The organism is Nocardioides sp. GY 10127 (genome assembly GCF_004919085.1).
Taxonomy (GTDB): Bacteria; Actinomycetota; Actinomycetes; order Propionibacteriales; family Nocardioidaceae; genus Nocardioides.
On sequence record NZ_STGL01000002.1, the window covers coordinates 1 to 57259 of the forward strand.

Sequence of the window (57259 nt, forward strand, 5' to 3'; positions counted from 1 at the left end):
AGGATCGGGGTGGATGGGGTGCAGCAGGTGCACCGCATCCACCCCGATCATGCCCAGGCGGCGAGCGCACCGCGAGATAGCCGATACCCGGGTGCACCGACACGTCCGCGTCCCTAGGCTGCCGCCATGACGCCACAGTCCAGCCCCGGTGACGGCCGGAGCCCCGTCGTCCAGGCCGTGCACCGCTCCCCGGAGCACGCGTTCAGCAAGGAGCCGGCCGCGGCGGTCACGCTCGTGCCCGGGATCGGGGTCGACGGGGACGCCCACGCGGGGAGCACGGTCCAGCACCGCTCCCGGGTCGCGCAGGACCCGACCCAGCCGAACCTGCGACAGGTGCACCTCATCGCCGGCGAGCTGCTCGACGAGCTCGCCGAGGCCGGCTTCGAGGTCGGCCCCGGCCAGCTGGGCGAGAACCTCACGACCCGTGGGATCGACCTGGTCGACCTGCCCGTCGGCACCGTGCTCGGTCTCGGCGACGGCGCGCTGGTGGCCCTCACCGGCCTGCGCAACCCGTGCGTGCAGATCCAGGAGTTCTCCCCCGGCCTGCTCGGCCACCTGGTCCGACGCGGGGAGGACGGCACCGTCGAGCGCCGCGGCGGGGTGATGGGCGTGGTCCTGGCCGGCGGGGAGGTCCGCCCCGGCGACGACATCCGCGTGGCGCTGCCCCCGGAGCCCCACCGCCCGATGGACAGGGTCTGAGCGCTCAGTCCACCAGCAGCGGGACGAGCATCTCCTCGTCGGTGAGCGAGCCGTGCATCCCGACCAGCTGGGCCTCGTAGGCGCCCTCGACCCCGGCGACCACCGAGGCCCGGCCCCTGCAGGCCACCAGCACGTCCCCGACCCGCGGGGCGACCCCCGGCTCGAGCGGGCCGAACCAGCCGTCCGCCACCGCCTCGTCCCGCGTGAGGACGACGGCGTCGGACCCCATCGCCTCGCGCCAGCCCGCCGCGACGTCGGCCACGGCCCCCGCCCGGCAGTACAGCTGGCGGAAGCGCGCCTCACCGCCGAAGAGCGCCACCCCGTCGCGGAGCTCGGTGCGCACGTCCACGTCCACCTGGCTCGCGGGGTCGGCGTCCACCATCCCGTGGTCGGCCAGGACGACGAGGCGGACGTGCGAGGGCAGCTCCTCGCGCAGCTGCTCGGCCTGCGCGTCGATCATCGCCAGCTGAGCCTGCCAGTGGTGGCTGTCGACACCGTGCTTGTGCCCCGTCCAGTCGAGGTCGCTGTCGTACAGGTACGTCAGCGAGGGGCGTCCCGACGCGGCGGCCACGGCGGCGGCGATGCGCTCGCCGGTCCGGTCCGCACCCACGAAGTCGGCGCCCCGGTGGGCGGCCGTGGTGAGCCCGGAGCCCTCGAACTCGCGCTTGTTCACCACGGTGACGTCGCAACCGGTGGCACGCAGCCGGGCGAACGCCGTCGGGTGCGGCTGCCACTCCCGGGGGTCGACGTCCGCGTCCCAGGTCAGGGCGTTGAGCAGCCGGTTCGTGCCGGGCACGCGGGAGGTGTAGCCGACGACCCCGTGCGCGCCCGGCAGCAGCCCCGTGCCGAGGCTGGTGAGGCTGGTGGCCGTCGTGGTGGGCACGCCGGCGGTGAGCGATCCTCCCTGCCGGGTGAGCGAGGCCAGGTACGGCGCGACGTCCGCGTGCTCCTGGAGCAGCCGCAGGCCCAGGCCGTCGACGAGGAAGACCACGAACGCCGGCGCGGCCTCGAGCTCGAGACCGCCGGCGGCCGGGAACCCGTCCAGGGGGGTCCCGAGCGCGCGCGCGACAGCGGGCACCACGTCCGAGAGCGACCGGCTGCCGTAGGCGGGCAGCCTGAAGCGGGCGTCCGTCATGGGCGGCGTGGGCCGGTCAGGAGCCGTGGGTCAGCGAGGAGAGGCTCTCGGCGAACGCCAGCAGCCCCGAGACGGCGTCGACGCCGTCGGCCGCCGCGGAGACCCGCAGCGAGAAGTCGTCGGAGGCGAGGACGCCGGTGTAGCCGTGGTCGGCCTCGCAGCTCGGGTCGTTGCAGCCCGCGGGCTCGAGGTCGACGCGGCTGACGCCGCCCCAGCCGATCGTCACGTTCGCCTCGGCGGGGGTGCTGGGCCCGGAGGAGGGGTTGGTGACCATCCGGGTCACGACGACCGAGGTCACCGAACCGAGCCGGATCGCCTCCGTGGACGTGGACGTGTACGGCTCGGGGAGCAGGTCGTCACCGGCGTGCTCGTCGGTGTGCGCGAGCACCAGCCGGGTCGGGGTGAGCACCAGGACGGAGAGGTGGCGGCGCACCTCGTCGTGCTCGAACGTCGGCTCGTGGTGGACGAAGAAGGAGACGACCTCCTCGCCCGCGAGGGCCGCGTCGACGCCGGAGGCGACGACCTCGGGGTAGTACCCGGTCCGGTCGATGGCCTGGCGGAGGTCGGTCTGCCGGTCGCGGTCGTCGGTCCGGGTGCTGCGCATGGCGTCAGTCTTGCACGCTCGGGCACGGCCGTCGCAGCCAGCGCACACATCCGGGCACGCCGCCGGCGTCCGTCCTGCCGCCGTCCTCAGAACTCGTAGCCGAAGGTGGCCACGTCGCGGGCGAAGACGGCCTCGACCCGCCGGCGCATCGCCTCGGTGTAGGCCGGGCGGTAGGCCTCCGGGTCCTCGGCAGGACGTTCCGGGAGCGGCGTCCACGGCAGGCCGAGCCGGGCGACGGCCGCGCGCAGGTCCGCCTCGAGCGTCTCCTGCCGGCCGATCAGGTCCGCGCGCCGACCACGCGTGGTGAGGTAGCGCAGCTGCGGGGTCTGGAGCCGCTGGTACTCCCCCAGCCCGCGCATCACGAACGACTCGAAGTCGGGGCAGGTCTCCCCCACCTCCACGAGGAACTGCTGGCGGCGCTCCGTCGCCTCGCCCGGGCTCGCCGAGGCATCGGCCCCCGCGTCCGGCCGAGCGGCGGTGCGGACCCGCTCGACGTGCCGGTACCAGGACCAGGCACGGGCCCACGGGTTCCGCACGAGCCCGAACGTCCAGTAGGACGCCAGCCCCGGCTCGGCGCGCAGCAGCTGGCCGAGCGTGGCGTGCCGGTCGACCCCCGGCAGGCTGCGGGCGTCCGGCAGCAGCTCGCCCAGCCGAGCCGCCACGGCGGCGCCGCCCGTCTGCTGCACGTGGACGAAGAGCAGCCCGGCGTGGTCGGAGATGATCACGCCGCGAGCATAGGACCGCCCGCCGGGCATCCCCTGGCCAGGTGCCCGCCAGGTGCCTGGCTCAGGTCGGCAGCGTGTCCCCGGCCTGCTGGCCGAGGCGCCGCACGAACCAGTCCGAGCGCGCGTCCGGCCCCGGCTCCAGGCGGGCCTCGGCGTTGAGGACGCTGGCACCGTCCGGCCCGGCGAGCACCAGGCCGAGCTCGAGGGAGGAGACCTGCGGCAGGTCGTGCTGGAGCTGCGCGACCCGCTGGATCAGCCGCTCGACCTCGCGGATGTCGACGACGTCGGCCCCGCGGTAACCGAACAGCAGCGGCGCCGAGCGCACCTCCCGGACCATCGCCGAGGCGTCCCGGCCGGTCAGCGGCGGGATCCGGTACGCGCGGTCCTCCAGGAGCTCGGTGAGCGGACCGGAGATCCCGAACGAGACGACGGGCCCGAACAGCGGGTCCTCGAGCGACCGGATGGAGACGGGGACGCCGGGCGCAGCGGTCCGCTGCACGACGAACCCGGCCCGCGCGGGGTCCCCGACCACCGAGGTCAGGTTGGCCCACGCGTCCCGCATCATGTGCGCACCGTCGATGTTGCGCCAGACGTGCGCGAGGTCCGGGCGCTCCCGCAGGTGCTCGGCGGTGGCCTTGAGGACGACGTCCCAGCCCATCCGCACGGCGGCCGCGATCGCCTCCCCGACGCTCGCCACGGGCACGGACGGCACCAGCTCGATGTCGTAGGCCCGCAGCAGCGTGGCCACGTCCTCCTGGGAGAGGTCGACCGCGCCGGAGGCCCGCCGCAGCCGGTCCGCCACCAGGGTCCGGGCGCCGATGACGTCGACGCTCTCGTCCTCGGCCGGGTGGCCCTCGGGGGTCCGCAGCCACACGGAGTACTCCACGACCCGGGCCAGCGCCCGCACGGCCGACTCCACCGCCGGGTACGACGGCACCGAGCCGCGGCCGGCGGTCGAGCCCGCGACGTCCGGGACGCGCAGGAGCTCCGGCACGCCCTCCACCCCGAGGAAGCTGGAGACCAGCGGCTTGTCGGACTGCTCGCCGATCGCGGCGAGCACGTTCGCGACCTCGTCGCCGGTGACGTTGAGCGGCGGGATGTAGACGGCGATGACGGAGTCGACGTCCGGGTCGTCGATGGCGGCGTCCAGGGCGTCCTCGAAGTCGGACGCGTCGGCCTCCGCGCCCAGCGGCACCGACTTGTTCACCACGAGCCCGACCGCGGCGGCCGCGTCGGCGGCCAGCAGGCCCAGCGCGTCGGAGTTGCCGACGATCGCGACCCGGCGCCCCCGCGGCAGCGGCTGGTGGGCGACGAGCTGGGCGACGTCGAACATCTCCTCCAGCGTGTCGACCTGGATGATCCCGGCCTGCCGGAACATCGCGTCCACGGCCGCCGGCGGGGCGGCGATCTTGCGCACCGCGTGGCCCATGGGCACGCCCTGCGTGGTGCGCCCGGACCGCACGGCCACGATCGGCTTGCGCTGGGAGACGCGGCGGGCGATCCGGGAGAACTTGCGCGGGTTGCCGATGGACTCCAGGTACATCATCACGACCTCGGTGGCGTCGTCCTCCTCCCAGTACTGGAGGAGGTCGTTGCCGGAGACGTCGGCGCGGTTGCCCGCGGACACGAACGTGGAGAGGCCGAGGCCGCGGTTCTGGACCTTCTCCAGGATCGCGGAGCCCAGCGCGCCGGACTGGCAGAAGAAGCCGGCGCGACCGCGCGGCGGCATCACCTGCGAGAGCGAGGCGTTGATCGAGACGCTCGGGTCGGTGTTGATGATGCCGAGGCAGTTGGGGCCGATGAGCCGCAGCCCGTAGGAGCGGGACAGGCCGACGAGCCGGCGCTGGCGAGCGCGGCCCTCCTCCCCGGTCTCGGCGAAGCCCGAGGAGATCACGACGAGGCCGTGGACGCCCTTGGCCGCGCAGTCCAGGACGACGTCCTGGACCGCGTCGGCCGGCACCGCGACGACGGCCAGGTCCACGTCGTCCGGGATGTCGACGACGTTGGAGTACGCCGGCAGGCCGGAGACCGCGCTGGCGGTGGGGTTCACGGCGTAGACGCGGCCGGAGTAGTCGCCGGTGACGAGGTTGCGCACCAGCGTCTGGCCGATCGTGTCCTGTCGGCGGGAAGCGCCGATGATCGCCACCGAGCGCGGGTGGAAGAACTGCTGGATCGAGGCGGCCTCGGCACGGTGCTCGCGCGCCTGCATGACCCCGATCGCGGTGTCGGTGGCGTCGATGGGGAACTCGAGCTGGATGACGCCGTCCTCGTACTCGCTGACGACCTTGTAGCCGGCGTCGCGGAACGTCTGGATCATCCGGGTGTTGTCGGGGAGCACCTCCGCGACGAACTTGTCGACGCCGCGCTCGCGCCCCGCCTGGGCCAGGTGCTCGAGCAGCACCTGGGCGATCCCGCGGCCCTGGTGCTGGTCCTCCACCAGGAACGCGACCTCGGCCTCGCCGGGGCGGATGACGTCGTAGCGACCCACGGCGATCATCTGCTGGGACAGCATGAGCACGAAGGCCACCCGGTTGCGGTGGTCGACGTGGGTGAAGCGGAAGACGTCCTTGTCGGACAGGCGCGGCATCGGCGAGAAGAACCGGTAGTACTTCGAGCGGTCCGAGACGCGGCCGTAGAACTCCACGAGGAGCTCGGAGTCCTCGGGCGTGATGGGCCGGATGTGGGCCGTGCGGCCGTCGCGCAGGAGGACGTCGGCCGCCCAGTGTCGCGGCGCGGGCGGGATCTCCTCGGGCACAGCGGCCGGGGAGGCAGCGGACGTGGGGGACGCGCCGTCGTTCACGCCCCGCAATCTACCGCTGTGCGGGCCTCGGCCCGGGCTCCGGGAGCCCCGGGGCGTGCCGGGACGCGCCGGACGGGCCCCCGGGTGCGCCGAGTCGGCCACGGCGCGGCGAGAATGACGCCCATGGCAGCACGCAGCACCACCACCCCGCCGCCCGAGGACGACTTCGAGGAGCACATCCTCGACATCGATGTCGGCGACGAGATGCGCAGCTCGTTCCTGGAGTACGCCTACTCGGTCATCTACTCCCGGGCGCTGCCCGACGCCCGCGACGGCCTCAAGCCCGTCCAGCGCCGCATCCTCTACACGATGCACGACAACCGGCTCCTGCCGGACCGCGGCCACGTGAAGTCCGCCCGCGTCGTCGGGGACGTCATGGGCCGGCTGCACCCGCACGGCGACGGCGCCATCTACGACGCGCTGGTGCGGATGGCCCAGCCGTGGGTGATGCGTCTGCCCTACATCGACGGGCACGGCAACTTCGGCTCGCCGGACGACTCCCCCGCCGCCATGCGGTACACCGAGTGCCGGATGGCCTCGCCCGCCCTGGCGATGACCACCTCGATCGACGAGGACACGGTCGACTTCCGGCCGAACTACGACTCCCGCGAGCTCGAGCCGTCCGTGCTCCCCGCGGCGATCCCGAACCTGCTGGTCAACGGCTCGGCCGGCATCGCGGTCGGCATGGCGACGAACTGCGCGCCGCACAACCTGGTCGAGGTCGTCCAGGCCCTGCGGCACCTCATCGCCCAACCCGACGCCGGGCTGGATGACCTCATGCGCTTCGTCCCGGGCCCGGACCTGCCGACCGGCGGCAAGATCGTCGGCCTCGACGGGATCCGTGACGCCTACGAGACCGGCCGAGGCTCCTTCAAGATGCGCGCGACCACGCGCGTGGAGCAGGTCGGCCGCCGCAAGGCCATCGTCATCACCGAGCTGCCGTACGGCGTGGGCACGGAGAAGCTGTTCGAGCGGATCAAGACGCTCGTGCAGACCAAGAAGCTGCAGGGCATCTCCGACCTCAAGGACCTCACGGACCGCACGAACGGCCTACGGCTGGTCATCGAGGTCAAGAACGGCTTCGTGCCGGAGGCGGTCCTCGAGCAGCTCTACCGCCAGACGCCGCTGGAGGACTCCTTCGGCATCAACGCCGTCGCGCTCGTCGACGGCCAGCCGCGCACGCTGGGCCTCAAGGAGATGCTCGAGGTCTTCCTCGAGCACCGCTACGAGGTCGTCCGGCGCCGCTCCAGCTTCCGCCGGGGCAAGAAGGCCGACCGGCTGCACCTCGTCGAGGGCCTGCTCGTCGCCCTCCTCGACATCGACGAGGTCATCGCGGTCATCCGCTCCAGCGACGACACCGGCGCCGCCCGCCAGCGCCTCATGACGGTCTTCGACCTCAGCCAGATCCAGGCCGAGTACATCCTCGAGATGCAGCTGCGCCGGCTCACCCGCTTCTCCCGCCTGGAGCTGGAGAAGGAGTCCGAGGAGCTGCGCCGGGAGATCGAGGAGCTCGACGCCATCCTCGCCGACGTCGCCCTGCTCCGCGGGGTCGTCTCCGACGAGCTCGCCCAGGTCGCCGCCGAGCACGGGACGCCGCGCCGCACCGTCCTGCTGGAGTCCGCGGGCGCCCCGGCCAAGGCCTCGGCCACCCCGCTGGAGGTCGCCGACGACCCGTGCGTGGCCTACCTGTCCTCCGCGGGCCTCGTCGCGCGCAGCACCGCCGGGGACCTGCCCGGACGCGGCGAGGGCCGGGCCGGGCACGACGTGGTCATCTCGGCCGTGCGGACGACCGCCCGCGCCGACGTCGGCGTCGTCACGGACGCCGGCCGGCTGCTGCGCCTGTCGGTGCTGGACCTGCCGACGCTCCCGCCGTCCGCGAACGACCCGAACCTGCAGGGCGGCATGCCGCTGGAGCAGCTGCTCGTGCTCGACAAGGGCGAGCGGGCCCTCGCGCTGGTCGCGATCACCGAGGACGGCCCGGGCCTGGCGCTCGGCACCCGCGGCGGCGTGGTCAAGCGGGTGAAGCCCGAGGTCCTCAACCGCGACGAGTGGGAGGTCGTCACCCTCGACGGCAAGGACCGCGTCGTCGGCGTCGTCCAGCTGACCACCGGCACCGAGGAGCTCTGCTTCGTCACCTCCGACGCCCAGCTCCTGCACTTCTCCGCCGAGTCGGTGCGGCCGCAGGGTCGGGCCGGCGGCGGCATCGCGGGCGTGAAGCTCGCCGCGAAGCAGGAGGTCGTCTCGTTCGGCGCCTTCGACCCGGACGCCGGGGAGGGCGCCGTCGTGGTGACCATCGCCGGCTCCGGGGAGGCGCTCCCGGGCACCGCTCACGGGACGGTGAAGGTCTCGCCGTTCGCGGAGTACCCCGCCAAGGGCCGGGCCACCGGCGGCGTCCGCTGCCACCGCTTCCTCAAGGGCGAGGACCGGCTCCAGCTCGCCTGGGTCGGCCCCGGGCCGGCGCGCGCCGCCGCGGCCAACGGCTCCCCCGTCGACCTGCCCGAGCCGACCGGTCGCCGCGACGGCTCCGGCACCCCGCTGCCGCAGCCGGTCGTCGCGGTGGGCCCGCGGGTCGCCGACGCGCTCGGGCTGCCGGCCGCGGGTGCGGGCCAGGACGACGCAGGCCAGGACGAGGGCACGGCCGGCGCAGACGAGGACTGAGGCGGCGCCCGGGCGCGCTGGCGTGCCGGGCGCCGGGCTGACGCGTCCGACCCGGCCGGTGTGGTGGGATGAGCCCATGGCCCTCCCGCCCACCGGTCGCCGCGCCGTCACCCCGCTCCTCGCGGTGGCCGCGCTCGCCGCGCTGCCCCTCCTCGGCGCCTGCAGCGACGACGCGGCCCCGGCCGAGAGCCCGCAGGACGCCGTCGAGGCGGCCGCGGCCACCCTGGCCGGCACCACCGGCGTCTACGTCGCCATCAGCACCGACGACCCGCCCAGCGGGATCGCGGCCCTCGTGGCCGCCGACGGCTCGCTCACCGCGGCCCCCGCCTTCGACGGCACGATCACGCTGTCCTACGCGGGCCTGGAGCCCCAGGTCCCAGTGGTCGCCGTCGACGGCGACGTGTGGGCGCAGCTCCCGCTGACCACGGGCTGGACCAGCATCGACCCGGCCGACTACGGCGCGCCCGACCCCACCCTGCTGCTCGACGAGGACACGGGCGTGCCGGCCCTGCTGCGCGCCACCACGGACCTCGCCGCCGGCGACGCCGTGCGTGGCGGCGCCGACAACGCCGAGGTTCTCACGCCCTACACGGGCACCGTCCCGGGTGACCTCGTCGCGGCCGTCGTCGGCGAGGCCGGGGCGCCCGACGGGGACGTCTCGGTCACCTACCTCCTCACCTCCGACGACGAGCTGCGCTCGGCCGAGGTGTCGGGCGGTTTCTACGGGTCCTCGAGCGACACGACGTACACCGTCGACCTCACCGACTACGGGGACGCCCCGGACGTCTCCGCACCCCAGTGATGGACCCAGTGAGCGACCCGGCGAGCGACCCGGTGGGTGAGCCGGTGGGCGAGCCGGAGACCGATGCCCCGACCACTCTCGCGGCGGACGCCGACGCCGCGTCGGCCGCGGCCGATCGGCCGGGGCCCCGTCGACGGCGCCCCGGTCGACCCGGCGCGGCCGGCCGCGCGGTCCACCGACCCGTCTCCCGCACGACCCTGGTCCTCGCCACGCTGGCCGTCGGCTTCGCCGCGGCCGACACCTACGTCGTGGTCCTCGCCCTCGTCGACATGATGCAGGGCGTCGGGCTCAGCCCGGACCAGCTCCAGCGGGCCGCACCGATCGTCTCGGGGTTCCTGCTGGGCTACGTGGCGATCCTCCCGCTCATCGGGCGCCTGGCCGACCTCCGCGGTCGTCTCCCGGTCCTCTCGGCCTGCCTGCTGGGCTTCGCCGCCGGCTCGCTGGTCACCGGCCTCGCGCCCGACATGACGACCCTGGTCGCCGGGCGGTTCCTCCAGGGCGTCGGCGCCGGCGGCCTGGTGCCCGTGACGGTGGCGATGGTCGCCGACACGTTCCCCGCGCACCGGCGCGGAGTCCCGCTCGGGCTGGTCTCCGCCGCGCAGGAGACGGGCGCGCTCCTGGGCCCGCTCCTGGGAGCGGCGGTGCTGGCCGTCACCGAGTGGCGGGTCATCTTCGCGCTCAACCTGCTCGTCGGGCTGGGGCTCGCGGTGGGGGTGCGCTGGTCGGCCGGCCCGGTCCGTGACCGGCAGCGCCCCGACCGCCTCTCCGCCGTCCTGCTCGCGCTGCTCGTGGCCGGGGTGGTCCTCCTCTGGTACCCGCCGGGGGCGCTGTACTCCCGCCTCACGATCGGGCTCGCGTGGGTGCCGCTGGTCAGCGGCGGCGGGGACTGGGTGACCCCGCTCGGACTCCTGGTGCTGGCGCTGGCCGCCGGCCTCGTGGTGCGGCTGCGCACCACGGCGGACCCCCTGCTCGACGTCCGCGGCTGGTCGCGCTCGCTGCGCCAGGCGGACGTCTCGGGCGCGCTGCTCCTGGCCATGGCACTGGGCTGCGTCGTCCTCGCCTTCGCCTCCACCGACCCCCGCGTCGCGCTGCTGGCGCCCCGCGGGTGGTGGTTCCTCGGCATCGGCGCGGCGGCGGTCGTCGGGCTGGTCGTGCACCTGCGCCGGGCCGCCACCCCGCTGGTGCCGCGCGGGACGCTGGCCCGGCGGCCCGCCTGGGGGTCGCTCGTGGTCAGCCTGCTGGTCGGCGGGGCCCTCATCGCCGCGCTCGTGGACGTCCCGATCTTCGCCCGGACGACGATCTACCCCGACTCCCAGCTCGGGGCCGCGCTCGTGCTGGTCCGCTTCCTCGTCGCCGTGCCGGTGGGCGCGGTGGCTGGCGGCTGGCTCGTCCACCGGCTCCCCGCCGGGCCGGTCGCGGCCGGCGGGATGGCCCTGGCCTGCCTCGGGTTCGTCTCCATGGCGCGGTGGGACGCCGCGTCCCTGGACTCCTGGACCTCCACCGCCGCCCTGCTCGTGGCGGGGCTGGGCTTCGGCCTGTCGATCACCCCGGTGACCGCCGCGATCCTGGGCGCCACCGACGACCACGTGCACGCCCTGGCCGCCTCCCTCACGGTCGTGGCCCGGAGCATCGGCATGCTCCTCGGCGCCTCCGGGCTCACCTCGCTCGGGCTGTGGCGGTACTACGCCGTGCAGGCGGACCTGCCCGACCCGGCCACCGTCTGCGCGGACGGCTCGGCACGGTGCTCGGCCTGGACCGGCCTCCTCCGCGAGGCCGCGCTCAGCCAGGAGCGGACCGTCTTCGCCGGGGCCGCCGTCCTCGCGCTCCTCGCGGCCCTCGCGGCCCTCGCCCTGCTGGGCCGCACGCGTGCGCAGGCTCACCCGCGGACCCCTCCCGTCGGGTAGGGGCGGACGCACTACGTTGACCCCGTGAGCACTCCCAGCAGCCCCCAGGGCTTCGAGGACCTCCTCGAGGCCAACCGCACCTACGCCTCCACGTTCACCTCCGGCGGCTTCGACGGCATCGCCAAGGCGGGCGTCGCGCTCGTCACCTGCATGGACAGCCGGATCGAGCCCCTGCGGCTCGTCGGGCTCGAGCTGGGCGACGCCAAGATCTTCCGCAACCCGGGTGCCCGCGTCACCGACGCGGCCCTCGAGGCGATCGTCCTGGGCACCCACCTCCTCAACGTCTCGCGTGTCATGGTCATCCCGCACACCCGGTGCGCCATGGCGAGCAGCTCCGAGGAGGCCATCCGCGAGCGCGTCAGCGAGTCGATCGGGTCCGACGCCACGTGGCACCCGTTCCACGTCGTCACCGACCAGCTCGCCCAGCTGCGCCTCGACGTCCACCGCGTGCGCAGCCACCCGCTCATCCCCGAGAGCGTCGAGGTGGGTGGCTTCATCTACAACGTCGACACGGGCCTGCTCGACCAGAAGTTCTGATCCCCGTCGTCCGGGCCCGGGGTGCCGCTCAGCAGGCGCTGCGCGGCACGCCGGCCACCCGGACCGGCAGCCTGCCGTGGGCTCTCAGGTCCCCGGTGAGGACGTCGACCACGGCCTCCATCGCGGCCGGCGTGTCGCCGTACGCGGCCACCCGCACCCGAGCGTCCGTGGAGCCCAGCGCGTAGGGCACGTCGGTGGTGACGACGACGCCGCGGTCAGGCTGCGGCCCGGGCACCACGCCGTCCACCGCGACCAGGTGCACCGGCGTCCCGTGGACGACGACCCGCGGCGGGGTCGCACGCCACCGGGCGAGGCGTCGGCGGTCGCGCCGGCGGTCCCCCGTCGCGCGCGGGCGCGGGGCCCGCACCTCCTCCACGGTGCCGAGCCGGAGGCCGGCCCTGCGCGCAGCCACCCGGAACCGTGCCACCGCGCCGGCGTCGCCGAACGGCACGACCGCTCCGCTGACCTGGACCCCGCGGCACCGTCCCGCGACCAGCGTCACGGCCGCACGGGTCAGGGACCGGACGGGCGTGCGCGCCGCGTCGGCCCCGTTACCCGCCCCGCTCCCCTGCTCCTGCGCCCGGCCCCACCGCAGGGCGGCGATCATCCGCGCGGCCGCCTGCTCGAGCCGACGCCGCCCCAGGTGACCCTGCCGGACCGCCCGCACGATGGCGTCGTGCGCCACCTCGGCGTCGGGCGGCATGAGAACGACGTCCCCGCCCGCGCGCAGGAACGCCACCGACGGGACGCCACGCACCCCCGCCACCCCCGCCATGTCGAGGGCGTCGGAGACGACGAGCCCGTGGAAGCCCAGGCGTCCGCGCAGCAGGCCGCTGATGACCTTCCGCGAGACCGACGCCGGGGTCCCCGGGTCGACGGCGCGGACGTCGATGTGCCCGACCATGACCGCGGGCAGCCCCGCGGCGATCGCGGAGCGGAACGGCACCAGGTCGGTGCGCAGCAGCGACCGGAGGCCCGCGCGCTGCACGGGCAGGCCGAGGTGGCTGTCGGTCGTGAGGGACCCGTGCCCGGGGAAGTGCTTGACCACCGGCAGGACGCCGGAGGACGCCAGCCCGAGGGCCGCGGCGGTCGACTGGCGCGCGGCCTGGGCGGGGTCGCCCGAGGCCGAGCGGGAGCGGATGACGGCGTCCGACGTCCCGGAGGTGACGTCGGCGTCCGGGGCCAGGTCGACGGTGAAGCCGAGGCGCCCCAGCTCGGAGCCGATGCCCGCCCAGGCCCGTCGGGTGAGCGCCGGGTCGTGGGCGGCCCCCGAGGTCATGAAGGACGGCAGCGGGGTGACGCCGTCGGTGACGCGCGTGACCGTGCCACCCTCTTGGTCGACCCCGAGGAAGAGCGGTCGCCCGTGCCCCGAGCGCCGCTGGAGCCGCGTCAGCGCTGCGCGCAGCCGCGCCGTCGACCGGATGTTGTCGTCGAACGCGACGACACCGCCGAGGTGGAGTCGATCGACGTAGCGCACCGGCGCCTCGGTACCAGCGGGCCAGCGCGCCACGACGACCTGCCCCGCCAGCTCGTCGAGGGACAGGTGCCGGACGTCGCGGGTCGCCCGGTCGAGCTGCGCCCGGCTCGGCCCCCAGCCGGTGCGCAGGCCGAGGCGCTGCGAGGGCGACGGACGGGCCGGGTCGCTGCCGGCCGCCGCGCCCGGTGCCCCTCGGTCGCCGGCGGGAGCCGTGGCGCCACCGTCGCTGTCGGTCGTGCACCCGGCCTGGGTCAGCACGACGCCGACGAGAAGGGCGGTCAGGGCGCGACGCAGCCGACGGGTGGAGGAGGACATGGCCGGGCCATCATGCCCGGCGACGGCCCGTCACCCCAGCCGTCGCCCCGGTCCCTCGGGCCCCTGCCGGCATGCCCGGGGCACCGCCCTCAGGCGTCCAGCGCCTCCACGTCGACGTCGTAGGCGCCCTGGACGATGAACCTCGTGCGTACCAGAGGACATGAGAGAATCGGCGGCATGGTCGAGCAGGTCACAGCCGGAATCTACACGCGGCTGAGCCTCGACAAGACCGGTGACGGGCTGGCGGTCCAACGTCAGGAGAGCGCCTGCCGCGACCTCGCCAAGCGTCACGGCTGGACCGTGGCCGAGGTCTACGAAGACAACGACGTCAGCGCCAGCAGCGGCAAGGAACGGCCCGAGTATCAGCGCATGCTGGCCGACTTGGAGAGCGGCAGCATCAACGCCGTCGTGGTCTACGCATGGGACCGACTGGCGCGCCGGATGACCGACCTCGTCGCCTTCATCGAGTTGCAGCGGAGACTCGACTTCGACGTGGCGCACGTGACCGGCGACGTCGACCTCTCCACGGCATCGGGGCGGCAGACGGCCTACATCCTCGGGTCGGTCGCACAAGGCGAGGCCGAGCGGCTCGGCGAGCGCGTCAGCGCACAGAAGCAGCAGCGCGCCCTGATGGGCATTCCCCACAAGGGACGCCACCGGCTCTACGGGTACGACGAGAACTGGACGCCGGTAGAGCCCGAGGCGGCCATCATCAGGGAGGCGTTCACGCGCAGGGCATCGGGAGAGTCGACCACGGCCATCGCGCGAGACCTCACTGCACGCGGCATCAAGACGGTCAGCGGTCGCGACTGGTCGAGTGGCGTTCTTGGCCAGACCCTCACGAAGCACGTCTATGCAGGGCAGGTGACATTCAAGGGCGAGGTGGTCGCCGACAGCATCCATCCAGCCTTGGTCGACCTCGACACCTTCAACGCGGCCCAAGCGGAGCTGGCCGGGTCCTCGGCAGGCACGAACACGCGCAAGTACCTGCTGAGCGGCATCCTGCGATGCGGCCACTGCACCTTCCCCATGAAGGGCAATCCCTCCAACAAGATGTACCGCTGCTCCACCACGTACGGCGGTTGCGGTCGCCTGTCGGTACGCATCGCGCTGGCGGACCATTGGGTCAAGTGGGCCGCGATGCAGCGCGCCAACATGAAGCCCTCACGGGACCCCGACCCGCGCGACTACGACGCGGAGATGGCAGCGGCCGACGACGAGATTGCCCGCGTGCAGGCCGACTACCGGGAGGGCATCTACACGCTGGCCGAGGCCAAGCCACTCCTAGAAGCCCAACGGCAAGTCAAGCGCGATGCCGCCAAGGCGAAGGCGCGAGCGGTCCCACGGCTCAACCACGCGACACAGAAGTACCTCGACTACGGGCGCATGAACCTGTCGCAGCAACGCGCCTTCATCAACGCGCACATCACCGACGTCATCGTGGGTCCGGCAGTGAGTCGGGGGCATCAACCCTTCAACCCGGCGAGGTTCGAGTGCCACTACCCCGACGGCACCAGCGAGAGGCTCGAGCGACCGGCCGATGACCCGGTTGAGGACGTCTGAGAGGCCACAGGAGACGCTCTGAGCGCCTGCCAGTTTTCCGGTGGACCTATGGGCCACCGCGACGGCTGCGATTTTCAGACGGCAATCTCGCCTCAATCCGCCTCATGAAAGAGGACTGGTATACTTGACATAAGAGTGGCCTCTCTGAGTCACTCAGCGGCCCGACCGAAACGGGAGCAAGACGGCCGCGAGTCTGCATCACGCGCGGGTACTCGGAGCGCCGCCCGCGCAGAGCCTCACGGCCGACCAGTTCGCTGGGTAGGTGCAGGTGCCAGCCCGCGCGTGGTCCGGTGGAGAACACCGGCTCGGCAACTGGCCCCGTGCGATGCGCGATTCTGACAGTGGCCGCCTGCGGCACACGCGATACCTACCGTTGCACGGAGCCAACCGGGTGCGAGACCCGGCCATCGGAGACAACTTCCAGATGGGCAGATATGCCGCTCGACCGACCAGACGACGCCGTCTCAGTAGGTAGGGCGACGTATGCCCATCATCAACAACCACAGAGACCAGTTGAGTTATGGAGCGACAGCGTGACGGTCGACCAGACCGACCTGCCACGTGCGACCATCAGGGTCGAAGAGATAGGCGGGCTCGGAGAGCGCCGCCGCGAGCAAGTTGACGACGTCGGCCACCAGTTCGCCATCCGCCGAGCCGCCGAGCGCGATGCCGCACGCGTGCGCACCCAAGAGCTTTGTCGGCTCGGTCATCCAGTGAAGGCCGGCCGTGTCCCCGTCGTCAGCTGGACCGTGGTCATCAACGTTCAGGGACGCGCCCGAAGTGAAGGACACGCGCCAGTTGCCGCCATCGCCCTGCACCGTCGCATCAGGCAGCGTCCTCAAGCCGTCGACAACTTCGCGGAACAACGTAGAACTGCCAGACACCAGCGTCACGTAGCGCACGACAGCAGTCTGTCAGGCTGCCTCAGCATCGAGGTCCGCCGACACGAGGACCGCCTTCACTGTGGAGGGATACCACCGCGCGCCCCCGCGCGCGGTCGCGACGGAGTCGCGGTTGAGCGAGTCCGCGATAGCGGCGAGCGTCGCTCCCTCGGCGCGAGCCGAGACGATGCGCTGCGTCACGGCGGCCGGTAGCGTGCGAGGCCGACCGAGGCGCTTCCCCTGGCGCTTCAACTGCTGCAAAGCGGCACTGGTCCGAGCACCGATGAGCCGGCGCTCATACTGCGCGAAGCACGCCATCACCGACGCCATCAGTTCGCCAGACGCAGTCGTGGTGTCGAGCGCGAGGTCGAGCACGACCAACTGCCAGCCCTCGACGCGAGCGCGCTCCATCAGCATGGCGAAGTCGAGCAGCGAGCGGCTCAGACGGTCGAGCTTCGAGACCACGAGCACCGAAGCCTCTCCCCTGCCGAGCATGTCCAGCGCCGCCGCGATGCCCGGACGGCTGAGGTTCTTCGCCGAGAAGCCTTCATCCGAGACGTACTCGACGTCAGACCAGCCACGGCGAGCCGCCTCGGCGGTGATGACCTCACGCTGGTCGGCGAGCCCAAGGCCGGACACGCTCTGCTCCTCGGTCGAGACGCGGAGGTAGGCCAGAACAGTGGCGGAGCGCTTCTTCATGACGCCAGATTACACTAAATGGACGTTTACTGTATGCGTTACCGAACAGGGAACGCGCGCAACTCCGTCTCCCACTCGGCCAGCACCTCTGCCAGAGCGGCCACCGGCAGGTCGAGCACCACGAAGTAGTCGAACATCTCGTGCTCATTGCTCGGCGGACCGGACTCCAGCGACAGATGAACGCGGATGGACACAGAGTCGGTGGACCGCGCAGCGAGGCTGAATGCGAGGTTCGGCTCAGTGAACACGAGAAGGCGCTCCTCGTCCGAGTCCCAGACACTCGGCTGCACGTTGCCAGCGACGACCTGGCGCAGCCAGTCGGAGAGTTCGCGCGCTTCCCACGTCGTCAGACATGGGTCCTCGAACGACCAACACTCGCCGCCAACGAGTTCGACCGTGCCCGCAACGACGAGCCAGTTCGCGTCCCAGTCTCGCGGTTCGCTGGACGACCCGAACTGGTAGCCCTTCACCACCAACTCGACAGCCGCGCCGTCGACCGAGGCAAGCTTCATGACGGCATCCTCTCCCAGAGCCCGCCTCACGTGCGCACTATCCAGACGAGGCAGCGCGTCGAGCGCGCCGGTATCAAGAGTCAGGCCCGCGACTTAACATCGCGCTCGGTCGAAAGTCTGATGCGAGTTGGCGATAAGAGTCGCCAAGTAGGACGGTTCTCGACGGACGCGAGACCAACCACCTCACTCGGCGGATGACTCGCGAGGATGCAGCACCGACCAGTCCGCTTCGACCGAGCGGACCTCTTCGAGCGCGTAGGCGATGAGGTCCACGGACTCAGCGCCCTCCGACTGCCAAGAGTCGCTCATTATGACACTGCCGGGAGCGACGGGCGGGCGCTCCTGCAGAGGCTCCACACGAGTCGTGTCGGGCCGCGCGAACAAGAGATTGCCGTCTTGGATGCCGAAGAAGACGACGTCGACGAGCGACGCTTCGGTGTCGTCGAACAGGGTGACGTAGTAGTTCCCGGTGGGCACCTGGCTCGCCATCAGATGTCGAGGTCTTCCTCGCTCATATGTCCCCCGTTCACTACGATGAACTCCTTGCGCGGAGCCACCTCCGAGCCCATCAGCAGCTCGAACACGTTGCCGGCGATCTCGGCGTCGTCGACGGTGATCCGCCGCAGCGTGCGGCGACGCGGGTCCATCGTGGTCTCGGCCAGCTGGTCGGCGTCCATCTCGCCCAGACCCTTGTAGCGCTGCACCGGGTCCTTCCAGGACACGTTCTTCTTGCGCAGCTCGGCCAGCTTCCGCTGGAGCTCGGCGTCGGAGTAGGTGTAGACGTACTTGTCCATGCCCTTGCGCGGGTTCGAGATCTCGATCCGGTGCAGCGGCGGGACGGCCGAGTAGACCCGGCCCTCGGTGATGAGCTCGGGCATGTACTTGAAGAACAGCGTGGCGAGCAGGCAGCGGATGTGGGCGCCGTCGGAGTCGGCGTCCGCCATGAAGATGATCCGGCCGTAGCGCGCGGCGTCGAGGTCGAAGGTCCGCCCGGAACCGGCGCCGACCACCTGGATGATCGAGGCGCACTCGGCGTTCTTCAGCATGTCGCCGACCGACGCCTTCTGGACGTTGAGGATCTTGCCGCGGATCGGCAGCAGGGCCTGGAACTCCGAGTTGCGGGCGAGCTTCGCCGTGCCCAGAGCGGAGTCACCCTCGACGATGAACAGCTCGGAGCGCTCGTTGTCGTTGGCGCGGCAGTCGGCCAGCTTGGCCGGGAGCGCGGAGGACTCCAGCGCGTTCTTGCGCCGCTGGTTCTCGCGGTGCTGGCGCGCGGCCATCCGGGTCTTGGCCGCGTTGGAGACCTTCTCCATCACCAGCTTCGCGGCGGCCTTCTCCTCGCGCTTGGAGGAGGTGAGGAACGCCTTGAGCTCCTGGGCGACGACCTTGCGGACGATCGCGCGCGCGGCGGGCGTCCCCAGGATCTCCTTGGTCTGGCCCTCGAACTGGGGCTCGGCCAGGCGGACGGTGACGACGGCGGTGAGTCCCTCCAGCACGTCGTCCTTGGCCACGTCGTCGTCGTTGACCTTGAGCACCTTGGCGGCGCGCATGACGTCGTTGAAGGTGCGCACCAGCGCGCCCTCGAAGCCGGTGACGTGGGTGCCGCCCTTGGGGGTGGCGATGACGTTCACGAACGAGCGCAGGGTCGTGTCGTAGCCGGTGCCCCAGCGGGTGGCGATGTCCACGACGAGCTCGCGCTCGACGTCCGAGGAGACCATGTGACCGCTGGCGTCGAGGACGGGCACCGTCTCGGTGAAGGTGTCCTGGCCCTGCAGCCGCAGGATCGGCGTGACAGGCTCGTCGGACGCGAGGAAGTCGGCGAACTCGGTGATGCCGCCGTCGTGCTGGAACTCCTCCACGACCGGCTCCTCGCCCGCGGCGGTGGGCCGCAGGTCGGTGAGCTTGATGGCCAGGCCCGGCACGATGAAGGAGGTCTGACGAGCACGGCCGACGAGGTCGGCCCAGACGAACCCGGCGTCCTTGGTGAAGATCTGCCGGTCCGCCCAGAAGCGGATGCGGGTGCCGCTTCGGCCCTTGGCGACACGGCCACCCTTGCGGGTCAGGCCCGAGCGGGGCTCGAAGTCGGCCTCGGGTGCCTCGCCGTCGAAGACGCCCGGGACGCCGCGGCGGAACGACATCCCCTGCACGGCGGGGCTGCGCTCGACGTCGATGTCCATCCGGCTGCTCAGCGCGTTGACGACCGAGAGCCCCACGCCGTGCAGACCGCCGGTGGCGTTGTAGGAGCCCCCGCCGAACTTGCCGCCGGCGTGCAGCTTGGTCGCGACGACCTCCACGCCCGGGAGACCGGTGCGCGGCTCCTTGTCGGTGGGGATGCCGCGTCCGTCGTCGTGGACCTCGACCGAGCCGTCGACGTGCAGCGTCACCTCGACGCGGGTCGCGAAGCCGGCCAGCGCCTCGTCCACGCCGTTGTCGATGATCTCCCACACGCAGTGCATGAGGCCCCGGGTGTCGGTCGACCCGATGTACATGCCGGGACGCTTGCGCACCGCCTCCAGACCCTCGAGGACGAGGAGGTGGGCTGCGTTGTAGGTGTTGTCGGCGATCGTGGGCTCCTGCGTCGTGCGGTCTCACCTGGTACGGACGGGTGGCCCCGATTCGACCATTCGGTGGATTCGGCGCCATCCGCTCGGGGTAGAGGCTACGAAAGTACTTCCGACACGCCGTTCCCGGGTGGAGGCTCGCCCTCCGACCGGGACTAGCGTGAACCGCACCGAGGATCACGAATGGGACAAGATCGAGGGCTGCAACCCTCGTCACACTCCCTGAAGTGGCCTCGGGGTGGACACTGGGTGGACGGACCGACGCTCGACCGGGGCTCAACCGGACGGGTCGAGGACCGTTCGGGACGACGACGTCCCAGACGGGAATCACCAGGCTGCGACAACGGTTGCAGAGGGAGATCCGTCAAGACGCACCACCGGGTGCCGATGATGAGGTCGGGCACAACACCGGGTGAACGGGAATCCTGGGCCACCTGGCTACGTTGTGCTCACCACAGAGCGACCAAGAAATGAGGCCGATGTGACTACTGCAGTTGCCCCCAGCTCCTCGCTGACCGCTGCTGACCGCTGCGACCGATGCGGCGCTCAGGCCTACCTCCGGGTCGAGCTCCAGAGCGGCGGTGAGCTCCTCTTCTGCGCTCACCACGCACGGGAGCACGGCGACAAGATCAAGGCGATGGCCGCGACGGTCGTGGACGAGACCCACAAGCTCACCGGCACCCAGGCTCCGTCCAGCGACGCCTGAGCCGCCCGAACCCGATCGAGGGCCCCGGACCATACTGGTCCGGGGCCCTCGGCCATTTCAGCGCCCCGGGACGCACTCCTCCACGTCAAGACGTAGATTGCAGCCATGACCTCTCGGACACCCGTGCCCTTCTACGAGCGACCGCCCCGGGAGCAGGCGATGTTCGCCATCCGCTGCTGCCTCGCGGGCGGGCTCGTCCTCGTCGTACTGTCCGCCCTCCTCGGGTACGCCACGGCAGGCTCCAACCCCCGAGCGGACGACACCCAGGCCGTGGCCGCGCTCGTCGGGGTCGTCAGGTGGATCGGAGGCAGCCTCCTGGCCGTCGCCGTCATCTCCTACGGCGTCCGCCTGGGCGTGCTGTCGGCCCAGGGCTCCGACCAGACCGCCCTGGCCGCCAGGACTTCCGACGCCGCGGACGCCTCCGAGCCTCGATGACCCACCGCGGCCGGGGCGATTCTTGACCTGATCGCGACCGGGTGTCGTCCCGCTGGGGGCCGGCTGCCGGGATGATGGCCGGGTGGCCGTCCTCCTCGCCCTCGCCAGCGCCGTCGCCTACGGGCTCTCCGACTTCGTCGCCGGGCTGGCGGCGGGCCGGGTGGGGGCCTGGGCCGCGGCCTTCCTGGGCCAGCTCACCGGCGCGCTCGTGGTCTGCTGCCTCGGGCTGGGGCTGGGGGGTTCCCCCGGCCTCGGCGACCTCGGCTGGGCGGTCGTGGCCGGCGTCGGTGGCGGCCTCGGCACGGCCTTCCTCTACCGCGGCCTCTCCACGGGCCGGATGGGCGTCGTGGCGCCCGTCTCCGGCGTGGGGGCCGTGGTGATCCCGGTCGTCGTCGGGCTCGGTCTAGGTGAGCGTCCTGGACTCATGGTGGGTATCGGCATCCTCGCCGCTCTCCCCGGGATCTGGTTGGTGGCACTGGAGCCCGGCGGTGCCGATGCCCCCGCCCCCGGCCCCGCCCCCGCCGACGGCAGCAGCGACCGCCGGGCTCTCCAGGACGGTCTGCTCGCCGGAGCCGGCTTCGGCGTCCTCTTCGTCGGACTCTCCCGCATCCCCCACGACGCCGGACTGCTCCCCGTGGCCCTCAACCACGTCGTCGCCGCGGTCGTCGTGGCGGTCGTCGCGAGCGTGCTCGGGGCGTCCTGGTTCCCGCGCGGCTCCGGGCACCTGCGGGGCTCGGCAGCCGCCGTCGGGGCCGGCCTCCTCGGCGCCGGCGCCACCACGACGTTCCTGCTCGCCAGCCACGGCGGCTACCTGACCGTCGTCTCGGTGCTCGCGTCGCTGTACCCCGCCGTCACCGTCGCCCTGGCCGCCCTCGTCCTGCGAGAGCGCATCCACCGCACCCAGGGCGTCGGCCTCGCCCTCTGTGCGCTCGCCGTCGGGCTCGTCGCCGCAGGCTGAGGCCGCTGCTTCGCTGAGGTCCGCCGGGTTGCTGACTCGGCCGGGGGCCTCACGTTTGGTCACCAACGGCGTCTCCGGCGCCCCCGAACCCCACGTTGGTGACCAAACCTGACGCCGGCACGCCAACAACGGCGCTGACACCCGGCAGGCACCCACCGGCGTCGGCGCTGCCCGCCGCCGGCGACCACCACAGCGCAGACCGCCCCATCCAGCCCCACGTTTGGTCACCAACGGCGACTCCAGCGCCCCGGAACCCCACGTTGGTGACCAAACCTGACGCAGACACGCCTGACACCGGCGCCAAGACTCGGCTGTCCCCCCGGTAGCGGCCCTCTGAGCCGTCAGCGACCGCCGCAGCGCGCACGGCCCTTATAGCCTCACGTTTGGTCACCAACGGCGACTGCAGCGCCCCACAACCCCACGTTGGTGACCAAACCTGACGCAGAGACGCCCAAGACGCCCAAGACGCCCGAGACGCAGCGAGGCCCGCCGACGAACGTCGGCGGGCCTCGCTGCAGGTGGAGCGGCGGTCGATCAGTCCAGGTAGTCGCGCAGGACCTGCGAGCGGCTGGGGTGACGCAGCTTCGACATGGTCTTGGACTCGATCTGGCGGATGCGCTCTCGGGTGACCCCGTAGACCTTGCCGATCTCGTCCAGCGTCTTGGGCTGGCCGTCGGTGAGGCCGAAGCGCATGGAGACCACACCGGCCTCGCGCTCGGACAGGGTGTCGAGCACGGCGTGCAGCTGCTCCTGGAGCAGCGTGAACGACACGGCGTCGGCCGGGACGATGGCCTCGGAGTCCTCGATGAGGTCACCGAACTCGGAGTCGCCGTCCTCGCCGAGCGGCGTGTGCAGGGAGATCGGCTCTCGGCCGTACTTCTGCACCTCGATGACCTTCTCGGGGGTCATGTCGAGCTCGGTGGCCAGCTCCTCCGGGGTGGGCTCGCGCCCGAGGTCCTGGAGCATCTGGCGCTGCACGCGGGCGAGCTTGTTGATGACCTCGACCATGTGGACCGGGATGCGGATGGTGCGCGCCTGGTCGGCCATGGCGCGGGTGATGGCCTGGCGGATCCACCACGTCGCGTAGGTCGAGAACTTGTAGCCCTTGGTGTAGTCGAACTTCTCGACCGCACGGATCAGACCGAGGTTGCCCTCCTGGATCAGGTCCAGGAACAGCATGCCGCGGCCGGTGTAGCGCTTGGCCAGCGAGACGACGAGTCGCAGGTTGGCCTCGAGCAGGTGGTTCTTGGCGCGGCGGCCGTCCTCGGCGATCCACTCGAGCTCCTCGAGCAGGTCGGCCTTGATCTTGCCGCCCTTGCCGAGCTTCTCCTCGGAGAAGAGGCCGGCCTCGATCCGCTTGGCGAGCTCGACCTCCATCTCCGCGTTGAGCAGCGGCACCTTGCCGATCTGCTTGAGGTAGTCCTTGACCGGGTCGGCGGTCGCGCCGGCAACGGTGACGGTCTGCTCGGGCTCGCCGGAGTCGTCGGAGGCGGAGACGACGAAGGAGGCCTCCTTCTCGTCCTCCTTGATCGACGGGTCGGTCGCGACGTCCTTCTCGAACTGCTCGTCGGAGACGTCCGGGAGGATCTTCTTGCCGTCGGGGCCCACCTGTGCGGCCTGCTGCTCGGCGACCTCGGCCACGGTCGGCTGTGCCGTCGTCGCGGGCTCGGCGGCCTTGGTCGCCGAGGCGGCCTTCTTGGCGGCCGGCTTCGCGGCGGTCTTCGCCGGCGCAGCGGCGGCCTTCTTCGCGGGGGCCTTGGACGCGGCGGCGACGGCCCGGGTCGTGGTGGCGGTGCCGATCTGCACCGTGATCCCGAGACCGCTGAGGTGCGCCAGCAGCGGCTTCAGGTGGCGCGGCTCGACGTCCGCGTCCTCACTGGCCTGCCGGAGCTCCGCCGGCGTGACCACCCCGGTCGGGGTGCCCCGCTCGATGAGAGCCACGACGGCCGGGTGCTCGAGCACCTCGGCAGGGATCTTGCGCGAGTTCGAGGACACGAACACCTCTCGTCAGCTGGCGTAGGGGCGCGGCAAGGCCCGGAGTAGTCAAGCGCCGCGTCCGCCATTGTGCCACGGGCGTCACAACGGGCCAGCATCCAGGGGTGTGGCGGCGCGCCCCCGGCCCCCTTACCCGCCCACTGGTCGAGCCCCGGTCCCGGACCGACATCAGCCCACGTGCACGTGCGGGCGCTGGCTGCGGTCGGGCTCGGCCCGGCGCAGCACCTCGCGTGTCACCGGCGCGACCTCGCCCGAGCCGAAGAAGACGAACCGGAGGAACTGGCTGACCGGGTTGCCCTCGGTCCACTCGAAGTAGATGTGCGGCACCACGCCGGTCAGGTCGCGCGCGCCCAGGGTGAGCGCAGCCAGCGCGTTGGGCACGGACGACGCCTCGACCCGCAGGACCCGCCACTGGCCGTGCATGACCTCGCCGCGCACGCGCAGGCTGCCCGCGAAGTCGGACGGGTCGATGACGGTGACCTCGACGAACAGCACGTCGCCCTCGTCCCGCAGGTCGTTGTCCCGCACCACCTGGCGCGTCTTGTCCTCGTACTCCTGGGCGTCACGGGAGTCGGGCTCGTTGGCGACCAGCCGGATCGCGCGCCGCGCGCAGTCGCGCAGGAACTTCTCCGCCTTCGCGTCCAGCTCGACCTCGGTGACCCGCAGCTCGAAGGCGCGGCGGACGCGGGACCACACCGACACCGCGACGATCAGCGCGATGAAGATGCCGGCGATCTTGACGCCGTCCGGTCGCTCGACCACGTTGCTGGCCGTCGTGTACGCGAACACCGCGGCCACGAGGCTGAAGCCGATGGTGCGCCATGTCTGTCGCTTGTGCCGGGCCGCGAGCGTCACCGCGACCGCGCCGGAGGTCATGAGCACGAGGACGCCGGTGGCGTAGGCGCCGCCCTGGGCGTCCACGTTCGCGTCGAAGATCCAGGTGACCACGCCGGCGATCACCACCAGGACGAGGACCAGCGGGCGGACCGCGCGAGCCCAGTCCGGGGCCATGCCGTAGCGCGGCAGGTAGCGCGGGATGAGGTTGAGCAGGCCCGCCATGGCGGAGGCGCCGGCGAACCACAGGATCGCGATCGTCGCCGCGTCGTAGACGGTGCCGACCCCGTCGCCCAGGTACTGGTGGGCGAGGTAGGCGATGGCGCGGCCGTTGGCCTCTCCCCCGGGCTCGAGCGCCTCGGACGGGACGAGCAGCGTGACCACGACGTTGGACGTGATCAGGTACCCGCTCATGATCAGCGCGGCCGTGGTGAGCAGCTTCTGCGCGCCGCGGATGCGACCGGCCGGGTTGCGGCGGGTGTCGTGCTCGTCGCCGCGGATCTGCGGCATCACGGCCACGCCGGTCTCGAAGCCGCTCATGCCCAGCGCGAGCTGGGGGAAGACGAGGGCCGAGATGCCCAGCATCGTCCAGATGTCGTGGTAGTTCGTGGTGAGCAGGTTGCCCCAGTTGATCACCAGCTCGGGGTGGCTGATGACGTCCACGAGACCGACGGTGATCACCACGGCGTTGATCCCGAGGAACGCGATCACGAGGACGACGGCCAGGCCGATCGCCTCGGAGAAGCCGCGCAGGAACACGACGCCGAGCGCCGCGATGAACACGAGCGTGATGAGCACCGGGTGGTGCTCCCACGACGTCGGGACGTGCGGGTTCTCGGTCAGGTGCGCGGTGGCGTCGGCCGCCGAGAGCGTGATGGTGATGAGGAAGTCGGTGGCCGCGAACCCCAGCAGGACGAGGACGAACGCCTTGCCCTTCCAGAACGACAGCAGCCGCTCGAGCATCGCGATCGAGCCCTCGCCGTGCGGCGACTCCTGCGCGACGCGGCGGTAGACCGGCAGGGCGCCGAAGAGCGTGAGGGCGATGAGCACCAGCGTCGCGAGTGGCGAGAGCAGCCCGGCGGCGAGCACCGCGATGCCCGGCTGGTAGGCGATGGTCGAGAAGTAGTCGACACCGGTGAGGCAGACGACGCGGTACCAGGGGTGCCGCGGGTGGCCGGCCTTCGGACGGCCGTGGGGCGCCTGGTGCGGGCGCCGGTCCTCCAGGTCGGACAGGAGCCAGTCCGCGGCGCGCTGGGAGAAGGTCGGGCGCAGGTCGTCCCCACCAAGCTCGGACCCGTCGGCGACGCCGGGAGCCGCAGGTCCAGAGGTCATGGACGCAAGCGTGGCTCAGACCGCCCCTCCTCGCCAATCTGTGCAGGGCCTACGTGACGCCCACCACTCGCCCGCCGCTCGGCGGCTGGTGGACCCGGCAGGTCTCACGTGGGGCGCGCGCGGCGCGGGAGCACCGGCAGGCTCAGCCCTTGGCCGCCTTCGCCGCGGCCTTCATCTCCTTCTTGTGGTCGCGCACCTTCTGCAGGCTCGCACCGTCGACCACGTCGGCGACCGAGCGGTAGCCGTCGAGGGAGTAGTCACCGACGACCTTCTCCCAACCCTCGGGGGCGGACGCCAGCTGCTTGCCGACCAGCGCGACGAAGATCTGAGCCTTCTGCTTGCCGAAGCCCGGGAGCGCCTGCATCCGCTTGAGGAAGTCCCGGCCGTCCTTCGCCTCGGTCCAGATCCGCTCCGCGTGCCCCTCGTACTCGTCCACGACGATCCGGGCCACCTCCTGCATCCGGGTGGCCATGGAGCCCGGGAAGCGGTGGATGGCCGGCTGCTGTGCGCAGAGGGCCGAGAACTCCTCGGGGTCCGCGTCCGCGATCGCCCGCGGGTCGAGGGAGCCCATCCGGTCCGCGACCTTCGCCGGCCCGCGGAACGCGTGCTCCATCGGGTACTGCTGGTCGAGCATCATCCCGATCAGCAGGGCGAACGGGTCGTCGGTCAGCAGCTGGTCCGCGGCGGCGTCGCCGGTGATCTGGAGGGCCATGGGGCCGATCCTCTCAGAGCGGACGAGCACGGAGTCCAGAGCCACCTCAGCCCCACGTCACCGCCACATCCCCGCCACGATTGGTCACCAACGGTGCTCCGCGGGCGTCGCTGGAGCCCTTCTCTGACCATTCGTGGCCGGGCCGGTCAGGCGGCCGCTCGCGTCGAGGAACCGCCACCGGACATCGGCGGCAACGGCAACGGTCGTCAGCGACCCCCGCGCAGCTCCGGGAAGTCGGAGTCGCGGAACTCGGTGCTCACGGAGGCGTCCGCGAGCTGCTCCTCGCGACTGCGCAGCTCGACCCGGCGGATCTTGCCCGAGATCGTCTTGGGCAGGTCGAAGAACTCCACGCGCCGCACCCGCAGGTAGGGCGCCAGGTTCTCCCGGGCGTGGCGGAGGATGTCGCGGGCGACCTCGGCGGTCGGCTCGAAGCCGGGCGCCAGGGCCACGTAGGCCTTCGGGACGGCGAGGCGCACCGGGTCCGGGGCGGGCACCACCGCGGCCTCGGCCACCGCCGCGTGCTCGATGAGCACGCTCTCGAGCTCGAAGGGGCTGATCTTGTAGTCCGAGGCCTTGAAGACGTCGTCGGTGCGACCGACGTAGGTGAGGTAGCCGTCCTCGTCGCGGGTCGCCACGTCGCCCGTGTGGTAGAAACCGCCGGCCGTCGCCTCGGCCTGCCGGGTCGGGTCGCCCAGGTACCCGGCCATGAGCGGCAGCGGGTCGCCGGACAGGTCGAGGCACAGCTCGCCCTCGCCGGGCCCGACGACGGGTGCGCCGGTCTGCGGGTCGACGAGCGCCACCGGCATGCCGGGCAGCGGGCGGCCCATGGAGCCGGGCTTGAGCACCGAGCCGGGCGTGTTGGCGATCTGCGCCGTGGTCTCGGTCTGCCCGAAGCCGTCGCGCAGCGGCAGACCCCACTGCTGCTGCACCCGGGAGATGACCTCGGGGTTCAGCGGCTCGCCGGCGCCGACCACCTCGCGCAGCGCCGGCGGCCGCTCGCCCAGGTCGGCGTTGATGAGCATGCGCCACACCGTCGGCGGCGCGCAGAGCGTGGTGACGGCCTCCTCGCGCAGCCGGGTGACCAGGGAACCCGCGTCGAACCGGGCGTAGTCGAGCACGACGACGCAGGCCTGCGCGTTCCACGGGGCGAAGAGGCAGGACCAGGCGTGCTTGGCCCAGCCGGGCGAGGAGATGTTGAGGTGCCGGTCGCCGGGCGTGAGGCCGAGCCAGTACATGGTGGTGAGGTGGCCGACCGGGTAGCTGACCTGGGTGTGCTGCACCAGCTTCGGCCGCGACGTCGTCCCCGAGGTGAAGTAGAGGAGCAGCGCGTCGTCGGGGGCGGTGCCGGGGTGCTCGAGCGGCCCGGAGGCGCAGGCGGCCGCGGAGGACAGCGACTCCCACCCGTCCCGCTCCCCCACGACGACCTTGACGAGGCGCTCGGCCTCGCGCAGCCCCTCGAGCTTCGCGGCGTCCGCGGGCGTCGTGACCACGGCCCGGGCGTCGGCGCGCACCAGCCGGTCGGCGAGGTCACTGGGACCGGCGGCCATGGCAGTCGGCACGAGGACGGCGCCGAGCTTCATCACGCCCAGCATCACCTCCCACAGCTCCACCTGGTTGCCGAGCATCACCATCACGGCGTCGCCGCGACCGATGCCCAGGCCCGCCAGCCAGCGGGCGGTCCGGTCCGAGGCGTCGACCAGCTCGTCGAACGTCCGGACGTCGCGGGTGCCGTCCTCGTGCAGCACGACCAGAGCGTCGGCGTCGTTCCCGCGGGCGACGGCGTCGAACCAGTCGATCGCCCAGCACCAGGTCGGGCCCACGTCCGGGAAGGCGAACCGCTCGAGCGCGGCCGAGTGGTCCTCCCGCAGGTCGAGGAGGAGGTCGCGGGCGGCGCGGAAGGCGTCGACGGGCGCGACGGTGCCGGACGGCGGGACGGTGGACATAGGGCCTCCTCGGGCCGGCGGGGGGATGCCGGTCAGTGCGCCGGGACTCTAGCCCCGCAGACGGGCCGGTACTGGCCCGGCCCGTCCTGGTACCGATCGGTAGGGTCCGCCCTGCGGGACGTCAGGGTCGGGCAGCGACCTCGAGCACCAGGTCCGTCACCGGGCTCGAGGGGGAGCAGCAGGACGTCGCGGGCGCACCGTCGAAGGCCGGCGCCGCGCCGCACACCCCCGTTTCGGGCAGCACCAGCTCGACCGCGGCGGCCGCGGCATGGTCGCCCCCCACCTCGGCCACGATCGACCGCACCTGCTCGTGGCCCGTCATGGCCAGGAAGCTCGGGGCGCGCCCGTACGACTTCATCCCCACCAGGTAGAGCCCCTCCTCCGGCTGCCGGAGCAGCGCGGCGCCGTGCGGGGCCACGGTCCCGCACGAGTGGTGCGCCGGGTGGATCCCGTCGGCCAGCGCGCGAGGGCAGCCCAGCTCGGGGTCCAGGTCGAGCCGCACCTGCGCCAACCAGTCGTGGTCGGGCCGGAACCCCGTCACGGCGACGACCTCGTCGACGTCGCCGACCGGCTCCCCGGCGTCCGGCACCAGCCGGAGCCTCCCGTCAGCCTGCGCCTCGACGGCCACCGTGCGGAACCCCGTCACCGTCGTCACCGCGGTCGCGTCCGCGGCCGCCCGCGCGGCGAGCCCCAGCGCCCCGCGCCCCGCCAGTCCGTCCGCCTCCCCCGCTCCCAGCGCCCTCAGCACGGACCCACGGCGCAGCAACCACGTCACCCTGGTCCCGGGCACCTCCCGCGCCACCGCCCCGAGCGCGACGAGGGCGTTCTGCGCCGACGCGCCCGCCCCCGCGACCACGGTGTGCCGCCCGGCATGGCGCCGCCGCACGGCCTCGTCGGCAAGGTCCGGGACGCGGTAGGCGATCCGGTCCGCAGCATGGGCCTCACCGGGGGCCGGCCAGCCGTCGGCTCCCAGGGGGCCAGGGCGCCCCCAGGTCCCGGAGGCGTCCACCACCGCCGCCGCCTCGACCACGTCCTCCCGCTCGGTGCCCTCTCCCGTCCCGCCTGCCGCCGAGCGCACGTGCACCGCGAAGGGCACCTCGGCGCGGCCGTCCACCACCAGGAGGTCGCGGCCCCGCCGCGCCACGCCGACCACGCGGGCTCCCGTGCGCACGACGGCACCCCGGGTGCGGAGCACCTCCGCGAGCGGCTCGAGGTAGCGCTGCACCCAGTCGAGCCCGGTCGGTGCGACGTCGGGCTCGGGCGACGACCACCCCGCGTCGGCCAGGAGGCGTCCCGCCGCGGGGTCGACGAGCTCCGCCCATGGGGAGAACAGCCGGACGTGGCCCCACTCCCGCACGGCGGCGCCCACCTGGGAGCCCTGCTCGAGGACGACGACGGGGAGCCCGCGCTCCACCGCGTGGGCGGTCGCGGCCAGGCCGATCGGGCCGGCCCCGACGATGACGAGAGGGGCCGCGCTGCTGGGCGTGTGCGGGGAGGCGAGGGTCATGACAGGTTCTCCAGACGGACTGGATCGACAGCGCTCGATATTATGGCCGAGAGTGACACCTTCATCGACGTACGTCAATGATCGACTTCGATCGATGCTCGGGCTAGCCTCGGGCCATGAGCGATCCTGGGAGCACCGCCCTCGGTGCGGACGCCGCCGCCACGTACGCCTCCTGGTTCGCCTGCCTGGCGGACCCGACCCGCGTGCGCCTCCTCCACGCCGTCGCCGGGGCCTCGGGCTCCGCCCGCGTCGGCGACCTCGCCGACCGGCTCGGGATCAGTCAGTCCACGGTGTCCCACCACGTCAAGAAGCTGGCCGAGGTCGGCTTCGTCCACGTCGACCGGGTCGGCACCGCGAGCGTCGTGAGCGTGAACGAGGCGTGCTGCACCGGCCTCCCCCACGCTGCCGACGCCGTCATGGGGGTGCTCGACGCGCGCCCGTGCTGCCCCGCCGACCTGCCCGCCGACGTCTCGACCCGGGCGATGACCGACGCGGACCTGGAGGTCGTCCGCGACATCTACGCACAGGGCATCGCCACGCGGAACGCCACGTTCGAGACGGAGGTGCCCGACGTCGCGACGTTGCGGCACAGGTGGCTCGCCGGCCACCGGTGGGTGGCGGAGGCGGACGGGCGCGTCGCCGGCTGGGCGGCGGTCTCCCCCACGTCCGCCCGCCCCTGCTACGCCGGCGTCGGTGAGACGTCCGTCTACGTCGCGGAGGACGCCCGGGGCCGGGGCGTGGGCAAGGCCCTCGTGCACCGCCAGGTCACGGAGGCGGACGCGGGCGGGCTCTGGACGCTCCAAACGTCGATCTTCCCGGAGAACCGGGCGAGCATCGCCCTGCACCACGCGGCCGGCTTCGTCACGCTCGCGGTGCGCTCACGCATCGCCCAGCTGGACGGCCGCTGGCGCGACACCGTCCTCATGGAGCGACGCCGCGCGGAGGACTGACCGACCCTGGACGACCCTGGGCGACCGGCCCGAGACCGTCGTCCCGCCGCCCGAGAGGGACAGACCCGGGCGGCGGGACGACGGTGGTGATGACCGGTGGCGCAGGGCGCCGGGGGCTCCGGTCGGGCACACAGTAGGGAGACGGGCACGCGGCTGCTGGGGAATGCACAGCATCCGCACGTCCCGGTCTGGACGTGCGCCCCCGATCGGGCCCGATCTCACGCCCCGATGTCACGCGCGGCGCGGCACGTGACACCGGACGCTCACGGTCCGGGTGCGCTCAGCTGCCCTTGACCGCGAGCACCGGGCAGTGCGCGTCGAGCAGGACCCGCTGGGCGTTGGACCCCAGGATCAGCTTGCCCACGGGCGAACGGCGACGCAGGCCGATGACGAGCAGCTCGGCGTCGTTGGCCTCGGCGATGGAGAGCAGGTCCTCGGCGGGCTCGAACCCGCGGACGAGCTGGCGGATCTCGTAGGTCACGCCCGAGGCGTCCAGGCGGGACTTCACGTCCAGGAGCTTGGCCTCGGCCGCCTCGGCGGCGCTGGAGTCGAAGTCGCTGCCCCCGCGGTGCGAGTCCACCACCACGAGCGAGACACCACGTCGCTTGGCCTCCTCCACGGCGGCGGTCAGTGCCGCCTCGCCCTCGGGCTTCGGGACGTAGCCCACCACGACCGTGCTCATCAAGACCCCTCTCGTCGACCGCGGTCCCCCCGCGGCCCGTACGCCCGCGGAGCTTCTCGCGGGTCGCTGCCACCGGCTCCGGCGCCGGCGGCCCCGACGCTACCCAATCCCAGCACCTCACGTCGCGGGTCGATAGCCATCACCTGAGGTATTCCTCGCTGACACAATGCGGACACCCGCCCGTCGACGGGCCGACGGGCCCGGCACGCCGACTCCGGAGGCCCCGCGTGGACCCCACGACCACCACCCTGCTCGCCGCCCTCGCGGGCGGTCTCCTGGCCGCGGGCCTGCGGCTGCCGCCCCTGCTGGGCTTCCTCGCCGCCGGGTTCGCACTGCACGGGGCGGGGGTAGCGCGGGTCGAGGCGGTCCAGGTGGTCGCGGAGCTGGGAGTCACCCTTCTGCTGTTCTCCGTGGGCCTCAAGGTGGACGTGCGCACGCTGGCCCGTCGCGAGGTGCTCGGCGTCGGGGCGGCGCACCTGGTCGTGTCGACCGCGCTCACGGCAGCCGTGGTGGGCGCGCTCGGGGCCACGTCGTGGGCCATCGTCGGCGACACCGGCTGGCGCACGGCCCTGCTCGTCGGCTTCGTCCTGTCCTTCGCCAGCACCGTCTTCGTGGTCAAGCTCCTCGAGGAGCAGTCGGCCTCGCGCTCCCTCTCGGGCCGGACCGCGCTGGGCATCCTCGTGCTGCAGGACCTGGCCGCGGTGGTCTTCCTGACGGCCTCCCACGGCTCGCTCCCGGGGCCGGAGGCGTTCCTCGTGCTCCTGCTGCTCCCGGGAGCGTGGCTCCTGCGGCGCCTGCTCGACCTGGTCGGCGGCTCCGAGCTGCGCCCCCTGGTCGGGGTGGTGCTGGCGCTGGTGCCGGGCTATGCGTTGTTCGAGGCCGTCGGGCTCAAGGGAGACCTCGGGGCCCTGGCCGTGGGGATGCTGCTGGCGGGGCACCCCTCGTCCGAGGCCCTGGCCAAGAGCATGCTGCCCGTCAAGGACCTGTTCCTCGTCGGCTTCTTCCTCTCCATCGGCTTCACCGGCATGCCGGACCTCCCGCACGTGCTCGTGGCCCTGGCCCTGGTCGCCGTCGTCCCCGCCCGCGCACTGGCGCTGGCACTGCTGCTGTGGCGCGCGGGGCTGCGGCGCCGCACCTCGGTGCGCACGGCCGTGTCGATGGCGAACTTCTCCGAGTTCGCCCTGATCGTGGCCGTCGGGGCGCCCGCCAGCGTCCTGCCCCCCGACTGGGTGGCGGTCATCGCCACGGCGATCGCCCTCACCTTCGTGCTCGGGTCCCTGGCGGGCCGCGCCGAGTGGCTCGTCCCGGCCACGCGCCGGCTCCTGCCCGACCGACCGGCCGCCCGGGTCCATCCCGAGGACCGGCCGGTGGACGTGGGTCACCACGAAGCCGTCGTGCTCGGCATGGGACGCGTGGGCAAGGCGTCCTACGAGCGGCTCGCCCACGAGCACGGCCTGTCGGTCGTCGGCGTCGAGAACTCCGTGGAACGGGCGGAGCGCCTCCGCGCAGAGGGCCTCGACGTGGTGGAGGCGGACGCCACCGACCCGGAGTTCTGGGAGCGGGTCCGCACGGGCAACGTCGGACTGGTGCTGCTCGCCATGCCCTTCCACGGCAACAACATCGAGGCGCTCGGGCACCTGCGTGGCTCGGGCTACTCCGGCACCGTGGCGGTGGTGGCCCAGCACGACTCCGACCTCGAGCACGCCCGCACCGCCGGCGCGGCGACCGGGCTGCAGCTCTACGACGGCGCGGGAGCGGAGCTGGCGGACCGGGCGGTGCTCGCGATGGGGTCGCACCGCGACGGCTGACCGCGGTGGCGGCGGGCTGTGGAGGACCGCGCCTCCCGGGCCGCCCGCTGGGCGACCATGTCCGGGTGCCCGACCCGTCACCTCGCCCGCCGACGCCGCACGACCTGACCGGGCCGGGCGGCGGGCTGCCCGTCGACCCGGCCGCGGACACCCTCGTGGCACTGCGCCGGGCGGTCGTGGACCTGGCCTCCGGCGAGGCGCGCCGCCGGTTCCCCGCGCTCGTCCACGTGGGCGTGCCAGGCGGCCGGCAACGCCTCCTCCCGGCCGCCGACGACGGCCTCGACCGGACGCTGCGCGTGGAGGTCCTCTCCGGCCTCCTCGCACTCTCCTGGCAGGAGGACGCCGGGCGGCGACCCCTCGTCTGGCTCACGCGACCGGGCCCGGTGGACCCGGTGCAGGACGTGGACGTCGAGTGGCTCGGCGCCACCTGCCAGGCGGCCCGCGAGATCGGCACCGGTGTCGTGTTCGTGGTCGTCGACCGGCACGGCTGGCGCGACCCGCGCAGCGGCGCGCACCAGCGGTGGCGCAGGGTCCGGCCGGTCCGCTGAATCGCTCCCGACCGGCCGGCGCCTCACTCCCAGGTGTGGACCGGCTCCCCGCTGCGCTGGTGGGCCAGGTAGTCCAGCAGGACGTGGCGCAGCGCCTCGTCGCGGGGCTCCCCCGTCCGTGCCGTCACGTGGCGGACGAACCACTCGGCACCGTTGGTGCCGAGCAGGCACCGCTGCTCGATGACCGACAGCAGCCGGTCACGCTCGGCGGCCTCGACCCCCCACGAGGCCAGCCCCTCGTGCGCCAGCGGCAGGAGCCTGCGCAGCACGAGCTCGGTGGCTGCGACCTGACCGACGCCGGGCCAGTACACCTCGGCGTCGATCCCGTGCCGCGCGCCGGCACGGAAGTTCTCCTCCGCGGCCTGGAAGGACATCTGCGACCAGACCGGGCGGGCACTCGTCGACAGCGCCCGCACGAGCCCGAAGTAGAACGCCGCGTTCGCCACCGTGTCCACGACCGTGGGCCCGGCGGCCAGGACGCGGTTCTCCACCCGCAGGTGCGGCACGTCGTCGACGACGTCGTAGACGGGCCTGTTCCAGCGGTAGACGGTTCCGTTGTGCAGGCGGAGCTCCCCCAGGCTCGGCGTGCCCCCGGCCTCCAGGACCGCCACCGGGTCCTCGTCGTCCACGATCGGCAGGAGCGCGGGGAAGTACCGCACGCCCTCCTCGAAGAGGTCGAAGACGCTGGTCACCCAGCGCTCGCCGAACCAGACCCGCGGGCGGACCCCCTGCGCCTTGAGCTCGACCGATCGCGTGTCGGTCGCCTGCTCGAACAGGGGCACCCGGGTCTCGCGCCACAGCTCCTGCCCGAGCAGGTAGGGGGCGTTGGCCCCGAGGGCCAGCTGCACGCCGGCGATCGCCTGCGAGGCGTTCCACACGGCCGCGAAGCGGGACGGGGTCGTCTGCACGTGGAACTGGGTCGAGGTGCAGGCAGCCTCGGGCATGATCGAGCCGGTGGTGGCCACGAGCCGCTCGCGGCCCTCGATGTCGAGCGCGATGTCCTCGCCACGGGCCTCGAGGATCTGGTCCGAGAGCAGCTGGTAGCGCGGGTTGGCGGTGATGACGTCCGGCTCGAGGTGTCGGCTCGCGAGGGTCGGCAGGACGCCGATCAGGGCGACCTGGTCCCCCAGGCCGGCCGCTGCGCGCTGGGCCAGCTCCACCCGGTCGCGCAGCCCGTCCTCCAGGGCCCGCAGGCCGCCGTCGCGCAGCCGGGTGGGCGGGACGTTGATCTCGAGGTTGAACCGACCGAGCTCGGTGGTGAAGTCGTCGTCGTCGATCGCCTCGAGGGCCTCGGTGTTGTGCAGCGCCGGGCGGCCCTCGGCGTCGACGAGGTTCAGCTCGAGCTCGAGCCCGGTCATCGGGTCCTCGGTCTCGAACCGCGACTCGTGCAGCATCCGTGCCAGCACGTCCAGGCACCGGCGGATCTTCTCCCGGTGCGCCGTGCGGTCCGCACGCGTGAAGCGCTGGTCCGCCACCTCCTCGCCCATGGCCGCAGCCTAGGGCCCGGACGCTCACCCGGGGCCTCACCCGGCGCCCCCGTCCCCGGGCCGCCGTCCGGCGGGGAGCCGCCTCACCCGGCAACCCTGGTTCCGCCACGGCCGGCGTCGAGGTCGCGGACGCGGTCCCAGTCGTGGGGCGGGACCGCCCGCTCCAGCAGGAACGAGACCTGGACGGCCATCGGGTGCTCGGGCTGCGCGTCCAGGGCCCTGTCCAGCGCGCACCAGGCCAGCGCGCCGTGCCCCGCCAGCCAGGCCGCGAAGCCGAGCAGCGCCGCGGCGTCCGCCACGTGCACCTCGGGCGCCCGCCGGGTCACGTCGGACCAGAACGCGACCTCGTCGGGGGCCGTGGCTCGTCGCATGTGGGTCCACGCCGCGTCCCGGCACTCGATGTCCCGCAGGGAGGCCAGCAGGCCGGCCACCTCACGGTCCGTGGCCGCCCGGCCCGTCGGCACCAGCCGGTCCAGCAGCGCGGTGACCTCCTCGGGGCTGGTCGGAGCGGCCGGCGGTGCAGCGGCCGTGGCCGCGGGCAGGGCGGCCGCCACGGCAGCCGCGGCCTCCTCGTCCACCGCGATGCTGCGGGCGAGGTCGGCCCGGCTCGCGTGGGTGACGCGGCCCTCCACGACCGAGCGGACACGGAACGGGTGCGTGGCCGGCTGGACCGGGCTGCCGGCCCCGGTGGACCCCGGCCCGCAGGCCGTCCACCACCGCTCCCCCGCGACCCGCAGCGCGTGCAGCAGGTCGATGCCCGCGTCGACGAAGGACCGCTCCAGCGCCTCCGCCACCCGACGCGCGAGGCGGCGGTCCGCGGTGTGGAGCACCAGGACGACGCGGCGCACGCCGTGCCGTCGAGCCGGCTCGACGAGCGCGGCCACCAGCTCGGCGAGCACGGCGCCGCCCCGGTCGTCGGACGGAGGCAGGTCGATGCGCGCGTGGAACTGGCGGCGGGCGCCGAAGGTCAGCATCGTCACGGAGTCCTCGGGCTCGAACCCGAGGACGACGGGCACGAGGGCGACCAGGTCCTGCGGCGAGCGGGCCACGTAGGTGGACGGCCGGGGACGCCCCGGGTCCGACGGCGGGCGGGTGTCGTGCCCGGTGAGGCGGTCGGTGAGGCGGTCGGAGGGGCGGGCGGAGGGCTGGTCGGCGGGCGGGCGGGCCGCCGGGGAGGCGGTGGCATCGTCGTGGGTCATGCCGAGGACCCTCCCGGCGCTGGGCACCTCGTGGGCCGCCCCGCCGCGCGCCTGTGGACGCCGACGCCGTCCGGACCGGCTGTGGACGACTCGTGGCCCCGCGGTACCGCCCCTCGATCCGGCCCGCCCCGGCCGCGACGCGGGTCCTGTCGGCGCTCGCGGGTAGGTTCCGGCGCGTGCGCGCCCACGCCTCCGTCCTGCACCTCGACCTCGACGCGTTCTTCGCGTCGGTCGAGCAGCGGGACAAGCCGTCCCTGCGCGGGAAGCCCGTGGTCGTGGGCGGGACCGGTGGCCGGGGCGTGGTGGCCACCGCCTCCTACGAGGCCCGCCGCTACGGGGTGCGCTCGGCGATGTCCACCCGCGAGGCCCGCAGCCGCTGCCCCCACGCCGCCTTCCTCTCCGGCCGGTTCGGCGCCTACCGCGAGGCGAGCGCCCAGGTGATGGGCGTCCTGCGCGCGGTGAGCCCGCTGGTGGAGCCGCTCTCGCTCGACGAGGCGTTCGTCGACCTGGCCGCGGCCGGGCTCCCCGACCTGGAGCTGGGGACGGTGACCGCCGTGGCCGAGGAGCTGCGGGCGGCCGTGTCGGAGGTGACGCACGGGCTGACCTCGTCGGTGGGTCTGGCCAGCAGCAAGTTCCTCGCGAAGGTCGCCAGCGACCTCGACAAGCCCGACGGGCTGGTGGTGGTGGCCCCCGGGACGGAGCTCGACCTGCTCCGGCCGATGGCCGTGACCGTCATCCCCGGCGTCGGCCCCGCCACCACCGAGCGGCTGCGACGCGCCGGGGTCACGACGGTCGCCGACCTCGAGCGGGTCGGCCTGGACGAGCTCGTCTCCCTGCTGGGCCGCGCACACGGCAGCGGCCTGCACCAGCTCGCCCGGGCCCAGGACGACCGTCCCGTCGTCCCCGAGCGCGAGGCCAAGTCCGTGAGTGTTGAGGCCACCTACGACACCGACCTCACCGACGTCCGCGTCATGGAGGCCGTCCTGGTCCGCCAGTCCGCGGACGTCGCGCGCCGGCTCCGCGAGGGCGGCGCCTCCGGCCGGACGGTCTCCATCAAGGTGCGGCTGCACGACTTCACGACGGTGAGCAGGTCAAGCACGCTGCCCGCCCCCACCGACGACCCGGCCACCGTCGCCCGCCTGGCCAGGGCCCTGCTCGCGGAGCTGGCCGCCGGGGCGGACGGCGGCCTCCAGCTGCGCGGCGGCGTCCGGCTGCTCGGCGTCGGCGTCTCCGGGCTCGCCGACTGGGTCCAGGAGGACCTCTTCTCCACCCTGGCCGAGCCCGACGCCGACGGTCCGGACGACGAGGAGGCCCTGCCGGAGCCCCCGCGGGCCCGCCAGGGGTCGACGTGGGCGCCCGGCGCGGACGTCGAGCACGCCGAGCACGGACGGGGATGGGTCTGGGGCGCCGGCCGGGGCGTCGTGACGGTGCGGTTCGAGACCCGGGAGAGCCCGGCGGGGCCGGTGCGGTCGTTCCCCGTCGACGACCCGTCGCTGCGCCCCTGGGAGCCGCCCGCCCCCGAGGACGCCGCCCCCGAGGACGCCGCCCCCGAGGACACGCCGGACGGCTCGGAGGCGGAGTCGGAGTCCGCCGAAGCGCCGGACGACGCGCGGGACGCGGAGGACGGCCCGGCTGCGGTCACCGGGGCGCGCGGGTGAAGGTGACCCGCTCGCCGGGGCGCGCCTGCGCCAGCGCGGGCAGGTCCGCGGGGTCCACGACCGCCACCACGGGGTACCCGCCGGTGGTCGGGTGGTCGGCGAGGAAGACCACCGGCTGACCGGACGGCGGCACCTGCACCGCCCCCAGGACGACCCCCTCGCTGGGCAGCTCCTGGGTGCCCGTCGGCACGAGCACCGCACCGTCCGCCCCGTGCAGGCGGACCCCGACCCGGTCCGAGGCGGCCCCCACCTCCCAGACGCCTGCCGTCAGGGCGCCCAGCGCGTCCTCCCCCGAGGCGCCCCGGGCCCACGAGGAGCGCGGCCCGGGATGCAGCCGCAACGAGCCGCGGCGCACCGAGGGCACCGGCCAGTCGTGCCCGAGCGGCAGCAGCCCGGCAGCGGGGGCGGGCGAGCCCTGACCCGCGGCGAGCGGTAGCTGGTCCCCCGGGCGCACCGGCGCCGGCCCGAGCCCGGACATCGTGTCCGTCGACGCCGAGCCCAGCACCGCACCCAGCCCCGAACCCAGCCCCGGACTCACGGCGAGACCGTGCCCCAGCGCCAGGTAGCTGCGCAGCCCGGTGGCGGGGACGCCGAGCGACACCCGCGCGCCCGCCGGGCACCACACCGCCGTGGCGTGCGGGGCGGCCCGCCCCTCGACCCGCAGGGGCGCGGGTGCGCCGGTGACCGCGATCCACCGCCCGCGGGGCGACTCGAGTCGCCCCGTCAAGCCACCGAGCACGACCTCGAGCAGGGCCGAGCCGTCCGGGGCGCCCACCAACCGGCGCGCCAGGCCGGCGGACGCCGTGTCGGCCGCCCCCGAGCGCGGCACGCCCAGGTGGGCCCAGCCGGGCCGCCCGTCGTCCTGGACGAGGACGGGGCCGGCGACGGCCTCCACGACCAGCGCGTCAGGCACGGCCGTCACCGCCGCGCTCCTGGGCGGCGTCCACGAACCGCACGCGGGTGCCCGGGGCGAGCAGGGCTGGCCGATCGGCCCCCGCGTCGAACAGGACGACGTCCGTCCGACCGAGCAGCCGCCACCCGCCCGGCGAGGCGGTCGGGTAGACCCCGCACCACCCCCCGGCGAGCGCGACCGAGCCCGCCGGCACCCGTGGCCGGGGGCTGGCCAGGCGCGGCACGGACACCGGCCACGACCCGTCCTCCCCGGCCAGGTAGGCGAACCCAGGGGCGAAGCCGCAGAACACGCTGACGAAGGAGGCGGCCGTGTGCCGCCGCACCACCTCGGCGACCGTGCAGCCCCAGGCCTCGGCGAGGACGGGCAGGTCCTCGCCGTCGTAGGTGACCGGCACGACCACGGCCGGCGCCTGCTGGGAGCCGGCTGCCGCGGGCGCCCAGTCGTCGACGACGCGGCCCAGCGCTTCCGGGCCCAGGCCCCTACCCCGCGGACCTCCCGGGGCGGTCTCGACGAGCACGCTCGTGGCGCCGGGGACCACCTCACGCAGGCCGGCACCGAGGCGCGTGCGCAGGTGCGTCGCCAGCCCGGCCGCCTCCTGCGGCCCGTCCACCTCCACGAGCCAGGCACCGGGCCCGCACGGCAGCAGCCGCGGGACGACCGGCCCCGGCGCGCTCACAGGCCCCGCAGCGTCCACCCGGAACCCTCCAGCGCCGCCCGCACGGCCCGCGCGTGCGCGACCGCGCCCGGGTGGTCGCCGTGCACGCACACCGAGTCGACCGTGGCCGCGAGCGCGACCGCCCGCCGGGCGATCTCGTCCCCGTCGGTGAGGACGGCGCCGGGCAGCGAGCGGTCGACCAGCGAGCCGTCGGGCGTGTAGGCGCGGTCCGGGAAGCCCTCGAGGAGCACGCCGGCGCCCCGGGCGGCGGCCAGGTCGAGGAGCTCCCCGCGCATGCCGAGGACGGGCCGCGCGCCGTGACCCGCGTCCTCCCAGCCCGACCACACCGCGTCCGCCTGCTCCGGGTCGGTGCGCGTGCGGTGGTAGAGCGCGCCGTGCGGCTTGAGGTAGGCCACAACGGTCCCGGCCTGCGCGGCGGCATCGGCCAGGGCCGTCACCTGCTCGGCCACCTGGGCGCGCAGGACGGCGTACGGCACGTCCAGCGCGCGACGTCCGAAGTGCTCCCGGTCGGCGTAGGAGACCTGCGCGCCGACGCTCACGCCGCGCGCCGCGGCGCCCTCGCAGACGGCCCGCATGATCGCCGGCGAGCCGGCGTGGAACCCGCAGGCGACGTTCGCGCTGGTCACGACGTCGAGGAGGGCCTCGTCGTCCGTGACCTCCTCCCCGAGGTCCGCGTTCAGGTCCACCACCGCGGCGGGCCCGGGGGCCCCTGGTCGGGCTCCCTCACCGTCGAACGGTCCGGACAGGTCGGTTGCGGCCATGTTCCGCACGGTAGGGCAACCGTGGCGGAGAGGGTGTCACCGCCTAGGCTCGCGCGCATGGCGACCGACTCCTCCCCTCAGGCCGACCAGCCCACCCAGCCGCCACTCGCCGCGGTGCGGACGACGAGCCGCGAGATCCACGGCCGGGTGCGGACCGACGACTACGAGTGGCTGCGCGCGAAGGACTCCGAGGAGGTCACCGCGCACCTGGCCGCGGAGAACGCCTGGACGCAGGCCCGCACGTCCCACCTGGCCGACCTGCGCGAGCGCCTGTTCGAGGAGATCAGGTCCCGGACCCGCGAGACGGACCTCTCGGTGCCGACGCGCAACCGGGGCCACTGGTACTACGCCCGCTCGTTCGAGGGTCGCGAGTACGGCGCCACCTGCCGGGTGCCGGTGAGCGATCCCGACGACTGGACGCCGCCGACCCCCGCCGAGCACTGCAGCCACGACGAGCCCGCCCTGCCCGGCGAGGAGGTCCTGCTCGACCTCGACGCGATGGCCGAGGGCCACGAGTTCTTCTCCCTGGGCGGCGCGGCCATCAGCCCCGATGGCTCCCGCCTCGCGTGGGCCGTCGACGTCGTCGGCGACGAGCGGTACACGATCCGCGTCCGGGACCTCGCCACCGGCGAGGACCTGCCCGACGTCATCGAGGGCGCGCTCGGCGGCGGCACCTGGGACCGCTCGGGCACGCACCTCTACTACACGACCGTCGACGACTCCTGGCGCGCGGACAAGGTGTGGCGGCACACCGTGGGCACCTCGCAGGACGCCGACGACCTGGTGCACCACGAGACCGACGAGCGCTTCTTCGTCGGCGTCGGCCGCACCCGCTCCGACCGCTTCCTCATGATCGCCGCCGGCTCGAAGACCACCTCCGAGTACCGCTTCCTCGACGCCGACGACGAGGCGGCCGGCTGGCAGGTGTTCGCCGCCCGCGTCGAGGGCGTCGACTACAACCTCGAGCACGCGCGGATCGGCGGCGAGGACTGCTTCCTGGTGCTGCACAACGCCACCGGCCCCGACTTCGAGCTCGCCCGGACGCCCGCGGTGCCCACCCCGGCGTCCGCCTGGACCCCGCTCATCGCCCACGACCCCGCCGTGCGGCTCGAGGACGTCGACGCCTTCGCCACCCACCTGGCGGTGCACCAGCGCAGCGACGGCCTCACCCAGCTGCGCATCCTCGAGCTCGGCCAGGGCCCGGGCGAGGGCGTCACCGACGACTACCTGGTGGAGTTCGACGCCGAGGTCTACACGGTCGGCGCCGCCGGCAACCCCGTGTTCGACCAGCCGGTGGTCCGCCTGGGCTTCACCTCGATGGCGGTGCCGGCGAGCGTCTACGACTACGACGTGCGCACCCGCGAGCTGCACCTCCTGCGCCGCACGCCCGTGCTCGGCGGCTACGACGCCGACGACTACGAGGAGCACCGGCTCTGGGCGGTCGTCGAGGACGGCACCCGCGTGCCCGTCTCCCTCGTCGCGCGCAAGGGCGCCGCGGCCGACGGCCCGGTCCCGACGCTGCTCTACGGGTACGGGTCCTACGAGACGTCCATCGACCCCTACTTCTCGATCGCCCGGCTCTCGCTGCTCGACCGGGGCGCCGCGTTCGCCATCGCCCACGTCCGCGGGGGCGGCGAGATGGGTCGCCGCTGGTACGACGACGGCAAGCTGCTGCGCAAGCAGCACACCTTCTCCGACTTCGTGGCCTGCGCCCAGCACCTCGTCGACGTGGGCTGGTCGAGCCCCGACACCCTCGTCGCGGAGGGCGCCAGCGCCGGCGGCCTGCTCATGGGCGCCGTCGCGACGCGCGCCCCCGAGCTGTTCGCCGGGATCGTGGCCGGGGTCCCGTTCGTCGACAACCTCACGACGATGCTGGACGCCAGCCTCCCGCTGACCGTCACGGAGTACGACGAGTGGGGCAACCCCGAGGCCGACCCCGAGGTCTACGACTACATCGCCGCCTACGCGCCCTACGACACCGTCACCTCCGGGCCGTACCCGCCCATCCTCGCCGAGACGAGCGTGAACGACACCCGCGTGCTCTACGTGGAGCCGGCCAAGTGGGTCGCGCGCCTGCGGGCGAGCGTGCCGGACCGTCGGCCGGACATCCTGCTGCGCACGGAGATGAGCGGCGGCCACGGCGGCGTCTCCGGCCGGTACAAGGCCTGGCGCGACCGGGCCTTCGCGCTCTCGTGGATGCTGGACCGCATGGGCCTGGCCGACGTGACGCCGCTCGCGTCCGGGGCCCCCTCCGACCCCGCCGCACCCACTGCACAGGTGTGACCTGGGGCACTCCTCACGGGTGAGGTGCTGAGAAGACTCTGAGAGTTCTCCTTGGCTGCAACTCCCGGCCCCGGTCGTTCGTCGGACCTGGTGAAGCCCCTTCCAGAAGGGGTGGGTTGAACCGGGGGAATCCGGGCAACCCCAAGGGCGTTGAGAAGCGTGGACGTCGCCGTCCACGCGCAGAGGAGGGTCCATGGCAACCAGCACCGCAACCCGTAGCACCACGCGCGAGATCGAGGGTCGCGACAGCGTCGGGCTGTACCTCGACGAGATCGCCCGGAACCCGCTGCTCGACGCCGCCCGCGAGGTCGAGCTCTCCCAGACGATCGAGGCCGGGCTCTACGCCCAGCACCTGCTCGACACCGGCCGCGTCGGCCGGGCGAAGGGCGGTGCGCCGGGCCGCGCGACCCGCGAGGAGCTCGAGTACCTCGCGGAGGAGGGCCAGAAGGCCGTCGACACCTTCATCACGGCGAACCTGCGGCTCGTGGTCTCCATCGCCCGCAAGTACGGCCGTGCACAGATGCCGATGCTCGACCTGATCCAGGAGGGCAACACCGGCCTCATCCGGGCGGTCGAGAAGTTCGACTACACCAAGGGCTACAAGTTCTCCACGTACGCCACCTGGTGGGTCCGGCAGGCCATCACCCGCGGCATCGCCCAGCAGGCCCGCGTCGTCCGGCTCCCCGTCCACGTGGTCGAGGAGCTCAACCAGGTCTCCGGCGCCCGTCGGACGCTCGAGCGCCAGCTCGGCCGCGACCCGGAGCCCGAGGAGATCGCCTCCGAGCTCGACATGGAGGTCGACCGCGTGATCGACCTGCTCTCGTGGGGCCGTGAGCACGTCTCGCTCGACACCCCCGTCGACGAGGACGGCGACACCTCGCTCGGCGACCTGATGGCGCAGGAGACCTCCCCCGGGCCGGACCTCACCGTCCTCGACGTCGAGTCCCGCGACCGGCTCAACAGCCTGGTCGGGCAGCTCGACGACCGTGCGGCCGACATCATCCGCTCGCGGTACGGCCTGGCCGACGGCCGGCAGCACAAGCTGGCCGACATCGGCGCCAAGCACGGCATCTCCGCCGAGCGCGTGCGCCAGCTGGAGCGGGAGGCGCTGCAGAAGCTGCGTCGCTTCGCCGACCCCGACCTGGCCGCCGGCGCCGCCTGAGCACACCGGCCCGCCCGGGCCGGCAGCAGTCGGCTCAGCCCCAGGCCGCCGCGGAGAGATCCGCGGCGGCCTGCTGCGTCCTGGTGGTGACGTCGGTCGGCACGGCCACCTGGGCCGAGACCCGCGCCTGCCAGGCCTGGAGCGCGACGACGCGGGCGGCGGCCTCCTCGACGCGGTCGCGCTCAAGGGCCCCGGAGGCCAGGGCGCGGCGCACGCTGTCGTGGGTACCGGCGGTGTCGGCGGGCATGAGCAGCAGGTCGGCGCCCGCCGCCAGCGCCTTCACCGCGCGTCCGGGGACGGCCATGACCGCCCCCATGCCCATCGAGTCGGTGATCGCGACGCCCGCGAACCCGAGGGTGGAGCGCAGGTAGGTGTAGGCGGCCGCCGACAGGCTCGTCGGCAGGCCACCGGGAGCCAGCGCCGGGACGTCGAGGTGGCCGACCATCACGGCGGGCGAGCCGACGGCGACGGCCTCCTCGAACGGGACGAGGTCCCGCTCGCGGAGCTCCGCGAGGCTCTCGGTGATGACCGGGAGCGCCTCGTGGGAGTCGACCGTGGCCGAGCCGTGCCCCGGGAAGTGCTTGGCGGTGCTGACGATCCCCGCCGCGAGGTACCCGCGCACCGCCTGCCCGACGGCCGTGGCCGCCACCTGCGGGTCCTGTGACGCCGACCGGGTCCCGATCGTGACGTCCGCGGCGCCGATCGTCACGTCCGCGACGGGGGCGAAGACCCAGGTGAAGCCGAGGTCGCGCATCTCCAGACCGGTCCAGCGCGCCGCCTCCCGGACCGCGCGGCGCCCCGCGGACCCTGAGGCGGTGATCGCCTGCCCAGCCGTGGCGAAGGACGGGAACGAGGTCGCGACGGCGCGCAGGTGCTCGACCGTCCCGCCCTCCTCGTCGGCGCCGATCACGGCGGGCACACCGGGGCGGGACTCGGCCACAGCGGCGGTGACGGCCGCGGTGAGCGCCCGCACCTGGGTGCTGTCGGAGACCGACTCCGGCGTCACGCACACCCCGGCCAGGCCGAGGGTGCGGACGAGGTCCGCCGGGACGTCCGGGTCCGTGGAGGAGAAGCGGCCCACGATCACCTGACCCGCCAGCGCCGACGGCGACATCTCGGCCACGAGGGCACGGGCGTCCTCGAGCTCGCCGACCGTCGGGCCCCAGGCCAGCGGGGTGTCGGGGTCCGGGGAGGCGGACGCGGAGGTCGAGGCTGAGGCCGACGCAGAGGACGCAGAGGACGCAGAGGCTGCGGACGCGGCGTCGCTACCGGAGTCGGACCCGGACAGGTCGGCGACGGCCCGGACGCCGGCCGCGCCACCGTCCCCGCCGCGCAGACCGACCCACGCGCCGGCGGCGCCGGCCGCGGCCACGCCCGCCACCGCCCCGGTCACGAGCGCACGGCGACCGGTGGTGCGTGGCGGCGGGTCGGCGCGGTGCCGCCCGCTCACGCCCGCCCCGCGCGCTCGGCCAGGTCGGCGAGGACCTCGCCGACCCGCCGCCGCAGGTCCTCCACCGTCCCCGTGTTCTCCAGGACGTGGGTGGCGACCGCGCGGCGCTGCTCGCTGGTCGCCTGGGCGGCGATGCGGGAGGCGGCGTCCTCGGGGGTCCAGCCCCGGTCCCCCACCATCCGGGCCACCCGGGTTTCCTCGGGGGCGTCGACGACGAGGACGGCGTCGAACTCGCCCGCGCGACCGGTCTCCACGAGGAGCGGGATGTCGTGCACGACGAGCGCGTGCGCGTCGGCGGCCCGGGCAGCGCTCTCGATCTCGGCCGCCCTGGCCCGCACCAGCGGGTGCAGGATCGCCTCGAGCCGACGGCGGGCGTCGGCGTCCCCGAAGACGATCCGCCCCAGGGCCGGACGGTCGAGCCGCCCGTCGGCGTCCAGGACGTCCTCGCCGAACTCCCCCACCACGGCGGCGAGCCCGGGGGTGCCGGGCTCCACCACCTCGCGGGCCAGGCCGTCTGCGTCGATCACGACCACGCCGGCCTCGGCGAGCACGGCGGCCACCGTGCTCTTCCCCGAGGCCACGCCTCCCGTCAGGCCCACCCGCATGGACCCATCGTAGGAGCCGGTCACCTCAACCGCGGGGTCGGGACGCCCCGAGGAGGACGACGCGAGCCAGCACCCGCAGCCGGGAGCCCGGTGCCTCCCCCTCGACGGCCTCCTGGAGCAGCGCCCCGTCGACGCCCGCCATGAGCAGGTCGACGAGCGTCTCGGCGCTCGTGTCGGGCTCCCGGCCCGCGGCGCGCAGGGTGGCCACCAGCAGCGGTCCGAGCCGCCGGCGCAGGTCCTCGGAGTGCCGGGCCAGGACCACCGCGGCCTCGGGCGAGGCCGCGGAGCGCGCCAGGAGCGACATCCGGGCGGCCGCCCAGGCCGGTCGCAACGGCAGCACGGCCACGACCTCCTCCACGGCGGCCTCGAGGTCCAGCGGACCGTCGGCCAGACGTCCAGCCACCTCCACCTCGAGGTGGCTCACCAGCGCCTCCGCCCGCTCCTCCCAGACGGCGAGGAACAGGGCGTCGAGGTCGGCGAAGTTGGAGTAGAAGGCGCCGCGGGTGAAGCCCGCCCGGCGGCACACGTCCTGCACGCCCCACGAGGTGGACCCGGTCTCGTCCACGAGCTCGGCGGCAGCGGCCACGAGCCGGGCCCGGGTCTCCTCCCGGCGACGCGGCCCTCGGGCCGCGGCCGGGGTGCTGCTGGTCTCCACGGCGTCATCCTCCCTCCGGGCGTGCTCGACAGCACACTCGATGCACTTTGCATTCAATACGTTTTGCATCGTAATGTCGAGACGTGACCTCGAACCCCACCCAGCACCAGCAGCAGCACCAGCCGCAGCACGCCGCCGACGCAGCGTCGGCGCACCACACCCACCTCCCGCACCACGAGGGCCGCCACGAGGGCCGTCACGAGGGCGAGCGCGCCCCCCGCCACGAGGGCCCCGAGGCCCACTCCCCCTGGCTCTCGCGCCGCACGCTCGTCCTCGTGGTCGGAGCCCTGCTCCTCCAGCTCGGCTTCGTCGCCGGCTACGTCGGCGCGTTCCACGACCCGACCCCGCACGAGGTGAGCATCGCGGTGGCCGGCACCGGCGCGGACCAGGTGGCCGCGGCCCTGGACGCGATCGACGGCGACCCGCTCGACGCCACGACGTACGACACCGCGGCCGAGGCGCGGGCCGCCGTGAAGGACGGCACGGTCAGCGCCGCGCTCGTCCTGCGCCCCGGCCAGGACACCGACCTGCTCGTGGTCGCGTCGGGCGGCGGCTCGTCGCTGGTCACCGCCGTGGAGACCGTCATCGACGGCGCCGAGGCCCAGCAGGGTCGCACCGTGACGGTGAGCGACGTCGTCCCGATCTCCGACGGCGACGCCCGCGGCCTCTCCGGCTTCTACCTGGCCCTGGGCTGGGTGGTGGGCGGCTACCTGGTCGCCAGCCTCGTCGGCATCGCCGACGGCTCGCGGGCACGGGGACGCCGGCACGCCGCCGTCCGCCTCGCGGTCCTAGTGCCCTACTCGCTGCTGGCGGGCTTCGGCGGCGCGTTCCTCGTCTCCGAGCACGTGCTCGACGTCTGGTCCGGGCACCTGCTGCCGCTGGGCCTCGTCGGCAGTCTCACCGTGATGGCCGTGGCCGCCGTGACCCTGACGCTGCAGGCCCTCCTGGGCACGCTCGGCATCGGCGCGGCGATCGCGCTCTTCGTCATCCTCGGCAACCCCAGCGCCGGCGGCGCCTACCAGCAGCAGCTGCTGCCGGCGTTCTACCGGGTCATCGGGCCCTGGCTGCCCAACGGCGCCGCGACGACCCTGGTGCGCGACACCGTGTACTTCGACGGGCCGCTCGGCGGCACCGGGAACGGGGTCGGGCTCCTGGTGCTCGCCGGCTGGCTCGTCGTCGGCGCCGTCGGCTCGGTCCTGCTGGTCAGCCGGCCGGCAGCCCCCGCTGCACCTGCTTCAGCGTCCGAGCGGTGAGCAGGGCGGCGCTGGCCGCCTCGTAGCCCTTGTCCTCGCTCGAGCCCGGCAGCCCGGCACGATCGAGGGCCTGGGCGTCGTCGTCACAGGTGAGGACGCCGAAGCCGATCGCGGTGGTGTGGTCGAGCGCCACCCGGGTCAGGCCGTCGGTGGCCGCGTTGCAGACGTAGTCGAAGTGCGGCGTCCCGCCGCGGACCACGACGCCCAGCGCGACCACGGCGTCGTAGCCCTGGGCCGCGAGGGCACCGCAGACGACCGGCAGCTCGAACGTGCCCGGCACGCGCACGACGGGCGCGTCGACGACCTTGAAGTCCGCCAGGGCGCGGGCGGCGCCGTCGAGCAGTCCGTCCATCACCTGCGTGTGCCAGGACGCGGCGACGACCGCGACCCGCAGGTCGCTGGCGTCGATGGCCTCGGTGGTGGGTGCTCCGTGTCCGCTCATGCGTGTGCTCCGTCCTTGTCGGGGGTGGGGGTGGTCCGGGTGGGCAGCTCCGCCTCGAGGTCGGGGAGGACGTGGCCCATGCGGTCCCGCTTCGTCAGCAGGTACGCGAGGTTGTGGTCGTTGGGGTGGACGGCCATGGGGACGCGCTCGACGACCTCGATGCCGTACTCGGTGAGGTTCGAGACCTTGTCGGGGTTGTTCGTGAGCAGGCGGACCCGCTCGATCCCCAGGTCGCCGAGCACCTGGCGGGCGGCGCCGTAGTGGCGCGCGTCGGCCGGCAGGCCGAGGTCGAGGTTGGCGTCGACCGTGTCCCGCCCGCCGTCCTGGAGCTGGTAGGCCTGCAGCTTGGCGAGCAGCCCGATCCCGCGGCCCTCGTGGCCGCGCAGGTACACGACCACGCCGCGGCCCTCGGCGACGATCCGCTCCAGCGACTCCTCCAGCTGCGGGCCGCAGTCGCAGCGCGCGGAGCCGAACACGTCACCGGTGAGGCACTCGGAGTGGACGCGGGTGAGCACGGGCTCGCCCGAGGACAGGTCCTCGAGGTCGCCGTGGACGAGCGCCACGTGCTCGGAGTCGTCGACGGTCATCCGGTAGCCGACGGCGGTGAAGTCGCCGTAGCGGGTCGGCAGCGTCGTCACGGCGGCCCGCTCGGCCAGCACCTCGGTGCGGCGGCGGTAGGCGACGAGGTCCTCGATGGAGACCAGCGCGAGCCCGTGCTCGTCGCAGAACTCCCGCAGCTCGGGGGCGCGCTTCATGCTGCCGTCGTCGTTGACGACCTCGACGAGGACGCCGGCCTCGCTGAGCCCGGCCATCCGGGCCAGGTCGACCGCGGCCTCGGTGTGGCCGCGCCGGTTGAGGACGCCGCCCTCGCGGTAGCGCAGCGGGAAGACGTGGCCGGGGCGGGTGAGCTCCCACGGCTCGGTGGCGGAGTCGGCCAGGACCCGGGCCGTGTGGGCGCGGTCGGCCGCCGAGATGCCGGTGGAGACGCCGTCGCGGGCGTCGACCGAGATCGTGTAGGCGGTGCGGAAGGCGTCCTTGTTGTGCGGGGTCATGAGCGGGATCTCGAGCTGGTCGAGCCGCTTGCCGGGCATCGGCACGCAGATCACGCCGCTGGAGTGGCGGATGGTGAAGGCCATCAGCTCCGGGGTCGCCTTGGAGGCGGCGAAGATGAGGTCGCCCTCGTTCTCGCGGTCGGTGTCGTCGACCACGACGACCGCCTTGCCGGCCGCGATGTCCGCGATCGCCCGCTCGATGCTGTCGAGGCGGACGCCCCGCAGGGCGGCGTTGTCGTGCGGCGCGTGCGCGTCGTGGCCGTCCTTGGGGTCGTGCCCGAAGTCCGGGTGGTCTCGGTCGCTCATGCGCGTGCTCCTTCGTGGTGCGGGTGGGGCTGGGTCCGCGCGGCGTCCTCGAGGTCGTGGACGCGGGCGCTGACGCGCCACCAGGTCACGAAGCCCCACACGACGAACAGCGCGTAGAAGAGGTACATGAAGGCGGTCGGGTAGTAGCCGGCCCGGACCAGGGTGGTGACGCCGACGACGTCGACGGCGATCCACACCAGCCAGAACTCGACCCAGCCGCGGGCCATCCCGTAGGTGGCGAGCATCGACCCGGCGAGGATCCACGCCTCGGTGGCCGGCGAGTAGGAGCCGATGACGCCGAGCAGGGCGTAGCAGGCGACGTAGCCGACGACCGCCAGGCCGACCAGCGCCAGCCGCTCCCGGCCGCTCGCCCAGCGCGGCGCGACGGCACCGCCGTCGTCCGCCCCCCGGGCGTGGCTCCAGCGCCACCAGCCGTACACGGCGACGGCCGCGAACATGAGCTGGCGACCGGCCTGGCCCCAGAGCGGCTCCTCGGTCACGTGCCCGACCTGGCCGCCGAGGAAGACGGTGAAGAGGAGGACGTTGCCCACCAGCCCGACGGGCCAGGCCCACACGAGCCGACGCATGCCGAGCAGCGCGCTGGCCAGCCCGAAGAGGTTGCCGACGACCTCCCGGACGCTCAGGACGCCGCCGTGGACGCTGATCGTGCCCTCGAGGAGCCACTCGACCGGGTTCACGACGGCTCGCCGCCCAGCCGGTGCGCGAGCAGCCGCTCGACGTGCTTGGCGATGACGTCGACCTCGAGGTTGACCCGGTCGCCGACGGCGCGGGTGCCCAGCACCGTGCGGGCCAGCGTCTCGGGGATGAGGCTCACGGTGAAGGACGTCTCGCCGGCGTCGACGACGGTGAGGCTGACCCCGTCGACGGTGATCGAGCCCTTCTCCACGACGTAGCGCGCCAGCTCGGCGGGCAGCGAGACCTCGACGACCTCCCAGTGCTCGCTGGGGGTGCGGGCGAGGATCTCGCCGGCACCGTCGACGTGGCCCTGGACGATGTGGCCGCCCAGTCGCTTCTCGGCGGTCACGGCGCGCTCGAGGTTGACCGCGTCGCCGGGCGCGACGCCGGAGAGGCTGGTGCGACGCAGGGTCTCGGCCATGACGTCGGCGGTGAACGAGTCGATCGGGCCGTCGGGGTCGGAGGCCAGCGCCTCCACGACGGTGAGGCAGCAGCCGTTGACGGCGATCGAGTCGCCCAGGCCGGTGCCCTCGAGCACCAGGGGCCCACGAACAGTGAGCCGGGCCGCGTCGCCGGTGTCGGTGACGTCGACGACCGTGCCGAGCTCCTCGACGATGCCGGTGAACATCTCAGTGGTCTCCTTCTCGGGTGACGGCGACGGGGACGCCGTCCGTGCGCAGGGTGAAGCGGACGTCGGGGGTCTCCCCCGCGACGACGGGCTCGAGGACGGCGACGTCCACGACCCGGGGGCGGTAGGCGTCGGTGATGGTGCCGATGCCGAGGTCGGCCACGGCCGAGCGGCCGCCGCCGAGCAGGAACGGGGCGGTGTAGCAGACGATCTCGTCCACGAGCCCCGCGCGGAGGAAGGCTCCGGCCAGGGTCGGGCCGCCCTCCAGGAAGACGTGCTGGCGGTCGAGCGCGAAGAGCCGGTCGAGGGCCTCGCGCGGGTCGCGCGTGCGCAGCAGGACGGTCTCGGCGTCGCCGTTGAGGACGCGCGCGGTGGCCGGCACCTCGCGCAGGCCCATGACGGCGCGCAGCGGCTGGTGCGGCAGCGGGTTCGCGTCGGAGTCGCGGACGGTGAGCAGCGGGTCGTCGTCCAGGATCGTGCCGGTGCCGACCAGCATGGTGTCGGCGAGGGCCCGCAGACGGTGGGTGTCGAGGCGGCTCGCGGTGCCCGAGACCCAGCGGCTGGTGCCGTCCGGGGCGGCCGAGCGGCCGTCGAGGGTGGCCGCGAGCTTCCAGGTGACGAAGGGCCGGCCGTGCTCCACGGCGAACGTCCACACCTCGTTGAGCAGGCGCGACTCCTCGGCGAGCAGGCCGGACTCCACCTCGACGCCGGCCGCGCGCAGGGTCGACGCCCCGCCGGCGGCCACGGGGTTCGGGTCCGACTGGGCGTGGACGACGCGGGCGACCCCGGCGCCGAGCAGCACCTGTGCGCACGGGCCGGTGCGGCCCGTGTGGTTGCACGGCTCCAGCGTGACCACGGCGGTGGCTCCCCGGACGTCGACGCCGGCGGCCGCGGCCCGGGCCAGGGCGTCCGCCTCGGCGTGCGCGGTGCCCGCCCCGCGGTGGAAGCCCTCGGCCAGGACGTCGCCGGCCGGGCTCAGCAGCACGCAGCCGACGCGCGGGTTCGGGCCGAGCGGCACGCCAGGAGTCGCCGCGAGCGCGAGGGCGCGCCGCATGGCGGCCGTCTCGGCCTCTCGGCGCTGCTCCTGCGCTGTCATGGTGCGTCCGTCCGTCCGGGCCCGCGAGATCCGGGGCTGCGCAGGAACGGTGGCCGCACCCGTCGACGGCTGCCGGGCGCGGTGGCACGGGGCGGGACGTCGACGGCGAGTCCACTGCTGCGTGCGCTTCCCATCCGGACTCTCACCGTCGGTCCAGGAGTTCCACCTGGTCAACCGGTCACTGGCTGTGACCGGGTCGCGGACTTTCACCGCCGGCTCGGACTTTCACCGACCCCAGAGCACGCGAGCGTGATGCTTGCTCGTCACCCGTAGTCAACCACGGTGGCCGAGGTTTGTTCCCGCCGGGTACGTCACACGGGTCGGTCCAGGTCTCGGTCCGGAGGCCGACTCAGGCAGCGGGCCGGCCGTAGCGCGCGAGGACGACCTCCAGGCGGTCGTCGGACCCGGGGGTGCGCGCGACGTAGCCGCCCGGAGCGTCCAGCGCCTCGCCCTGCTCGGCGGCGAACGCCTCCAGGTGGTCGACGAGCTCGGGCGGCAGCTGGGGCGTGCGGCCGACAGCGCGCGCGACGTCCAGGCCGTGGAGCGTGAGCTCCGTCGTCCACACCGGCGTCTGCGGGTGGTCGAGAAGGTGACGCTCCCACACCCGCAGGACGTCGGCGGTCTCGTCGTCCACGCCCGTGGTCGCCAGCACGCGCAGGTGGTCGTCCAGCACGTGCGTGACCACGTCGCTCACGCTCCAGCCGGGGCAGGCGCCGACCGGCAGGTCGAGGTCGACCGCGCCCAGGCCCGTGGTCGCGGCCCGGAAGAGGTCGGCGGCCACCGCGTAGGGCGCCAGGGAGAAGGGGACCGCGGAGTCGGGGCCCGGCACGGACGTCACGCCTGCTCACCCGCAGGCAGGACCGCGGCGGCCTTCTCCCGCAGCGCGTTGACCATTGCGTCGGGGTCCTCCGCGGAGTACACCGCCGAGCCGGCCACGAACGTGTCGGCTCCCGCCTCCGCGCAGCGCTCGATCGTCTCCAGCGACACCCCGCCGTCCACCTGGAGCAGGAGCTCCAGGCCGTGGCGGTCCAGCAGCGCCCGCGCGCGGCGGATCTTCGGCACGACCAGGTCGAGGAACTTCTGGCCGCCGAAGCCCGGCTCCACCGTCATCAGCAGCAGCATGTCCAGCTCGCCGAGCATGTCCTCGTAGGGCTCCACCGGCGTGGCCGGGCGCAGCGCCATCGACGCCCGGCCGCCGGCCGCGCGGATCTCGCGGGCCAGGCGCACCGGGGCGGCCGCAGCCTCGACGTGGAAGGTGACCGACGTGGCGCCGGCCTCCACGTAGGCGGGCGCGTGCCGGTCCGGCTCCGCGATCATCAGGTGCGCGTCCAGCGGCAGGTCGGTGGCGCGGGAGAGCGCCTCCACCATCGTCGGCCCGAACGTCAGGTTCGGGACGAAGTGGTTGTCCATGACGTCCACGTGCACCATGTCGGCGCTCGGGATGCGCGCGACCTCGGCCCCGAGGGCGGCGAAGTCGGCGTTGAGGATGCTCGGCGTGATCTGGATGCCCACGCCGTGATCCTGTCAGACGCGCAGCCTCGGACCCGCACCCCCGTGGCTCCCGTCGCCCCCCGGACCGGGGAGGTCGGGGCCGTCCCAGGTCGCGGCGCGGGAGGTCGTGGGCACGAGGACGTGCAGGGCGTTCCGCTCCACCCGGAACGTGCCCGGGGTGGTCGCCACCAGCTCGCCGTCGGCATTCACCGGCATCGGCTCGTCGGTGTGGATGCGCACCGCCGGCGTGCGGACGTGGTGGACGAGCTCGTGCTCGACGAACCGTCCGTCCTTGAGGAAGCGCGCGATCGAGACGTGCTCGGTCAGCCGGCCGCGGCTGATCGCGTAGACGTCCAGGAGGTGGTCGTCGATCGAGGCGTCGGGGCCGACGAGGTTGCCTCCCCCGTGGCGCACCCCGTTGCCGATGGTCACCTGGAGGACGTCCTCGAGCTCCAGGGTGCCGTGGTCGCCCGCCGGGAACTCCAGACGGGCGGCGAAGCCGGGGGTGCCGCGGTAGGCCAGCAGCGTGGCGACCGGGTAGGCGAGCGGGCCGAGCCGACGCTTGAGCCGCGGGGTGAGGCGCTCGGTGACCGCCACCGAGAGGCCGACCGAGGCGGCGTTGAGGAACGAGTGGTCACCGGTGCGACCCAGGTCGACGTCCACCACGTGGCCCTCGACCAGCGTGCGGACCGCGCCGCGGAGGTCGTCCGGGATCTCGACGGTGCGAGCGAAGTCGTTGGCGGTGCCGAGCGGGAGGACGCCGAGCACCGTCGAGGTGCCCGCCACCCGGTGGGCGGCGGCGGTGACGCTGCCGTCCCCGCCGCCGACGACCAGCAGGTCCGGCCGCTCCGAGAGCGCCTGCTCGAGGGCGACCCCGAGGCCGCGGCCGTCAGCGAGGACGCGCAGGTGGGCGTGCTCCCACCCGGCCGCCTCGAGCTGGGCGCGGACCTTGGCGGCCGCCCCCGGCGCGCGCCTGGCGCGGGCGTTCAGCAGGACCGTCACCGAGCCGAAACGGCGGTGCCGGTGCAGGGTCGGGGTGCTGGGCTGCTCGCTGGGCATGCCACCACGCTAGGCAGGGCCGCCGCCGCGCGGCTGAGCCCGATCTGTGCCGAGCCTGTGAGCCGCGACTGTGAGCTGGCGTGCGGGACGGGGGCGGGTCAGAGACTCTCGCCCGGGAGGTGCCGGACCCAGCCGGCGGGGACCGACCGACACCCCGTCCGGGACCCGGCCCTCGCGGACACCAGGCGGCTGGAGCCTGGCACCGCACGGGCCGGACGCCGGACGGGGCACCCACGGACATGGGTGTCGGTCGTACAGCCGTCTGCTCTCGTTCCCCGCCCCGACCACCAGGGTCGGGCTCCTCCGCGGGGACGTGGATCGCGCGGCTCCTCGATCACAGGTAGGAAGCTACGGATGCTGCTTGAGTGCCCGCTGAGAGCACACCTGGGGTTTACCTGTGGACGTGGCCGGGCCGCGTGTCCGTGCTCACGCGTCCTCCGCGTCCGCCCCCGGCTCTCCTCCCGGCGGGGCGTCACCGGCCGCCTCGTCCCGCGCCGCCCACTCCAGCAGGGGCGCCAGGTCGAACGGGTGGTCGTCGATGTCGGCCATGAGGTCGCCCAGGTCGGCGAACCGGGACGGCACCGTGGCGATGGTGAGGTCGCGCGGGTCCGCGTCGGGCACCTCGTCCCAGCGCAGGGGCGTGGAGACCCGGGCGTCGGGCACGCCCCGCACGGAGTAGGCCGCGGCGATGGTGTGGTCCCGGGTGTTCTGGTTCCAGTCGAGGAAGACCGCCGCCGGGTCCCGGTCCTTCGTCCACCACGTCGTCGTCGCCTCGGGGGTGCGCCGCTCCACCTCCCGGGCGAACGCCCGGGCTGCGCGCCGCACGTCGGCGAAGCCGTGCGCCGGGGGCACCCGCACGTACACGTGCAGGCCCTTGCTCCCGGACGTCTTGGGGTACCCCACCGCACCGAGCTCGGCGAGGACCTCCTCCACGACCCCGGCGACGCGCTGCACCGTCGCGTAGTCGCACGCCGGGCCCGGGTCGAGGTCGATGCGCCACTCGTCGGGCTCCTCGGTGTGCCCGCGCCTGCTGTTCCAGGGGTGGAACTCCACCGTCGACATCTGCACCGCCCAGATGACGGCGCCGAGCTCGGTCACGCACAGCTCGTCGGCCGTCCGGTTCCACCGCGGGAAGTGCAGCTGCACGGTCTCCACCCACGGCGGGGCCCCGGCCGGCAGCCGCTTCTGGTGCACCTTCGGCCCGTCGAGGCCCTTCGGGTAGCGGTGCAGCATGCACGGCCGTTCCCACAGGGCGTTCACGATGCCCGGACCCACCGCGAGGTAGTACTCGACCAGGTCCAGCTTCGTCGCCCCCGTCGCCGGGAAGTAGACGCGGTCAGGGTTGCTCACCCGGACCACGCGGTCGTCCACCTCGATCTCGACGGACGGGGGCTTGGTGGGCATGGTCGTCAGGCTAGTGGCGCGGACCGAGGCGTGGGCGCGTGTGCGGGGCCGAGCGCGGCGAGGAGGGCCGCGGCCGTCGTGGTGAAGCCGAAGCACTGGCGGACGTTGTACAGCGTGGCGTCGGTGCAGAACTGCGGCGAGGTGGTGCCCGACGCGTCCTGGACGAGGACGACGTCGTAGCCGAGGTTGGCCCCGTCGACCAGCGTGGCGAGGACGCACTGGTCGACGTTGACGCCCGCCAGCAGGAGGGTGTCGACCCGCAGGGTGCGCAGCACGGAGTCCAGCGGTGTGTCGACGAAGCCGCTCATCCGGTACTTGTCGACCACCACGTCCTGCGGCTCGACGGTGAGCTCGTCGACCACGGCCGCCGCCCACGAGCCCGCCTCCAGGACGGGCGACCGGGCGGCGTTGGCCGTCGAGCCGAGCCCGACGCCCGTGCCCTCCGGGTCGTAGACGTGGCGCACGTTCGGCGGCAGGTTGGCCTGGTCGGGGCGGTTGCCCCAGCTCACCCACACCACCGGCACGCCCGCGCCCCGCAGCGCGGGCAGGAGGCCGGCCAGCACCGGGATGGGGGCGCGGGCGGGCGTCACGTCCACGCCGATCCCGGCCAGCCAGCCGTCGGGGTGGCAGAAGTCGTTCTGCATGTCGACGACCAGGACGGCCGTGCGCGCCAGGTCGAGCGTGAGCGTGGCGGGCAGCGC

50 protein-coding genes and 1 riboswitch (1 of these 51 cut by a window edge) are annotated in these 57259 nt (G+C 73.8%); of the genes, 16 read left to right on the forward strand and 34 right to left on the reverse strand.

What is annotated here, in order from left to right; genetic code table 11:
* The first annotated feature begins 126 nt into the window (after positions 1–126).
* A complete protein-coding gene (locus E8D37_RS01795; RefSeq protein ID WP_136568074.1) occupies positions 127–699 on the forward strand; it encodes an MOSC domain-containing protein in 573 nt (190 codons plus the stop codon).
* A gap of 4 nt (positions 700–703) precedes the next feature.
* Here the strand turns inward: E8D37_RS01795 and E8D37_RS01800 are convergent, their stop codons facing one another.
* From E8D37_RS01800 to E8D37_RS01815, 4 genes are all read right to left on the reverse strand, one after another.
* Entirely contained in the window at positions 704–1834 is a 1131-nt protein-coding gene (locus E8D37_RS01800) for an alkaline phosphatase family protein (RefSeq protein WP_136568075.1), read from the reverse strand.
* A 16-nt stretch (positions 1835–1850) separates the two neighbouring features.
* Complete coding sequence (locus E8D37_RS01805) at positions 1851–2438, reverse strand: DUF5998 family protein (protein WP_136568076.1); 588 nt, start codon at positions 2436–2438, stop codon at positions 1851–1853.
* 86 nt (positions 2439–2524) lie between these two features.
* Positions 2525–3163: a sulfotransferase family 2 domain-containing protein gene (locus E8D37_RS01810; RefSeq protein ID WP_168929575.1), complete on the reverse strand. Its 639-nt coding sequence runs from the start codon at positions 3161–3163 to the stop codon at positions 2525–2527.
* 61 nt (positions 3164–3224) lie between these two features.
* Complete coding sequence (locus E8D37_RS01815; protein WP_240770133.1) at positions 3225–5963, reverse strand: bifunctional GNAT family N-acetyltransferase/acetate--CoA ligase family protein; 2739 nt, start codon at positions 5961–5963, stop codon at positions 3225–3227.
* Positions 5964–6086: 123 nt separating this feature from the next.
* Between E8D37_RS01815 and E8D37_RS01820 the strand changes: the two genes are divergently transcribed.
* From E8D37_RS01820 to E8D37_RS01835, 4 genes are all read left to right on the forward strand, one after another.
* Complete coding sequence (locus E8D37_RS01820) at positions 6087–8621, forward strand: DNA topoisomerase IV subunit A (RefSeq protein WP_136568078.1); 2535 nt, start codon at positions 6087–6089, stop codon at positions 8619–8621.
* A gap of 76 nt (positions 8622–8697) precedes the next feature.
* The gene (locus tag E8D37_RS01825) at positions 8698–9423 is read left to right on the forward strand and encodes an LppX_LprAFG lipoprotein (protein ID WP_136568079.1); all 726 of its coding nucleotides are present in this window, start codon (positions 8698–8700) and stop codon (positions 9421–9423) included.
* A gap of 8 nt (positions 9424–9431) precedes the next feature.
* Positions 9432–11327: an MFS transporter gene (locus E8D37_RS01830; protein WP_240770134.1), complete on the forward strand. Its 1896-nt coding sequence runs from the start codon at positions 9432–9434 to the stop codon at positions 11325–11327.
* A 24-nt stretch (positions 11328–11351) separates the two neighbouring features.
* Complete coding sequence (locus E8D37_RS01835; protein WP_136568081.1) at positions 11352–11864, forward strand: carbonic anhydrase; 513 nt, start codon at positions 11352–11354, stop codon at positions 11862–11864.
* 28 nt (positions 11865–11892) lie between these two features.
* Here E8D37_RS01835 and E8D37_RS01840 read toward each other — a convergent pair whose 3' ends face one another.
* Positions 11893–13656: a glycoside hydrolase family 3 N-terminal domain-containing protein gene (locus tag E8D37_RS01840; RefSeq protein ID WP_136568082.1), complete on the reverse strand. Its 1764-nt coding sequence runs from the start codon at positions 13654–13656 to the stop codon at positions 11893–11895.
* A gap of 177 nt (positions 13657–13833) precedes the next feature.
* Here E8D37_RS01840 and E8D37_RS01845 point away from each other — a divergent pair, with 177 nt between their 5' ends.
* Positions 13834–15219, forward strand: a complete 1386-nt coding sequence (locus E8D37_RS01845; RefSeq protein ID WP_168929576.1) for a recombinase family protein — start codon at positions 13834–13836, stop codon at positions 15217–15219.
* A gap of 518 nt (positions 15220–15737) precedes the next feature.
* On the opposite strand, the gene E8D37_RS01850 is transcribed toward E8D37_RS01845, so the two are convergent.
* The 5 genes from E8D37_RS01850 to E8D37_RS01870 form a co-directional block, all read right to left on the reverse strand.
* Entirely contained in the window at positions 15738–16121 is a 384-nt protein-coding gene (locus tag E8D37_RS01850; protein ID WP_136568084.1) for a hypothetical protein, read from the reverse strand.
* A 12-nt stretch (positions 16122–16133) separates the two neighbouring features.
* Entirely contained in the window at positions 16134–16799 is a 666-nt protein-coding gene (locus E8D37_RS01855; protein WP_136568085.1) for a recombinase family protein, read from the reverse strand.
* 38 nt (positions 16800–16837) lie between these two features.
* The gene (locus E8D37_RS01860; RefSeq protein ID WP_136568086.1) at positions 16838–17311 is read right to left on the reverse strand and encodes a hypothetical protein; all 474 of its coding nucleotides are present in this window, start codon (positions 17309–17311) and stop codon (positions 16838–16840) included.
* 183 nt (positions 17312–17494) lie between these two features.
* Complete coding sequence (locus E8D37_RS01865) at positions 17495–17800, reverse strand: hypothetical protein (RefSeq protein ID WP_136568087.1); 306 nt, start codon at positions 17798–17800, stop codon at positions 17495–17497.
* A complete protein-coding gene (locus E8D37_RS01870; RefSeq protein WP_136568088.1) occupies positions 17800–19875 on the reverse strand; it encodes a DNA topoisomerase IV subunit B in 2076 nt (691 codons plus the stop codon). The genes E8D37_RS01865 and E8D37_RS01870 overlap by 1 nt, the downstream gene beginning before the upstream one ends.
* Positions 19876–20353: 478 nt before the next feature.
* Between E8D37_RS01870 and E8D37_RS01875 the strand changes: the two genes are divergently transcribed.
* The 3 genes from E8D37_RS01875 (at position 20354) to E8D37_RS01885 (ending at position 21971) form a co-directional block, all read left to right on the forward strand.
* Positions 20354–20578 carry a hypothetical protein gene (locus tag E8D37_RS01875; RefSeq protein WP_136568089.1) on the forward strand — a complete coding sequence of 75 codons (225 nt, stop codon included), beginning with the start codon at positions 20354–20356 and terminating at the stop codon, positions 20576–20578.
* 105 nt (positions 20579–20683) lie between these two features.
* The gene (locus tag E8D37_RS01880) at positions 20684–21013 is read left to right on the forward strand and encodes a hypothetical protein (RefSeq protein WP_136568090.1); all 330 of its coding nucleotides are present in this window, start codon (positions 20684–20686) and stop codon (positions 21011–21013) included.
* 82 nt (positions 21014–21095) lie between these two features.
* On the forward strand, positions 21096–21971 hold the full coding sequence (locus E8D37_RS01885; protein WP_136568091.1) for an EamA family transporter: 876 nt from the start codon (positions 21096–21098) through the stop codon (positions 21969–21971).
* A 534-nt stretch (positions 21972–22505) separates the two neighbouring features.
* Here the strand turns inward: E8D37_RS01885 and E8D37_RS01890 are convergent.
* From E8D37_RS01890 to E8D37_RS01910, 5 genes are all read right to left on the reverse strand, one after another.
* Positions 22506–23972: an RNA polymerase sigma factor gene (locus E8D37_RS01890; protein WP_136568092.1), complete on the reverse strand. Its 1467-nt coding sequence runs from the start codon at positions 23970–23972 to the stop codon at positions 22506–22508.
* Between the two features lie 162 nt (positions 23973–24134).
* Positions 24135–26132: an APC family permease gene (locus tag E8D37_RS01895; RefSeq protein WP_168929577.1), complete on the reverse strand. Its 1998-nt coding sequence runs from the start codon at positions 26130–26132 to the stop codon at positions 24135–24137.
* Between the two features lie 142 nt (positions 26133–26274).
* Entirely contained in the window at positions 26275–26844 is a 570-nt protein-coding gene (locus E8D37_RS01900) for an HhH-GPD-type base excision DNA repair protein (RefSeq protein WP_136568093.1), read from the reverse strand.
* A gap of 206 nt (positions 26845–27050) precedes the next feature.
* Positions 27051–28787 (reverse strand): AMP-binding protein, encoded by a 1737-nt coding sequence (locus E8D37_RS01905; protein ID WP_136568094.1) that lies wholly within the window; start codon positions 28785–28787, stop codon positions 27051–27053.
* 121 nt (positions 28788–28908) lie between these two features.
* Complete coding sequence (locus tag E8D37_RS01910) at positions 28909–30294, reverse strand: NAD(P)-binding domain-containing protein (RefSeq protein ID WP_136568095.1); 1386 nt, start codon at positions 30292–30294, stop codon at positions 28909–28911.
* A 116-nt stretch (positions 30295–30410) separates the two neighbouring features.
* Between E8D37_RS01910 and E8D37_RS01915 the strand changes: the two genes are divergently transcribed.
* Positions 30411–31244 carry a metalloregulator ArsR/SmtB family transcription factor gene (locus E8D37_RS01915; protein WP_136568096.1) on the forward strand — a complete coding sequence of 278 codons (834 nt, stop codon included), beginning with the start codon at positions 30411–30413 and terminating at the stop codon, positions 31242–31244.
* 280 nt (positions 31245–31524) lie between these two features.
* On the opposite strand, the gene E8D37_RS01920 is transcribed toward E8D37_RS01915, so the two are convergent.
* Complete coding sequence (locus E8D37_RS01920) at positions 31525–31926, reverse strand: universal stress protein (protein ID WP_136568097.1); 402 nt, start codon at positions 31924–31926, stop codon at positions 31525–31527.
* A gap of 227 nt (positions 31927–32153) precedes the next feature.
* Between E8D37_RS01920 and E8D37_RS01925 the strand changes: the two genes are divergently transcribed.
* Both E8D37_RS01925 and E8D37_RS01930 read left to right on the forward strand, forming a co-directional pair.
* Positions 32154–33734, forward strand: a complete 1581-nt coding sequence (locus E8D37_RS01925; protein ID WP_240770135.1) for a cation:proton antiporter family protein — start codon at positions 32154–32156, stop codon at positions 33732–33734.
* A 65-nt stretch (positions 33735–33799) separates the two neighbouring features.
* A complete protein-coding gene (locus tag E8D37_RS01930; RefSeq protein WP_136568098.1) occupies positions 33800–34282 on the forward strand; it encodes a hypothetical protein in 483 nt (160 codons plus the stop codon).
* Positions 34283–34305: 23 nt separating this feature from the next.
* Here the strand turns inward: E8D37_RS01930 and E8D37_RS01935 are convergent, their stop codons facing one another.
* Both E8D37_RS01935 and E8D37_RS01940 read right to left on the reverse strand, forming a co-directional pair.
* A complete protein-coding gene (locus E8D37_RS01935) occupies positions 34306–35769 on the reverse strand; it encodes a glutamate-cysteine ligase family protein (protein WP_136568099.1) in 1464 nt (487 codons plus the stop codon).
* An 83-nt stretch (positions 35770–35852) separates the two neighbouring features.
* Entirely contained in the window at positions 35853–36968 is a 1116-nt protein-coding gene (locus E8D37_RS01940) for a DUF4192 domain-containing protein (RefSeq protein ID WP_136568100.1), read from the reverse strand.
* A 176-nt stretch (positions 36969–37144) separates the two neighbouring features.
* Between E8D37_RS01940 and E8D37_RS01945 the strand changes: the two genes are divergently transcribed.
* Positions 37145–38626, forward strand: coding sequence for a DNA polymerase IV (locus E8D37_RS01945; RefSeq protein WP_136568101.1), 1482 nt, complete (start codon positions 37145–37147; stop codon positions 38624–38626).
* Here the strand turns inward: E8D37_RS01945 and E8D37_RS01950 are convergent.
* From E8D37_RS01950 to E8D37_RS01960, 3 genes are read right to left on the reverse strand one after another with little or no spacing between them, the layout of a single operon-like run.
* The gene (locus E8D37_RS01950; protein ID WP_240770136.1) at positions 38607–39548 is read right to left on the reverse strand and encodes a biotin-dependent carboxyltransferase family protein; all 942 of its coding nucleotides are present in this window, start codon (positions 39546–39548) and stop codon (positions 38607–38609) included. The two genes, E8D37_RS01945 and E8D37_RS01950, sit on opposite strands and share 20 nt — an antisense overlap.
* Entirely contained in the window at positions 39532–40215 is a 684-nt protein-coding gene (locus tag E8D37_RS01955) for an allophanate hydrolase subunit 1 (RefSeq protein ID WP_136568102.1), read from the reverse strand. Before E8D37_RS01955 ends, E8D37_RS01950 begins: the two co-directional genes overlap by 17 nt.
* Positions 40212–40976, reverse strand: coding sequence for a 5-oxoprolinase subunit PxpA (locus E8D37_RS01960; RefSeq protein WP_136568103.1), 765 nt, complete (start codon positions 40974–40976; stop codon positions 40212–40214). Before E8D37_RS01960 ends, E8D37_RS01955 begins: the two co-directional genes overlap by 4 nt.
* A 57-nt stretch (positions 40977–41033) precedes the next feature.
* Between E8D37_RS01960 and E8D37_RS01965 the strand changes: the two genes are divergently transcribed.
* Together E8D37_RS01965 and E8D37_RS01970 are read left to right on the forward strand one after the other, a co-directional pair.
* Positions 41034–43259 carry a S9 family peptidase gene (locus E8D37_RS01965; RefSeq protein WP_136568104.1) on the forward strand — a complete coding sequence of 742 codons (2226 nt, stop codon included), beginning with the start codon at positions 41034–41036 and terminating at the stop codon, positions 43257–43259.
* 193 nt (positions 43260–43452) lie between these two features.
* Positions 43453–44421 (forward strand): sigma-70 family RNA polymerase sigma factor, encoded by a 969-nt coding sequence (locus tag E8D37_RS01970; protein WP_136568105.1) that lies wholly within the window; start codon positions 43453–43455, stop codon positions 44419–44421.
* A 34-nt stretch (positions 44422–44455) separates the two neighbouring features.
* On the opposite strand, the gene E8D37_RS01975 is transcribed toward E8D37_RS01970, so the two are convergent.
* The 3 genes from E8D37_RS01975 to E8D37_RS01985 are packed head-to-tail and all read right to left on the reverse strand — an operon-like array spanning position 44456 to position 47131.
* Complete coding sequence (locus E8D37_RS01975) at positions 44456–45871, reverse strand: glycoside hydrolase family 3 N-terminal domain-containing protein (RefSeq protein WP_136568106.1); 1416 nt, start codon at positions 45869–45871, stop codon at positions 44456–44458.
* The gene (gene coaE, locus E8D37_RS01980) at positions 45868–46476 is read right to left on the reverse strand and encodes a dephospho-CoA kinase (RefSeq protein ID WP_136568107.1); all 609 of its coding nucleotides are present in this window, start codon (positions 46474–46476) and stop codon (positions 45868–45870) included. Before coaE ends, E8D37_RS01975 begins: the two co-directional genes overlap by 4 nt.
* A 25-nt stretch (positions 46477–46501) precedes the next feature.
* Positions 46502–47131, reverse strand: coding sequence for a TetR/AcrR family transcriptional regulator (locus tag E8D37_RS01985; protein WP_168929578.1), 630 nt, complete (start codon positions 47129–47131; stop codon positions 46502–46504).
* Between the two features lie 83 nt (positions 47132–47214).
* Here E8D37_RS01985 and E8D37_RS01990 point away from each other — a divergent pair, with 83 nt between their 5' ends.
* Complete coding sequence (locus E8D37_RS01990; protein WP_136568109.1) at positions 47215–48384, forward strand: ABC transporter permease; 1170 nt, start codon at positions 47215–47217, stop codon at positions 48382–48384.
* Here E8D37_RS01990 and ribH read toward each other — a convergent pair.
* The 10 genes from ribH to E8D37_RS02040 form a co-directional block, all read right to left on the reverse strand.
* A complete protein-coding gene (ribH, locus tag E8D37_RS01995; RefSeq protein WP_136568110.1) occupies positions 48335–48826 on the reverse strand; it encodes a 6,7-dimethyl-8-ribityllumazine synthase in 492 nt (163 codons plus the stop codon). The genes E8D37_RS01990 and ribH overlap by 50 nt on opposite strands.
* The gene (locus tag E8D37_RS02000) at positions 48823–50184 is read right to left on the reverse strand and encodes a bifunctional 3,4-dihydroxy-2-butanone-4-phosphate synthase/GTP cyclohydrolase II (protein ID WP_136568111.1); all 1362 of its coding nucleotides are present in this window, start codon (positions 50182–50184) and stop codon (positions 48823–48825) included. Before E8D37_RS02000 ends, ribH begins: the two co-directional genes overlap by 4 nt.
* Positions 50181–50849, reverse strand: a complete 669-nt coding sequence (gene pnuC / locus E8D37_RS02005; protein WP_240770162.1) for a nicotinamide riboside transporter PnuC — start codon at positions 50847–50849, stop codon at positions 50181–50183. Before pnuC ends, E8D37_RS02000 begins: the two co-directional genes overlap by 4 nt.
* Before the next feature lie 29 nt (positions 50850–50878).
* A complete protein-coding gene (locus tag E8D37_RS02010) occupies positions 50879–51508 on the reverse strand; it encodes a riboflavin synthase (protein ID WP_136568113.1) in 630 nt (209 codons plus the stop codon).
* Between the two features lies 1 nt (position 51509).
* Positions 51510–52604, reverse strand: a complete 1095-nt coding sequence (gene ribD, locus E8D37_RS02015) for a bifunctional diaminohydroxyphosphoribosylaminopyrimidine deaminase/5-amino-6-(5-phosphoribosylamino)uracil reductase RibD (protein WP_240770137.1) — start codon at positions 52602–52604, stop codon at positions 51510–51512.
* Between the two features lie 117 nt (positions 52605–52721).
* Positions 52722–52851, reverse strand: a riboswitch (FMN riboswitch).
* A gap of 102 nt (positions 52852–52953) precedes the next feature.
* A complete protein-coding gene (locus E8D37_RS02020; protein WP_136568114.1) occupies positions 52954–53442 on the reverse strand; it encodes a maleylpyruvate isomerase N-terminal domain-containing protein in 489 nt (162 codons plus the stop codon).
* Positions 53439–54116: a ribulose-phosphate 3-epimerase gene (gene rpe, locus E8D37_RS02025; protein ID WP_136568115.1), complete on the reverse strand. Its 678-nt coding sequence runs from the start codon at positions 54114–54116 to the stop codon at positions 53439–53441. Before rpe ends, E8D37_RS02020 begins: the two co-directional genes overlap by 4 nt.
* A 12-nt stretch (positions 54117–54128) precedes the next feature.
* Entirely contained in the window at positions 54129–55154 is a 1026-nt protein-coding gene (locus tag E8D37_RS02030; RefSeq protein WP_136568116.1) for a lipid kinase, read from the reverse strand.
* 426 nt (positions 55155–55580) lie between these two features.
* Complete coding sequence (gene ligD, locus E8D37_RS02035; protein WP_206055527.1) at positions 55581–56558, reverse strand: non-homologous end-joining DNA ligase; 978 nt, start codon at positions 56556–56558, stop codon at positions 55581–55583.
* Positions 56559–56563: 5 nt separating this feature from the next.
* On the reverse strand, positions 56564–57259 hold the 3' portion of the coding sequence (locus E8D37_RS02040; protein WP_136568117.1) for an isochorismatase family cysteine hydrolase. 108 nt of this gene lie beyond the right edge of the window; 696 of the gene's 804 nt are visible here — the last part of the coding sequence; the start codon falls outside the window, past its right edge; the stop codon is at positions 56564–56566.

Coding starts and splice junctions, on each gene's coding strand:
- E8D37_RS02030 (WP_136568116.1), bottom strand. CDS start 55,154: ATGCCCAGCGAGCAGCCCAGCACCCCGACCCTGCACCGGCACCGCCGT.
- E8D37_RS01865 (WP_136568087.1), bottom strand. CDS start 17,800: ATGGCGAGCCAGGTGCCCACCGGGAACTACTACGTCACCCTGTTCGAC.
- ligD (WP_206055527.1), bottom strand. CDS start 56,558: ATGCCCACCAAGCCCCCGTCCGTCGAGATCGAGGTGGACGACCGCGTG.
- ribD (WP_240770137.1), bottom strand. CDS start 52,604: ATGACAGCGCAGGAGCAGCGCCGAGAGGCCGAGACGGCCGCCATGCGG.
- E8D37_RS01940 (WP_136568100.1), bottom strand. CDS start 36,968: ATGACCCACGACGATGCCACCGCCTCCCCGGCGGCCCGCCCGCCCGCC.
- E8D37_RS01915 (WP_136568096.1), top strand. CDS start 30,411: ATGAGCGATCCTGGGAGCACCGCCCTCGGTGCGGACGCCGCCGCCACG.
- E8D37_RS01900 (WP_136568093.1), bottom strand. CDS start 26,844: ATGGCCCTCCAGATCACCGGCGACGCCGCCGCGGACCAGCTGCTGACC.
- coaE (WP_136568107.1), bottom strand. CDS start 46,476: ATGCGGGTGGGCCTGACGGGAGGCGTGGCCTCGGGGAAGAGCACGGTG.
- E8D37_RS01840 (WP_136568082.1), bottom strand. CDS start 13,656: ATGTCCTCCTCCACCCGTCGGCTGCGTCGCGCCCTGACCGCCCTTCTC.
- E8D37_RS01805 (WP_136568076.1), bottom strand. CDS start 2,438: ATGCGCAGCACCCGGACCGACGACCGCGACCGGCAGACCGACCTCCGC.
- E8D37_RS01820 (WP_136568078.1), top strand. CDS start 6,087: ATGGCAGCACGCAGCACCACCACCCCGCCGCCCGAGGACGACTTCGAG.
- E8D37_RS01895 (WP_168929577.1), bottom strand. CDS start 26,132: ATGACCTCTGGACCTGCGGCTCCCGGCGTCGCCGACGGGTCCGAGCTT.
- E8D37_RS02000 (WP_136568111.1), bottom strand. CDS start 50,184: ATGAGCGACCGAGACCACCCGGACTTCGGGCACGACCCCAAGGACGGC.
- E8D37_RS01825 (WP_136568079.1), top strand. CDS start 8,698: ATGGCCCTCCCGCCCACCGGTCGCCGCGCCGTCACCCCGCTCCTCGCG.
- E8D37_RS02010 (WP_136568113.1), bottom strand. CDS start 51,508: ATGTTCACCGGCATCGTCGAGGAGCTCGGCACGGTCGTCGACGTCACC.
- ribH (WP_136568110.1), bottom strand. CDS start 48,826: ATGAGCGGACACGGAGCACCCACCACCGAGGCCATCGACGCCAGCGAC.
- E8D37_RS01860 (WP_136568086.1), bottom strand. CDS start 17,311: ATGAAGCTTGCCTCGGTCGACGGCGCGGCTGTCGAGTTGGTGGTGAAG.
- E8D37_RS01880 (WP_136568090.1), top strand. CDS start 20,684: ATGACCTCTCGGACACCCGTGCCCTTCTACGAGCGACCGCCCCGGGAG.
- E8D37_RS01855 (WP_136568085.1), bottom strand. CDS start 16,799: ATGAAGAAGCGCTCCGCCACTGTTCTGGCCTACCTCCGCGTCTCGACC.
- E8D37_RS01965 (WP_136568104.1), top strand. CDS start 41,034: ATGGCGACCGACTCCTCCCCTCAGGCCGACCAGCCCACCCAGCCGCCA.
- E8D37_RS01935 (WP_136568099.1), bottom strand. CDS start 35,769: ATGGGCGAGGAGGTGGCGGACCAGCGCTTCACGCGTGCGGACCGCACG.
- E8D37_RS01845 (WP_168929576.1), top strand. CDS start 13,834: ATGGTCGAGCAGGTCACAGCCGGAATCTACACGCGGCTGAGCCTCGAC.
- E8D37_RS01905 (WP_136568094.1), bottom strand. CDS start 28,787: ATGTCCACCGTCCCGCCGTCCGGCACCGTCGCGCCCGTCGACGCCTTC.
- E8D37_RS01960 (WP_136568103.1), bottom strand. CDS start 40,976: ATGGCCGCAACCGACCTGTCCGGACCGTTCGACGGTGAGGGAGCCCGA.
- E8D37_RS01970 (WP_136568105.1), top strand. CDS start 43,453: ATGGCAACCAGCACCGCAACCCGTAGCACCACGCGCGAGATCGAGGGT.
- E8D37_RS01795 (WP_136568074.1), top strand. CDS start 127: ATGACGCCACAGTCCAGCCCCGGTGACGGCCGGAGCCCCGTCGTCCAG.
- E8D37_RS01910 (WP_136568095.1), bottom strand. CDS start 30,294: ATGACCCTCGCCTCCCCGCACACGCCCAGCAGCGCGGCCCCTCTCGTC.
- E8D37_RS01920 (WP_136568097.1), bottom strand. CDS start 31,926: ATGAGCACGGTCGTGGTGGGCTACGTCCCGAAGCCCGAGGGCGAGGCG.
- E8D37_RS01800 (WP_136568075.1), bottom strand. CDS start 1,834: ATGACGGACGCCCGCTTCAGGCTGCCCGCCTACGGCAGCCGGTCGCTC.